This window comes from Salinibacillus aidingensis, assembly GCF_055393355.1.
On record NZ_AP043759.1, the window covers coordinates 514,020 to 571,690 of the forward strand.

Below are 57,671 nucleotides of genomic sequence, written 5' to 3' on the forward strand. Positions count from 1 at the left end.
AACGGGTAACAAGAGCCGGTGCAAAGGGCATCCTTGTAGGAGAGACTTTAATGAAATCTGATAATATCAAAGAAACTCTTGAGGAGCTGGTCGTTCCATTAGGGAGTGATCAGGGATGAAGGTGAAAATCTGTGGTGTGAAGAATATCCACGCTGTAAAGGGCGCAGTGGATGCAGGTGCAGATTTTATCGGTCTGATGTTTGCGGAGAGTAAGCGCAGGATTTCCATTGATCAGGCAAAAAAGTTAGCCACCTATATACCGCCACATGTCAAAAAAGTCGGTGTGTTTGTCAATCCGAATTTGCGTGATGTTTTAGAGGCCGTTCACACAGTAGGCATAGATGCTGTCCAATTACATGGCGATGAATCCCCCGCTTTTTGCAGCGAAATCCCGATTCCTGTCATTAAAGCCTTTCACATGAACGGAAAAGAAGATATCGAAAAGGCTGGACATTACCGAACCGACTATTATTTATTCGATAGTCCAGGGGGCAGGTACCGGGGAGGAAGCGGCATGACCTTTGACTGGGAGCTGCTTCAGGATGTGGATATCCCCAGAGAAAAGGTTATTCTTGCTGGAGGACTACGACCAGATAATATTCAGGAAGCCATTCATGAAGTGAAACCGGCAATGGTGGATGTCTCCAGTGGTGTCGAGACGAACGGTGAAAAGGATGCGGAAAAAATTCAGAGGTTTATAGAAAAGGCAAAAAAGGAGGAGCTTGTATGACTACCTATCAGCAGCCTGATCAGCTGGGCCAATTTGGTCCTTACGGCGGACGATATATCCCGGAAACATTAATGCAGGCAGTGATTGAACTTGAGGAGGCTTATGATGAAGCGCAGAAGGATCCGGAATTTCATCGTCAGCTAACCTTTTACTTAGAACAATATATTGGCCGGAAAAATCCGCTCTATTTTGCGGAAAATCTTACCAAAGAGCTAAGAGGGCCGAAGATTTACCTAAAAAGAGAAGATCTCAATCATACGGGTGCCCATAAAATAAACAACACGATTGGCCAGGCGCTTTTAGCGGTCCGCATGGGGAAGGAAAAAATTGTAGCTGAAACAGGTGCCGGCCAGCATGGTGTGGCTACAGCTACGGTCTGTGCGTTATTAAATTTAGATTGTGTCATTTTTATGGGACAGGAAGACATTCGCAGGCAGAAGCTTAATGTTTTTCGGATGGAATTACTTGGTGCAAAAGTCGTCGGCGTGGATCAAGGCAGTGCTACCTTGAAGGATGCGGTTAATGAGGCGCTTCGGTACTGGGTCACTAACGTAGAGGATACCCACTATATTATCGGGTCCGTATTGGGGCCTCATCCATTTCCGAAAATGGTACGGGATTTTCAAAGTGTGATTGGGAAGGAAACGAAGGAGCAGTTTTATGAGCTGGAAAATCGTCTTCCAGAGGCGATTGTTGCTTGTGTAGGCGGAGGAAGCAATGCAATGGGGATGTTTTATCCCTTTGTTGAGGATGAAAAGGTGAAGCTGTATGGAGTAGAAGCAGCCGGCAGTGGTCTTGAAACAGATAAGCATGCGGCAACCCTTACGAAAGGATCTGTTGGTTCTCTGCATGGGGCCATGATGTATTTGCTCCAGGATGAAAACGGGCAAATTCAGGAGGCCCATTCGATTTCGGCCGGACTGGATTATCCGGGTGTCGGTCCTGAACACAGTTTTCTAAGGGATGAGAAGAGAGTCACGTATACATCTGTTACCGATGAAGAAGCGCTGGAAGGCTTTCAGTTGCTCTGCAGTACAGAAGGAATCATTCCCGCGCTGGAAAGCTCCCATGCGATTGCCTGCGCAAAAAAGCTTGCTTCCGATATGACGCCGGAAGAATCGCTGGTCATTTGTTTATCCGGACGTGGAGATAAAGATGTGGAAACCGTAAAAGCTGCATTAGGAGGTGGAGAGCATGACTAAAACCGATTTAAACGAGGCTTTTCAGGTGGTGCACAAGCGTGGCGATAAGGCCTTTGTTCCCTATATTATGGCCGGAGATGGCGGATTACATTCTCTGGGAGAAAAAATTGCTTTTTTGGAAAAGGCCGGGGTTACGGCTATTGAAATTGGGATTCCCTTTTCGGATCCTGTGGCTGATGGTCCCACCATTCAGCAGGCTGGTTCACGGGCATTAAAAGAAGGAACCTCTCTCCGCGCTATTTTGGACCATTTATCGGGGATTCGGAATCAGGTACATGTTCCTCTCATTTTGATGACTTATTTAAATCCAGTCTATAAATATGGTGTGGAAACGTTCAGTAAGGATGCAAAAGAAGCAGGGGTAAGCGGGTTGATAATTCCTGATTTACCGATCGAGCAGGCTGGTGTGATCAAACCTTATCTGAAACAGGAGAATCTTGCCCTCATTCAGTTAGTGACCCTTACTAGTCCAGCGGAACGTATGCAAAAAATTGTGGAAGCATCCGAGGGATTTGTTTATGCAGTTACGGTTAATGGCATAACGGGCGCCAGGTCCAATGTGAGTGATTATTTGGAAAGCTATCTGAATCGAATTAAAAAATACAGCGACACCCCTGTATTAGCAGGCTTTGGCATTTCCACACCTGAACAGGTCAGGGATATTGGAGGAAAATGTGATGGAGTCGTTGTGGGAAGTAAAATCATCTCATTATGGGAAGAAGGAAAATACGAGGAAATTCAAGAGCTGGTGGAATCAGGAAAATCAAAAACGGCCCTTTAATGCTTTAAAGGATGTGGGGACAGTCCCCACATCCTTTATATTTACCCGAGCATATCCCGGAGTTCTTGTATGCTTTCGTCACTTCCGGTTACGATTAAGCGGTCACCAAACTTAACCTCGGTATCCCCATGCGGGATGATGGATTCATTATCACGATAAATTCGTACAATAATCGCATCACCCAAGAATGGGAAGCGGCGTAATTCCACCTGATGATAGTCCCGGTTATGCATTTCGATTTCGATGAGTCCTTCCTCTGCCGTTGTAAAGATATCGGCTACGTGAGGGGATTGGACCATCGCCTTCATCATTGCTTTAGTAGAGAAGAAGGATGAAAAGACGTTTATATTATATTCTTTCAGTTGCTTACTCAGCGCCGGGGATTCAATTCGGGTAACAATATGATCATTTCCCAGCTCCTGAGCGTGCTTGGCTATTTCATAGTTTCGCTCATCATTATTTGTTGAAATAACTAAAACGTCCGTATTGAAAATGTCGTTCTTTTCCATCTCTTCAAGGGAAAAATCATTTATACCAATAACTCTGAATCTGGATCGATCCACTTCTGAATCTATGTTTTCACTTTTCTTTGTATGGAACAGGCATACTTCAAATTCATTTTTGTCCAATTCATTCGTTAATGGCAGTGTCAGTTGATTGGCTCCAACAACTTTGACCGTTTTTCTGGTACTTTTGACCTCTTTGAATGGAAAGACCTTTTTAAACAAGATCGGTGTAATGATGCAGGCAATGACTGCAAGCAGAATTAGCGCAGATGCCATCGTATTGTTAATCACACCAATACGCTGACCGATTTCAGCTGCCGCTACAACCAGGGATAAAGTTGACGTTAAAATAAAGCCGGAACCAAGAACCGTTTTCCAGTCATACCAGCGTTTCAGGACTAAAGCCGGCAGTAATTTGGACGCTAATAACCCGATTAACAATAGCGGAATGAGTAATATGACAGTTTTATCCTGGAATAAGGCCCATATATCAAGGTCAACCCCAACCATTACAAAGAAAATCGGAATGAGGAATCCATATCCAAAGGAATCCAGCTGCTCAACGATTTCCTTCTTTGGAGAAAGTAAGGAGACCAGCACACCTGCCAGGAACGCTCCTAAAATATTTTCTGCGCCAAGTGATTCAGATAAACCGACCAGCACCATTAGTAATGCGAAAATGGCCCTTGTCTCAATCTGGACAGTTCCAGTTGATAATGATTCAAAGAATGGACGATTTCTGAAGAACTTTCCGCCAAAGTAAAGCAGTACACCCGCAGCAAATAATAAGAGGAGCAGCCACGTATTTCCTCCTTCTTCGTGGAAGGAAACAAATACTGCTAACAGAATCATCGTTACTAAGTCAGCGAGTACGGCTACGATAAGGATGATCTGGCCAATGCCGGTTTTCATGATTTCGGCTTCTTTCAGAGTGGGGACAACGACACCGAGAGATATGGTCGAAATCACCAGTGTCATAAAGAATACATTATCCACTAATCCTGCCAGTTCCAGTCCAAAAGAGATAAGGTAGGAAACCAGTAAAATGAGTCCGAAAACGATAGAAGCTACAAAAAATGAATTCGGCTGTTTTTGTCCGTTCATCTGTTTCTTCTTATTATTGGATTTAAAAACAGAAAAGTCGATTTCGACACCACTTAAAAACATTAGGAAAATAAAGCCTAACGTGGATAAAATCGTAATCCAGGGGTCAGGTTCAACAATGTCGAAACCACTTTTCCCGATAATTAAACCAACAATAATTTCGGCAACAACTACCGGGATTATATTTAATTTTAACCTTTTCAGGATTATAGGCGTTATAAATGCAGCAATTAATACAATAATTAATGATGTAACTGAAGTGTGTCCTTCCATACGACCTTCCTTTCTATATTGGAATTTAGGGTGTTAAGCACAGCCTCCCTATGATTTCAAAGGTTAAATATACAATATAACGAATGAAAAATAAAGCAAAAAGGATGCCGGGACTGTCCCCACATCCTTTAAAGCGCTAAAGGCATTTTATGTAGGTTTCCCTCTTAGATTTTGTTTCTTTTACGAAATTATGTGCGGCTGAAGATGGGATTCCACCTGACAATAAAAAAACAGGGTCAGATGGATATAAAATATGCTGTATGTTTCCCAATATGCATGCATAAATTTTATTAGGTGATGCCTATGGTATTTTGGTTGTCGACATTTTTAATCTTTTATATTATGTTCACGAGCATCTATACTTTCTTTAAACGGAAGGATGAAATCAGGGGTAGATTCTCCTTTGATCAGTTTTATATCCTTGTGACGATTTATTTAACCGTCATGACAGGGTTTGGAATCTTTTATTTTTTATTGTCACAGCAGGGAATCCCTTTATTGGATGAAGGACATTTAAGAGGGACCTCTCAATGGGATCGTCTGGGACATGCCATCTACTTCAGTGGGGTTACGTTAATGACGATTGGATACGGAGATATTACCCCTATTGGGATAGGGAAGTTTATAGCCCTCTTTGAATCTATGATTGGCTATGTTCTGCCGGCTGCATTTTTTGTCCAGGTTCTTCAGGATTATCGTAAATAAGCCTGTAAGTTGAATTCGCCCGTTATTTTCGTTACCCTTAATCAAAAAGGAGGGAATTTCCATGACTGTACATACAGGCGAAAAAGCACCAGATTTTGCATTGCCGTCAAGTAATGGGGAAACAGTAAAGCTCTCAGACTATCGAGGAAAAAATGTCGTTCTTTATTTTTATCCAAAAGACATGACACCCGGGTGTACGACGGAAGCGTGTGATTTCCGTGATCACCATGAAAGCTTTGCCGAGTTGGACGCAGTGATCCTCGGTATCAGTCCTGATCCGGTTGACCGTCACGAAAAGTTTATTGACAAGCATGATCTCCCATTCCAGCTACTTGCGGATGAAGACCATAAAGTTGCTGAAGAGTACGGGGTTTGGAAATTGAAAAAAGCATTCGGAAAAGAATCCATGGGTATTGAACGCTCAACCTTCGTCATTGATAAAGAAGGGAATCTGGCGAAGGAATGGCGAAAAGTTAAAGTAGATGGCCATGTGGAAGAAGCACTGAAGTTTATTAGAGAAGAAATGTAAGAAAAGGGCTGGTCTTAAAGGGACCAGCCCTTTCATTTGGATTTATTCGGAATTCCATATTTCATGGTGGGCTATACATTTTCCATAACAATGAGTACCCCTGACAACGTAAGTATAGAAATTAAGGTAGAAAGAAGAATCATAATCGGTGCCCAATCTGACATGACCCGGTATTTATCCGCAAAAACATTCAACAGGGCTCCAATCGGTAAGGCGGATAAAAGAATTGCTACTGTAGCCCAGAGTTCATTTTCAATGGAGAAAACAAACAGAACGAGGATACCCATTACGAGTGGCATATATAGTAATTTTAGACCTATAAGAACGCCCATTTCCTTTTTGGTGGACGGCTCCACTTTGACATCCTGCCTCTCACTTAATAACCCTAAACCTAATGCAAATAGTGCGGTTGGCCCTGCTGCAGCCCCTAACGTATCTGTGAATACATGGATGAAAGCCGGAATCGGGAGCTGTAGAAGAGAGGCAGCAATCCCTAATAACAAGGATGCGTTAATTGGATTTTGGAAAACTGCCTTAGCAATGTTAAAGGGCAAGGATATATACGAATTCTTTCTATTTCTCATCGAAGCACTGATTTCAAAGGACATAACGACAAAGGTAATAATGATGATATCGAATGTAAATGTTGCGATTGCGGCCGGCACAGCTGCTTCCTGACCAAAAGCAGCTACTACAAATGGGATCCCCATGAAGCCGGTATTGCCGTAAGATGCTGCCATTCCGTATATGGATATATCGGGAAGCTTTCGCTGAAAAAACACCCGGGCCAAAATCGCTGCCGTAAAAAAGCAAATAATCGCTACCATGACGTTCAGACTAATAAACGGCCAATTGGTGATCTGCTCAATGGGAGTGGTTGATAGAGAATAAAATAAAAGGGCGGGTAAGGCAAAATAATAGACAAAATCATTTAAGGCCTGAGCCCCTGAAACAGACACTAAGCGAAAACGACCGGCAAGATAACCGCAAAAGATAATAGCAAAAATCGGAATCACTGCATTAATGATAATATTCACAGTATAACCTCACTTTCTATCGATGTTCGGATAGATACGCAATGGTTTTATATTATCAGAATTTTCTAGTGTTTTCATTATTTCATACGTCAATAGTTATAGCCTGATTGTTAAAATACATTTACATATATATAAGAAGGAAGGGGAAATTTAATGAGAGAAAAAAGTTTTTAGTAGAGGATGAATAATGATGACTGTAAAAGTGCAGCGGATTGTAAATGCAGCCATGATAATCGTTGCATGGATGACGCTTCTCTTTATGGAAAAGCGTCAACTGAAAAGATTTCTTCCTGCAACCATCCTTATTGTACTTTTTGAAACGATCAATGGGATGTATGGTAAAAAACTAGGCTGGTGGCGCTTTTATAACAAACCGAAATCAGATTTGTTCGGGGAATATCCTTTTTATGCAGGACCATTTCTGGCTTGCTCAATCTGGGTGTTAAAATGGACGTATGGCAACTTAAAATGGTTTGTATCTCTTAATGCCCTTTTTAATTTTATCTTTGCATTCCCGATAGCATCCTTTGCGAAGAGATTAAGGTATTACAAATTAGAACGAATCAATCATGTTCAATTTTTCTTCTACTATTTTTATAAGGCCTTTATACTATATGGACTTCAGTATTTGTTTGATAAAAATTATTCGTTAAAAGGACAGGGGAAACAATCAGAATCTTAGTGATACGATACGGCCTCCTCTATGAAGAGACCGTTTCCCCATTAAGAATCTCCTGATTAAATTTAAAATCCTCTATCGTGGCTTTTTTAACCGACGGCAGGTTTCTCAGCACAGGAACCATTGCAATATACAGGGAGATAAAAAGAAAACTGAATCCAGCTCCTAAAAATACCACTGAGCTCGGGAAAATACTTCCCAGTGCACCGCCTGCTAATGAACCAAGGGGCATTGCGGACGTGCTGATGCTGGCGATAACGGAAAACACACGTGCCAGAAACTTTCGGGGAACACAGCCCTGTAAAATGGTATAAAACAGGACGTTCGTTAACCCTATAGGAATGGAACATATACCAAAGAGGACAATACTTATCCAATTTATCGGCATGAAAACCGAGCTGATCCAGAATCCTGCTCCAATGAGAAAGCTGATCATCGTAATTTTTCCGACGGGTATTTTTTCAAATAAAGGGGCACATAGCGACCCGATAAGAACTCCCGCGGAAAATGCTGCTAACAGAGCTCCGTATACTTCGGAACCTCCACGAAAATCAGCATAGGCTGGAAGGATGGCCATCATTGCTCCCAGTGCAAAATTGGCTACAATATTTTCCCCGAATAATTTTACAATGGCTGAACCCAGAACCAGCTGAAATCCTGCTTTTAAATCTTTCATATATTGACGGGTTTCGCGTTTGAGCGAGAACTCTTTTGCCGGTTCCTTCGCTTCGGTTGCCTCCTTCCCGATTGTCATCCTCCAATAGAGAAGCGCCGCTATGAAAAAGATAACAGAATCCGTCCAAAAGAGGGTGATCGCACCAAAAAAGGTAATCAGCAGGCCTGTGACAGCGTTAAAAACCATATCAACCCCCTGATAAGCAAAGGACATTAGAGAATTTCCCTTTGTCAGCTGTTCTTTTGGCAGAATCACAGGAATTAATGCTGAGGTGGCTGGATAAGCGATTTGATTTAATAAGGAAATGACAGGCATAACGATTAATACAATCGTTACATTTAAAACCCCAAGGCTATGGGCAATGGGAATGGAAAGAATCATAAAGGCCTGCAGTCCCTGTGAAAATGTCAGCACTTTCCGAATGGAGATTCGATCAATAACAGGACCGGTCAAAAACTGCAGTACCTGTGGGATGAGTGTCAGAAATCCAGCAAGCCCAGTATAAAAAGCAGATCCTCCTAATTCATATACAAGCCACATCGCTGCCACATAATAAATACTATCACCGGCATTGGTTGCCATTCGTCCGCTGAACAGCTTGAAAAAATTTTTATTCTGTAAAACCGACATCATAGCTCTCACTCCTTAAAATATATTTATTCAGTAAAAATAATTTTACCGTATGGGTGAAAAAGAAGACCTGCCATAACAGGCCTATTTTTCATCCTCATCCTGTTCCTGCTGGTGGCCCGATTGTTTGAAAAATCCTTCCTCCAGCTGAAAGGCCATGCTCAAAAAGTAATAGGGCTTGGCGTCAGGATTATTTTCATCTTCCTTAGACATTTCATCTAATTCATACATGATTTCCCGATACTTTTTAGCCCACTTTTTAAACTTCTCCTCGGTTGTTTTTAATTCCCATTGAGTGGACATAAACTTCCAATTGGCAGGATTGGTTTCCCCCGTCTCATTCTTAAAGGCATCATCCGGCGCAGCTAAGATTCGTGTTTTCGTACGATCCAGCGTTTCAAACATAATCTGGCGGGTAGCATCACTGATTTCCTTGGAATGAGGGAGGAGCTCATTGCTTAATACAAATCCTTTAGCAACAGATTGGTAAAACTTCTGGATGATGCCGTTCTTTTCTTCTTTTTTAATGATTTTAATAAAACCGTTTTTCTCCAATTCCCGCAAATGGTAGTGGACTCTTGCCCGGCTCAAATCAAAGATCTCAGATAACTGCTGTCCGGTGTAGGGCTTTTCAATAAGACGCATAATTAATTTCGAGCGAAACGGATCTCCTAAGATTTTCAGTTGTTCGTATTCGTTGATGATTTTAAATTGCTCCATGGGTCATCACCTTGATCGTATTATTTTTTTACTCGGTAAAATTAACTTAACTGAATTATAGACTTGAATGGCTTAAAAAACAAGGCCCTTTAATTAAAAAATTTAATAATTTGGTCATTTTTCGTTTATATATAGTAGAGGGAATGCAATACAAGTTAAAATCGGGTATGCTTATATATAGAAGAAAATAGACAGTATAAGGAGGGGAAAACGTGATGGAGATCCTGACAACATGTCGGATAAAACGCAGCATACAAGACAGGTTATTGCATTCATACCCATCTCTTACATTTCGGTTTTGTGATGATATAAAAGAAGCAGAGAGCTATTTGCCCCAGGCAGAAATTTTAATTACATATGGTGAGGACTTAACCGATGACCATATTTATAAGGCGAAAAATTTGAAATGGATTATGGTTATATCCGCCGGCGTTGATAAAATGCCGTTTAATGCCATTAAAGAAAAGTCTATTCTCGTAACCAATGTCAAAGGGATTCATGGTATTCCGATGTCTGAATATGCTTTTTCCATGCTTCTGCAGGTCTCAAGGCAGGCGAAGGTTCTGTATGAGAATGAACAGAAACATCAATGGGATCGTACGGTACATATGACAGAAATGTATGGGAAGACCATGCTTGTGGCTGGAACAGGAGCGATCGGCCAGGAGGTAGCACGCCTGGCAAAAGCCTTTCGAATGAAAACCATTGGCCTGTCCAAAAGCGGCCGGTCATCAGAGTATTTTGATGAAACCGGAACTATGGATCAGCTCCTGGATAAGGTGTCTGCAGCTGACTACATTGTTTCCGTTCTTCCAAGCACAGAAGGAACGAAGCATATTTATCAGACCCCTCACTTTCAGGCGATGAAAAAGGAAGCGATTTTTTTAAATATGGGGCGCGGGGATGCGGTTAAAGAAGATGATTTAGTGGAGGCATTAAATCAGAATGAGCTTCGTCACGCCGTACTGGATGTGTTTGAGCAGGAACCGCTGCCGGAGAATCATCCATTTTGGTATATGGAAAATGTAACGATTACACCGCACATTTCAGGGCTTTCCCGGTATTATCAGCCAAGATCCTTTGAAATTTTTGAAGCAAACCTTGAAAAATACTTAAATGATCAAAACGACTATATAAACGTCATTGATCCTGAACGGGGGTATTAACATTGAGAATTTATACAAGATCTGGGGATAAAGGAACCACATCACTCATATATGGTAAAAGAGTCGAAAAAAATCACGCCCGGGTGGAGGCCTATGGTACTTGTGATGAAGCCAATTCCATGATTGGTCTTGCATTAAGCTATTTGAACGGGGAAAACTGGGAAGGACAGGAGGAATTTATGTCCTTCATGCAGCGGGTGCAAACGATTCTGTTTCATGTAGGCGCTGAATTGGCGACTCCGGAAGGGAAAGAAGTAACCTGGAAATTAAAGCAGGAGCATATAGATGAATTGGAAAAGGAAATCGATATACTCGATCAGCATTTAGCGCCTCTTAAAAATTTCATTCTGCCGTCCGGACACCAGGCATCAGCGACCTTACATGTAGCAAGAACTGTAACCAGAAGAGCAGAACGAAAGGCAGTAGCCATTGATTCAGATCAGCACAGACTGGCTATATCCTACTTAAATCGTCTATCTGATTTTCTGTTTGTGGCAGCCCGATATGTAAATGAGAAGTGCGGAGGAACCGAAATCCCATTAAAAACCGACGTATGATGGATTGTTCGGGCCGGATTTATTGACAAACCTGAATTTCAGGCTGTACACTAATTATAAGAATTATAAGGTAATAATAAATCGATTTATCACGTATTAACTGGCCATAATACCTCCACTTCAAGTTTTGAGGGTAACCTAACAAGAGTAAATGGGGGATAAACGGCCAGTAAATACCTGATAAGTTCAACTAACCATCAGTGGGGGATGGAGAAAAACCCCACTGATGGAAATTTCACTTTATAAAATGTTTAAAGATAACGGCTCTATTAAATTTAAGGTTGAAAGCGAGGTGCATGACGGTGTCAGATCAACTCCAAGAGGCACTGGATATTTTAAGAGATTCTGGCGTTCGGATTACCCCACAACGTCATGCAGTGTTGGAATTCCTGATTCAAGCGGAGATACATCCGACAGCTGATGACATTTATAAGGCACTGGAAAGTAAATTTCCGAATATGAGCGTGGCTACGGTTTATAACAACCTGCGTGTGTTCCGTGAAATCGGTCTGGTCCGTGAGCTGACGTACGGGGATTCCTCGAGTCGTTTTGATTGTAACACCTCAGATCACTATCACATTATTTGTGACCAGTGTGGAAAAATTGTGGATTTTCATTATCCGCGTTTAGATGAAGTAGAATCCATTGCTGAACAAATTACGGGTTTTGATATTAGTCATCATCGGATGGAAGTGTACGGAACCTGCGATGAATGTAAGCATGTCGCCAAAGCCAGTAACTAAGGTGTTCAATAAGCTGGGCCTGAGCAGAGGTTCCGGCTTTTTTTATTTAAGAATTACCGTAAGAAAACCGCCTTCTTTACATATATGAAAGAATTCTGCTCTTTATCCACAAAATAAAGCCATTCCTCAGTACGGAATGGCTTCTGTGTTCATCATTAAGTTTTTCCTTCAGTTTCAGCGCATTTCCTTATGACCCATCATTCGCCTTCGCTATGTGTGACTTCCTTTTGGTATTTTTTTGAGTTGTAGCGCTCATCAAATTCTTTTCCTTCAAGATTCTTGTCCAATGTTAAAGGCTGCTTACAGAACATACAGGCATCAACCCGCCCGAGCATTTTCGTCTGTTTCTCACAGGATGGACAGGTAACAGGGACGGCTCTTGTTGACAGCATGCCTATCCAGAAGTAAACAACTGTACTTAAAACAATGCCGATGACACCCAGGATCATAAAGGTAACCATAACCCACTCGGTCTCCTTAAAATAAAGACCTATGTACATTAAAATCATTCCGGCAAAAATTAATCCAAGGGCGAATCCGCGGATTTTATTAATTTTACTTTTATATTTAAGTTCTGCCATTAAGCTTCCTCCTTTTCTCACATTCCACTATAGCATAATTATACGTGAAGTCATGAAATTGAAAAAAGGATTTTCCTTTATTTTATCGAAATATTTTATGTACATTTATTTTGGAGGAGTTCGTCTATGGAAGATTTTTTGAGACCTATATATCAGGAAAGGGCAAGTCAGCCGAATACATTGGGAATTGTTATGGTTGAGAAGGAAAAACCGGTCAGTCCAATAACCGATAATTTTGATATCATATTACTTATTGTAGTGCGGGAATCGGAAACATCCTGGTTCGTCAAACATTATGAATTTGAGGATCGGCGCGCTGCGATGCATATTGTAGAAGAAAACCAGTTACAGGACTGGATTGACACAAGTGGTTATCGAAAGGTTCTTGAATGGCTCTTAGCTGGAAAAATTGTCTATGACCGAAATGAGTATATCGCTAATTTAAAGGAAATCCTCCGTGAATTTCCTGATGAAAAGCGCAATCTTAGAAAAGTGATTGAGTTTGCAAAGTTAATCCGCTCTTATCGTGAATGCCGCTCTTTATATGAAACAAAGCAATACCTTGATTCATTCAGTCAAATGGTTCGATCCCTTCATTATTTAGCGAGATTGGCTGTCATTGAAAAGGGACTTCATCCTGAGGTAACTGTCTGGAAACAGGTGAAGCAGATTGAACCGGAAATCTATAAACTGTATGAGGAGTTAATAGAAAGTAATGAACCGATGGAAAAACGGGTGGAGCTTATGCTGCTGGCAAGTGAGTTTATGATTAACTCCAGAGCGAAAAATTGTTCCAAGTACTTATTGGATGTCATGGTTACTCAGGATACCTGGTCCATAGGAGAGCTGAAAAATCATCCTGATGTAAAACCGTATGCTCTGGATTTAAGTGCCTTGCTGGCTTACCTGGTGGAAAGAGATATTGTGCAGGTTGTCAAAACAGAAACCAAGGGGAAAAATATCTACCATCGTAAATACCGAGTATAAATGTAAATGACTTTTAAAAGGGAGTCACTTTTTCTACACAAATGCATAGATTATAACTGTTGCGGGAAATACCATTAATAGAATGTTTTTTTAAATACCGTTGCCTATACTGAAAAAAAGCAGAACATATAAATGATATGACTGCCACAAGATGATTACTTCCATCTATTTGTTATTCTTGTTACAGATAAAGGGGGAGTGATGGAGGTAATCTAAATTAGAATGAAATTTCAACGAAAAAATCACGAAAACATATTGACCATGTTTTCGTGCCATGGTATATTATTATTCGTCGCTTGAGGCGACAATAAAAAACGTGAATGATTTGCCAATAATTTGTTCTTGAAATGATGTAGCTGTTCATGTTACATTATATATCGTTGCTCACAGGCAACAGAACATTTCAACATTTACTAAATAAATTCATTGTTGAAATTGATTAATCACCATGTTATATTATTAATTGTCGCTTTGAACAGCGCACATAACAAATAAAAAGTTATTGACATTCAGTTGGTGACTTGATATAATAAGTAAGTCGCTTTAAGGCGACGGACTTCGAACCTTGAAAACTGAACAAAACAACCAGTACGTCAATTCGCTATTTAAATAGCATTGATTTATGAGTGACAGGAAAACTTGTTTCTCAGTAATAGTTGAGCACTTTATGTGCGATGACAACATTTATTGGAGAGTTTGATCCTGGCTCAGGACGAACGCTGGCGGCGTGCCTAATACATGCAAGTCGAGCGCGTGAAACAAGTTGATTCCTTCGGGATGAAACTTGTGGAACGAGCGGCGGACGGGTGAGTAACACGTGGGCAACCTACCTGTAAGATCGGGATAACTCCGGGAAACCGGGGCTAATACCGGATAACACCTCCGACCGCATGGTCGGAAGTTGAAAGACGGCTTTTATGCTGTCACTTACAGATGGGCCCGCGGCGCATTAGCTAGTTGGTGAGGTAAGAGCTCACCAAGGCAACGATGCGTAGCCGACCTGAGAGGGTGATCGGCCACACTGGGACTGAGACACGGCCCAGACTCCTACGGGAGGCAGCAGTAGGGAATCTTCCGCAATGGACGAAAGTCTGACGGAGCAACGCCGCGTGAGTGATGAAGGTCTTCGGATCGTAAAGCTCTGTTGTCAGGGAAGAACAAGTACAAGAGGAACTGTTTGTACCTTGACGGTACCTGACCAGAAAGCCACGGCTAACTACGTGCCAGCAGCCGCGGTAATACGTAGGTGGCAAGCGTTGTCCGGAATTATTGGGCGTAAAGCGCGCGCAGGCGGTTTCTTAAGTCTGATGTGAAAGCCCACGGCTTAACCGTGGAGGGTCATTGGAAACTGGGAGGCTTGAGTGCAGGAGAGGAGAGTGGAATTCCACGTGTAGCGGTGAAATGCGTAGATATGTGGAGGAACACCAGTGGCGAAGGCGACTCTCTGGCCTGTAACTGACGCTGAGGCGCGAAAGCGTGGGGAGCGAACAGGATTAGATACCCTGGTAGTCCACGCCGTAAACGTTGAGTGCTAGGTGTTAGGGGGTTTCCGCCCCTTAGTGCTGAAGTTAACGCATTAAGCACTCCGCCTGGGGAGTACGGCCGCAAGGCTGAAACTCAAAGGAATTGACGGGGGCCCGCACAAGCGGTGGAGCATGTGGTTTAATTCGAAGCAACGCGAAGAACCTTACCAGGTCTTGACATCCTCTGCTACCTCTAGAGATAGAGGGTTCCCTTCGGGGACAGAGTGACAGGTGGTGCATGGTTGTCGTCAGCTCGTGTCGTGAGATGTTGGGTTAAGTCCCGCAACGAGCGCAACCCTTGACCTTAGTTGCCAGCATTTAGTTGGGCACTCTAGGGTGACTGCCGGTGACAAACCGGAGGAAGGTGGGGATGACGTCAAATCATCATGCCCCTTATGACCTGGGCTACACACGTGCTACAATGGATGGTACAAAGGGCAGCGAAGCCGCGAGGTGAAGCTAATCCCATAAAACCATTCTCAGTTCGGATTGCAGGCTGCAACTCGCCTGTATGAAGCCGGAATCGCTAGTAATCGCGGATCAGCATGCCGCGGTGAATACGTTCCCGGGCCTTGTACACACCGCCCGTCACACCACGAGAGTTGGCAACACCCGAAGTCGGTGGGGTAACCTTTTGGAGCCAGCCGCCTAAGGTGGGGCCAATGATTGGGGTGAAGTCGTAACAAGGTAGCCGTATCGGAAGGTGCGGCTGGATCACCTCCTTTCTAAGGAAGATAAGGTCACTTCGTGACCAAAAAAGAGCGTACTCGGTTGTTTTGTTTAGTTTTGAAGGATCGAAGGATTCTTTAAATAGCACCTTGAAAACTAGATAAGAAAGCAATCAAGAGCAGACAACGGACAATATTGTCCGTGTGCGTTATAAGTTAAGTGAATAAGAGCGCACGGTGAATGCCTTGGCACTAGGAGCCGATGAAGGACGGGACAAACACCGATATGCTTCGGGGAGCTGTAAGTAAGCTTTGATCCGGAGATTTCCGAATGGGGAAACCCGCTGTCCGTAATGGGGCAGTATCCTTATCTGAATCCATAGGGTAAGGAAGGTAACCCGGGGAACTGAAACATCTCAGTACCCGGAGGAAGAGAAAGCAAACGCGATTTCCTAAGTAGCGGCGAGCGAACGGGAAACAGCCCAAACCAGAAGGCTTGCCTTCTGGGGTTGTAGGACACTCCATACGGAGTTACCAAGAAATCAGGTAGATGAAACGGTCTGGAAAGACCTGCCGAAGAAGGTAACAGCCCTGTAATTCAAACCTGGTTTCCTCCGGAGTGGATCCTGAGTACGGCGGAACACGTGAAATTCCGTCGGAATCCGGGAGGACCATCTCCCAAGGCTAAATACTCCCTAGTGACCGATAGCGAACCAGTACCGTGAGGGAAAGGTGAAAAGCACCCCGGGAGGGGAGTGAAAGAGAACCTGAAACCGTGTGCTTACAAGTAGTTGGAGCCCGTTAATGGGTGACAGCGTGCCTTTTGTAGAATGAACCGGCGAGTTTCGATCTCATGCAAGGTTAAGCAGAAGATGTGGAGCCGCAGCGAAAGCGAGTCTGAACAGGGCGTATGAGTATGAGGTCGCAGACCCGAAACCGTGTGACCTACCCATGTCCAGGGTGAAGGTAAGGTAACACTTACTGGAGGCCCGAACCCACGTACGTTGAAAAGTGCGGGGATGAGGTGTGGGTAGCGGTGAAATGCCAATCGAACACGGAGATAGCTGGTTCTCTCCGAAATAGCTTTAGGGCTAGCCTCAAGAATCGAGTTTTGGAGGTAGAGCACTGATTGGACTAGGGGCCCTCATCGGGTTACCGAATTCAGTCAAACTCCGAATGCCAACAACTTGAGCTTGGGAGTCAGACTATGGGTGATAAGGTTCATAGTCGAGAGGGAAACAGCCCAGACCGCCAGCTAAGGTCCCTAAGTATACGTTAAGTGGAAAAGGATGTGGAGTTGCTTAGACAACCAGGATGTTGGCTTAGAAGCAGCCATCATTTAAAGAGTGCGTAATAGCTCACTGGTCGAGTGACTCTGCGCCGAAAATATACCGGGGCTAAACGTATCACCGAAGCTGCGGATTGTACCGTTGGTACAATGGTAGGAGAGCGTTCTAAGCGCAGCGAAGTCCGATCGGAAGAACGGGTGGAGCGCTTAGAAGTGAGAATGCCGGTATGAGTAGCGAAAGACAAGTGAGAATCTTGTCCACCGAAAGCCTAAGGTTTCCTGAGGAAGGCTCGTCCGCTCAGGGTTAGTCGGGACCTAAGCCGAGGCCGAAAGGCGTAGGCGATGGAAAACAGGTTGACATTCCTGTACCACCTTTCATCCGTTTGAGCAATGGGGTGACGCAGGAGGATAAGGAAGCGTGCTGATGGATATGCACGTCCAAGCAGTGAGAGTGATGAGCAGGCAAATCCGCTCATCGTAAGCTCGGGCTGTGATGGGGAGGGAAATAGAGTACCGAAGTTCCTGATTTCACACTGCCAAGAAAAGCCTCTCGTGAGGATGAGGGTGCCCGTACCGCAAACCGACACAGGTAGGCGAGGAGAGAATCCTAAGGTGAGCGGGATAACTCTCGTTAAGGAACTCGGCAAAATGACCCCGTAACTTCGGGAGAAGGGGTGCTCGTTCAGGCTTCGGTCTGGATGAGCCGCAGTGAAAAGGCCCAAGCGACTGTTTATCAAAAACACAGGTCTCTGCGAAGCCGAAAGGCGAAGTATAGGGGCTGACACCTGCCCGGTGCTGGAAGGTTAAGAGGATGAGTTAGCCCTTCGGGCGAAGCTCTGAATCGAAGCCCCAGTAAACGGCGGCCGTAACTATAACGGTCCTAAGGTAGCGAAATTCCTTGTCGGGTAAGTTCCGACCCGCACGAAAGGTGCAACGACTTGGGCACTGTCTCAACGAGAGACCCGGTGAAATTATACTATGCGTGAAGATGCGCATTACCCGCGACAGGACGGAAAGACCCCGTGGAGCTTTACTGTAGCCTGATATTGAATGTTGGTACAGCTTGTACAGGATAGGTGGGAGCCATCGAAACCGGAGCGCTAGCTTCGGTGGAGGCGCCGGTGGGATACCACCCTGGCTGTACGGACATTCTAACCCAGAACCGTGATCCGGTTCGGAGACAGTGTCAGGTGGGCAGTTTGACTGGGGCGGTCGCCTCCTAAAGAGTAACGGAGGCGCCCAAAGGTTCCCTCAGAATGGTTGGAAATCATTCGCAGAGTGTAAAGGCAGAAGGGAGCTTGACTGCGAGACCTACAAGTCGAGCAGGGACGAAAGTCGGGCTTAGTGATCCGGCGGTACCGAATGGAAGGGCCGTCGCTCAACGGATAAAAGCTACCCCGGGGATAACAGGCTTATCTCCCCCAAGAGTCCACATCGACGGGGAGGTTTGGCACCTCGATGTCGGCTCATCGCATCCTGGGGCTGTAGTCGGTCCCAAGGGTTGGGCTGTTCGCCCATTAAAGCGGTACGCGAGCTGGGTTCAGAACGTCGTGAGACAGTTCGGTCCCTATCCGTCGTGGGCGTTGGAAATTTGAGAGGAGCTGTCCTTAGTACGAGAGGACCGGGATGGACACACCGCTGGTGTACCAGTTGTTCCGCCAGGAGCACGGCTGGGTAGCTACGTGTGGAAGGGATAAGTGCTGAAAGCATCTAAGCATGAAGCCCCCCTCAAGATGAGATTTCCCATCATTTTAAATGAGTAAGATTCCTCAGAGACGATGAGGTAGATAGGTCCGAGGTGGAAGCGTGGTGACACGTGCAGCTGACGGATACTAATCAATCGAGGACTTAACTTATACGAAAAGCGCAGGCGACTGTTCAGGTCATGCGGGATAAGACGAAGACATAGAGTGGCATGGTTTTGCCCACGGAATGGCTTTGGCTTATATCCGCCTTGACCTAGGAGCCGGAGCTAGACAACATGAAAAGCGCAGGCGGATCTATAGACCAATGTCTACTCACATGATTGACTTTCTTATCTAGTTTTGAGGGTGTTTTTAAAATTACCCCTTGATTTTTTGTGAAAACAAGATATAATATTTGTTGTCACTGAAAATGATAATTTGTCTGGTGACGAGGGCGGAGAGGTCACACCTGTTCCCATTCCGAACACAGTAGTTAAGCTCTCCAGCGCCGATGGTAGTTGGGGTTCTTCCCCTGCGAGAGTAGGACGTCGCCAGGCGGTATAAAAATACCACTCTAGCTCAGTTTGAATGGTATGAAAGTAAAAGTTGATAACATTCCACCGTAGCTCAGAGGTAGAGCAATCGGCTGTTAACCGATCGGTCGCAGGTTCGAATCCTGCCGGTGGAGCCATTGGAGAGCTGTCCGAGTGGTCGAAGGAGCACGATTGGAAATCGTGTAGGCCGCTACCGCGGTCTCGAGGGTTCGAATCCCTCGCTCTCCGCCATTATACATATGTGGCCCGTTGGTCAAGTGGTTAAGACATCGCCCTTTCACGGCGGTATCACGGGTTCGAATCCCGTACGGGTCACCATTATATTGGAGGATTAGCTCAGCTGGGAGAGCACCTGCCTTACAAGCAGGGGGTCGGTGGTTCGAGCCCGCCATCCTCCACCATGAAAATTAAATTAGAAATCGCAAAGGCTAAAACAGCTTTTGTAACATCGCGGGGTGGAGCAGTCTGGTAGCTCGTCGGGCTCATAACCCGAAGGTCGCAAGTTCAAATCTTGCCCCCGCAACCAATGGTCCGGTAGTTCAGCTGGTTAGAATGCCTGCCTGTCACGCAGGAGGTCGCGGGTTCGAGTCCCGTCCGGACCGCCATTAAATACATAGGATATTTGTTTAGGAACTTATATCATAATGAAATTACATAGTGGCTCGGTAGCTCAGTCGGTAGAGCAACGGACTGAAAATCCGTGTGTCGGCGGTTCGATTCCGTCCCGAGCCACCATTTTCAAGTTATATTTTTGACTTGAAACCAGTAAGATATAGTAGTAATATTCTAGCTGGGACTCTAATTAATTTAATTGGAGGGGTAGCGAAGTCTGGCTAAACGCGGCGGACTGTAAATCCGCTCCCTTTGGGTTCACAGGTTCGAATCCTGTCCCCTCCACCATTTATTTAATAGTAACGTAGGGGTATAGTTTAATGGTAAAACGAAGGTCTCCAAAACCTTTGATGTGGGTTCGATTCCTACTACCCCTGCCATTTTCATTTTAAAGGAAAATATATGGCGGTTGTGGCGAAGTGGTTAACGCACCGGATTGTGGCTCCGGCATTCGTGGGTTCGATTCCCACCAATCGCCCTTTTGGTATACATTGGGCCATAGCCAAGCGGTAAGGCAACGGGTTTTGATCTCGTGATGCGCTGGTTCGAATCCAGCTGGCCCAGCCATTCATGCGGAAGTAGTTCAGTGGTAGAACACCACCTTGCCAAGGTGGGGGTCGCGGGTTCGAATCCCGTCTTCCGCTCCATTAAAAGTTGGCGGCATAGCCAAGTGGTAAGGCAGAGGTCTGCAAAACCTTTATCACCGGTTCGAATCCGGTTGCCGCCTCCAGAATACATGCCGGTGTGGCGGAATTGGCAGACGCGCACGACTCAAAATCGTGTTCCTTCTGGAGTGTCGGTTCGACCCCGACCACCGGTATCTTCTAGTATTTCTTAAACACGTTAAGTTATTTTATAAACCCTATAAACGTTGATATTTCAGCGTTTATAGGGTTTTCTATTTTTATCGAATACGATTGGAAACGATAGGTTTGAATTTTAAATTACACAATTTTGCACATTAGATGTTGTTTTTTACACATAATTTTTCACATTATGTATTAAGTTTAAAAAATTATTGATCTTCTAAGTAGTCTTCATTTAACCAATCCCGGGAACTTTGATTACAACAACAAAAATGCAGGTCAACATGTTTACCAAGAGAAAAACTTTAATGATCTTGAACTAGAAAATCATTTCTCCATATTTTACTTACGAATTAAGCTTATGTTCTTCCATAATCGCACCAGATTGTGAAAGAGCATTTTCTATTGTACAGTATATTTGTACTGCGCAGCAGTTGTTCTTCCTTTATAACCAACCGTTTGCTTTAATAAGAAATTAAATTGGATTAAAAAAAGATAAATGGTGCTTTAAACTCTAATTACTAAATAATCATCCTCCTCATAAATTCATTCTCGATTATTAAGCCAGGTAAAAACTGATGAAAAAAAGAAACTACCCCCATGATTCCAGCAATTTGATCTGGGGAATAGATGCTAGCTAAGTAATTTTTGTCTATCCATACTGAACACGGCATCTCCTCCCGAGAAACATTTACAGCTCGATTTAACATAGCTGATTTTAGAATTGTATATTCATCGGAACTTATATATGGCTTTAGGTGAGACCAAGTAACATGTAAAAATTTCGGATAGTTTGCTAGTGCTCGATAATCACTTGCTACATCGAAAGAATTGTGAGTTTTGGCGACATCAGATAAAAGTGTTCTAAGGGAAATCGGAGCCTGTGGAATATGAACTAGATCAATATGGGGCATTTGACTGTATATACCTGGCTGGATGTGTCCTTTAATCTGTTTTTGTGTAGTAATGGGACGGTCTGCTAAACTTTCTATCAACAAACTCGCAATCAATAGCAATTTCGGGTTTACATATTGAAAAGTAGAGATAATATTATGAATATGATTAAGCGTTTGATGATGATGATCTTTACTAAAATCATACTGAGGTACTGTTGTTAGGGCTGGAAATCGTAATTTATTCGCAGCAGTCTCCATGTTGATGGTCAACATGTTAGGTCTAACCTGTTGCCAAGCCATTGTTAAAAATTCGGGATAATTTGCTAATGCACGAAAGATAAAATTAACCATTGGGACTTTAAGAACGTATTTAATATCCTCAAACACTTCTTTCACAATCCCACGTGCATCCGACTCAAACACTTCAGGAAACCCATACTGCATCATTTCTTTACCACCTTTCTTAGAAAAATTTTTCTACCCGTACTGAAAGAGTAGGAAAAGTTCCCCTGTCCCTACTCTTTCTTATAAGGTAATTCTGGTTGGGAGAAATGCGGGAATTTTTGAATATTTCGGTATGGCATATAAGGAGGAATTTTTACATTTGCGCAAGAAAGTGGTACTTCAATTTGATCTCCAATATCTGCACGATAGGGTGGCATCATTTGATTGATTTTAGCCAATTCCTCCAATGACAATCCATTGATTTCTGCAATATCCTCAAAGGTTTGGTTTTCAGAAATCATGATTTTATTACGTACTGGTTTAATTTTGCAGGAGCACTGCTTAAAAGTCGGTTGCTTTGATAACGGGTCTGTAAAATCAATAGTAAGTTCATTGGCAGATTGATTATTTTCCCACGTTCCATAATGGAAAGGAACGAAAATAAGTCCAGGTTGAACCGTGTCAACCACTCGAGCTGGAACTTTAATTGAACCTCTTGGGGAGGAAACTTTGACTAGTTCCCCTGGAATTATGCCTAAATTTTCTGCGTCTACAATATTTATCTCCGCATAGCCTTCGGGAGCTATCATTTGTAAATAAGGAGATCTACCCGTTTTCGTTCTTGTATGCCAATGCCAAACGAGTCTCCCGGTAGTTAGCCAAAATGGATATTCTTCTCTTGGTTGCTCCACCGGCGGTACGTAATGGGTGCCATAAAGAATGGCTCTTCCGTTTGCTTGCATTGATTCAAACTCTTCTTTCGTCCTAGGTCTACCAGTAAATAAATCCTTCCCATAGCTCTGCGCATCATCGGGGAAGGTATGGAATTTAAAATCAGAATATAGCCTTGGAGTACCAAGCGGGTACTTTTCATCAATTGGCCAACGTAGTCCATTATATTTTTTCAGCTTTTCATAAGTGGCAGCACTCATATCACTCGGCCTTCCTTTAGAGACTTTTTTCCATTCCTCGAAGCATTGTTCTGGGGTTTCGTAAGTAATTAGTGGTTTACCATCTTTGTCCTTAAAACCCATTCGTTTTGCAAAATCTAGTAAAATACCAAAATCACTTTTTATACCATTTGGTGGATCGACCGCCTTCGTTAGTAGATTAATTGTTCGATCTGCATTTTCCATCGTTCCTTCTTTTTCTCCCCAAATAGCTGGAGGAAGAACAATATCTGCCACTTCGGTTGTTTCGGTTAAAAAGGGATCCTGAACAACAACAAAGGTATTTTCAAATGCTTTTTTTGCTCTTTGTCGATTTGGTAAAGATGCCATTGGATTTGTATTGATGTTCCAAAACAAGCCAATTTTTCCTTTTTCCATTAGATGAACTATCTCTTCAATACCCTTTTCTGGTCCAACTTCTAAGTCTGACGTGTTCACATTCCAAAGCTCTGCCATTTCCTTAATATGTTTCGGATTACCCGGGTTCCTGTTCCCTGGATAGGTACCAACGCCACCAACAGTCCGGTTCCCAGAAGAACTAGGCTGCCCAGCCATATGTAACGGCCCACTACCTGGCTTGCCGATTAATCCTCTTATTAAATGAATGTTATTAATAGCCACACAAGTACTAGTGGCATCCGCTGTTTGGTAAGCACCTTGAAGTGTGGTACATACCAAAGAGTTTGTTTTCCCTATAACTTGAGCAGCCATCTCAATGATATGCCCTGGTATTCCAGTTACTTTTTCTGCCATGGAAGGTGTCCAGGCTTCGGTAGCCCAATGAATACGTTCAAAACCAACCGTGTGTTTTCCGATAAAATCTTTGTCTACCCAACCGTTTTTTAACAGTAGATGGACGATTCCATTCAATAACGCCAAATTGGTTCCAGGCTTTAACTGCAAAAACAAGTCAGCTTCTTTAGCTGTCAGTGTTTTTCTAACATCAACGACAATGATATACGGCTTTCCTGTACGGCGTTTTCGCTCCATAATTCGTTCGAAAAATACCGTGCCAGTTTCTGCTGGATTATGACCAAAAAGCATGATTGTATCGGTTAAATCAACATCTTCAAACGAAGCAGGAACACCATCTGAACCAAACGATTGAAACAAGCACCACTCGGTCGTTGCGGTACACAATCTTGTATTCGCATCTAATAAATGAGAGCGTAAACCAGCTCTACCAATCTTAGCAATCGTATAGTAGGTTTCTAGTGTACCTTGACCAGTAGAGTAAAACGCTATCCCATCGGAACCAATCGTCCGAAGCGTTTCTTTTGTCCTCGTAACAATAAGGTTCATCGCCTCATCCCAAGAAGCAGGCTGCAAGGTACCATCTTTTCTAATTAATGGCGTTGTTAAACGGTCTTGGCTCTTGTTGGCGTACCATTGGTTCTCCCCTTTCGGATCGAGTCGTCCTCGATTTATATCATGATCTTCATTCCCTTTTATCCCAACGATTTTGTTATCTTTTACTCCGATATAACAGCCACAACCAATGGAACAAATGTTACATGTACTATACACCCATTTATCTACATCTCCTTGGCTGTATAAATTAATATCCACTCTTGATTTCTCCCAATTCAATAGTCAGCACCTACTTCCTTTCGATATAACGGCGGAACAATATATCTAGTATCTTCTTCCCCATAAATACCTTTAATGTAAGGAACCAATCGCTCTAAGTCTTTCTGAATACTTTGATACAAATCTAACCGATGTTGAACAACGTTAGATGGCGTGATTTCCATCCAGATGGAAGCTCTTCCCCATGCCCGGACAAGTGGATCGAGAGCCTCGTCATCTCGGTAAAGAATAGAAAATAATTGTTTTAATTGATAAAGGTTCGGTTGGGGTTGATGTAGGATAAGATGAATCTGATAAAGGACATGATTCGATTCATATAAGAGTGGTCTAATTCGAAATTCTAATGGGTTATTATTGATAGGAAAATTCGCGAGGAGGTATTGGAAAGTTTGATATATTCGATCAATAGTATGGTACATTTTAGCCCCCCTTAATAGATATTTGTTAAAAACACAAATATACAGTATAGGTATATGTGATGAATAGGCTTTTATGATACGATAATGTAAGTTTATATAGTTAGTAACTGTTTTTTTTAGAGAAACTAACTTTCGTGGACATACATAGTAATTCCTTATCCCGTCATTTAAAATATAGATAGTAACGAAAAGATTAGTATTTCTACCAACCATCTAACATGTATTATGTAAGTAGAAATGTGCTTTAGGAGACATTGACCTTTAAGGACTTTTCTTGTGTAAAAGTGTGTAAAGTAATCTCAAAACCTACTTTTTTTACAGTTTCCAGTTATCCCTCAAATATTACAACTTGTAATACCCCATAAACAAAAAACTAACTAAACATTTTCTTTAAATCATAAAAAAAGAAACCAAAACAGTCTTCCATATTCAAATTTGTATTCATTTAGGGGCTTACTCATATACCTGTCCTTTCATTCAGCAAAACATGAAGAATCCTATAAACGATAAGCCGTATTGATAATAACCAACTCATAATCAAAATGAAAGATCCTGGCACTCATTTTATAGAGTGCCAGGATCTTCTATAAAACATTTTTTATAGTTATGTTATTGGTGGAGTTTCAGTGCAGCAGTTGCTACTAACTTTCCATATTCTCTTGCAATTTGCATTTCTGTATCATTTGGCTTATTCATTGGAGCTTCTTGAGATGTTTCCACCGGTATAACTGCAGTTGCTCCATAAGGATTACCGTACTGTGCCCGATCCGCATTAACTGGCCCAGCATTAGAAACAAGCACCATACCATGATGTTGCATAGGTGTTTGTAATGCTCGACAAATGTTTTCAACTCCACCATGTTGAGTTGAAGTTGTAGCAAAAACCCCTCCAACTTTCCCTTGAAGGGCTCCGGTAAACCATAGTTGTCCTAATTTAGAAAAGAAAGTTGCCATTTTTGGATTTGGCTCTCCAAAGATACCTGATGAACCCCAAATAATACCTACAGCATCTTTTAACTCATCCGGTTCAACTTCCTCTACCGATTTATAAATCACTTCACAGCCATCAACTTGCTTAGCACCATCTGCAATGGCATTCCCTAGAACTTCTGTATGACCAAACATACTTCCATGTAAAACAAAGATTTTCACACAAATACCCCTTTCAAAGTTGTTCACTATATTTTTCCCAGTTAATGAGTAAATATGTTGAAATCTCAAACAATATAGAAAGGAAAATATCACTTTGAAATTTTGCTTGAATCTATCTTCTGTGGTCTGTTCACAAAATAGATACCACATAGTATTAATCCACCACCTATTAGTGTTGAAAAATGCAATAACTCACCCAGTAGTATCCATCCAAAAACAACCCCAAATAAAGGAGCAAGAAATAAATAGGCACTTACTTTTCCAGGGTCTTCTTTCTGTAAAGAAAGAACCAAATTGCAAATTGTACAATGGAAGCCATGATTGCTAACCATAGGATTATTAAAATCGATACCGACGTAATTTCTATTTCAACTTTTTCAAATAGAGCACTTCCTACCAATAATAAGAGACCACCAGATAACATTTGATAGGCAGTCAATACCCATGTATCGAATGTTGAGCCCCGCTTTTTTAACAACAATGTTGCAATAGACCATGAGACCGCACTTAAGAAACCCAAAAGGGTACCAGATTGTTGCATATCTAAACTTGCCCCTAGTGTAATAAACACACCTAAAAATCCAATTAAGACTCCTAACCACTGAATCCAGCGATATTTTGTTCCCACAAAAATTGTTCCGAAAATAACAACAAGCAAAGGGTTGGTAAAAGTTAAAATGGACGATTCACCAGGAGTTATGGTACGCAGACTTAAAAAGATAGACACTTACCTGAACTAGCATCAACTAGATGCAATCCTGCATGTCGTAATAAAGAATTACCATGTGCAAAACCACTTAAGTCTCCTGCTTCTCCTAAAATGCGGCAAGTGTAATTTTACTAATTCCTTTCATGGCCAGCATTTCTCTGGCAAAAGTAATTTCATCAAGAGCTTTCGTAACTTCCATTTCAACTCGCTCCAGTTGAGCTGTTGCCAGCTCAAACTCTGCAAGCAATTGTTCCAAATGTAACTTATAAGCATCAAGTGCCAGATGAGTACCAACTGATTGTTTAAATAATTCAATGAGTGCTTGAGCTTTTTTAAGCCCAGCGTGACATTTCATTTTTGTTTTCCAGGCTTCAACAATATCCTCAGCCTTCATAGATCGAATTTCTATAGGTGTAGGGAATAGGCGAAGTGTAGCGATGGCTCCTTTTCCTTTTACATCTTTGAATACTTGACGAAGCTCAGGGAAACCACATCAACCCAGCGATTAAGCGATTAATTTGGTTAACGGAACTTACAAGACGTTTAACAACCATGTCACGGTTAGACATTAATACTCGCAGCTTTTCGAAAGATTCTGAGGTAGGACGTATAAAGGAATAGTATCCATTCTTCACCATATCAGCAATAACCAGAGCATCTTTTTTATCACTTTTAGATTGGGTATTATCACGGTTTTCTTTATACTTTTTAACTTAGGTGAGGGTTCACAGTTACTACTTCAATATCGTGATCATACAGCCACTTAGAAAGGTTGACCCAATACCTCGTTATTTTCAAAAGAAAGAGGTTCACCGACAATAATTCCTCGGAAGTTAACAGCACGAGCAACGCCTACGATATCCATTGGGATGGAGGGGGCTCCTGGTCACCAGGCTTCATCTATCAATAAAGATGGGACATTATATACTAATGGGACCCGCGGTTATTATGGCAACGCTCCAACAATGGGTGGATTTGATCAGATGACTGCTACTGTAGGAGGGTTGTGGGATTCTATGTTAGGTGAAGGAAGACATTGGTGGATAACCTCAACGTCCGACTCGCATGTTAACTGGAGAGATGGCGGAACAGATTTTTGGCCTGGTGAGTATTCCAAAACCTATGTAAAGGCTGAAAAAAATTACGAGGATATCATGGAGAGTATTCGTGCAGGTAAGATATTTGTTACGACAGGTGATCTCATTTCTGAACTAGATATAAACGTTCAGACCGGAGGGAGTTCGGTTACGTTTGGTGAAACGCTAACTATCTCAATCAAAGAATCCGATGATGTAACAGTTACGATTCGTCTAAAAGATCCAAGCGTAGATAATGCCAATGGCGATAACCCAGCAGTAAAGCGCGTCGATTTAATTATAGGTGACATAATCGGAAAAGCAGAGGATCGTACAGCATATTCATACCCTACTACCAAAGTGCTAGCACGTTTTACAGCAAAGGATTGGAAACAAAAGGGCGATTATATCGAAATTTCTTATACATTAAAAAACCTTGATAAAAACAGCTATATTCGATTACGAGGCACGAATACAGATCAATTAGAACCTGCTGTAGATCCTAAGGGAGAAGATCCATGGACAGATTTCTGGTTCTATTCAAACCCAGTGTTTATCAAGTTATCTAATTAAAAAGAAGCGGCAACTAACGTTTATATCTTAGCTGCCGCTTTCTTTACTTAAAATGTGCCTGCGTTTATCACTTTAAATAATACTAATCATGCCATTTTTCATAATCCTACTTCCCCATAGCTCGTCATATATGTCAGTCCATTGTCTTGAAATCTCCTCATTAATGAGTGTAAGAAGTTGTTCTTGGTTTTCATAGGCTGACTCTTCGGTGAAATTATAAGAGCCCGTAACGACTTGTTCGTTGTCGATAATGACCATTTTTAAGTGCATTTTTTGGGCGGTATTGACTTTTGCCTCAATACCGTTTTTGGTAAATGCATCTAGAATAGCGGCATTGTTATCTGTTTTTGCTTTGTCTTCATCTGTGAAAAGTCTGACGGTGACTCCTCGATCTTTTGCTTCAAGAATAGCTTCCGCGATATCTGTATCTTCGAAATTGTACATAGCAATGTCCAATGTCTCTTCTGCTTTATTTATAGTGTCAAGAAGAAGCGTTTTTGGATTATTTTCCATACCACTGAAAGCAAAATCAATTCCAATATCATCTTCATCAACAATAAATGAAGTAGAATTACTAGTTAAAAAATGGTTAATAAGTAGTAAATTAAGAAGAAGGGAGACAATACTCCAAAAATATAATAATGTTCTTGAATTGAATGACAATTAAAGACCTCCTAAATAGATTATTATCAGTCTAATTATAATAATTTAGTAAGTCGAGAAGATGTCTATTTTATCATTATCTAACCTCAACATAATCCATTAGACAAGTTAAAGGGCATCGTGCAAACAAAAATAGGTTGATGTGATTTTTTTATTATGATTTATCCATACTCTTGTAAAATTAGTTATAAGAAATTATAAAGTTTTTGTAAATAAGTTCTCGTTTTGACATATACCCGACACATTACTCTAGTAAAGTTCATAGCAGGTGAAAGGAGGGTTAGTAAGTGAAGAAATTAAAATTTCGTCATGAATTAAAATATTATGTTAATTATCATCAGTACTATTTAATCCGTCAGCGGTTACGTTTTTTTCTCAAACAGGATCAGCATGCAAACGAGAAAGGCGAATATCATATTCGGAGTGTTTATTTTGATGATATTGAGAATAAGGCCTTGCAGGAAAAACAAGCAGGTATTCAAGACCGACATAAATATAGAATACGAGTGTATAACAAAAGCGATTCTATTATCCATTTCGAGAAGAAAATTAAACGAAATACACTTATTGCCAAAGAAAAAGAAGCCATTTCAAGACAAACTCTAAATCGATTATTAGCTAATGATTATACCGTACTTGAACAGGAGGAATCTCCACTGTTACGAGAAATTCATTATGAAATGAAAAATAGAATGTTGCGACCGAAAGTAATCGTAGACTATGTAAGAGAGGCGTATATCGCTAGAACAGGAAATGTCCGGATTACGTTTGATAAAGACTTACGGACAGGATTGTATAAAATAGATCCCTTTGATTTAGAACTATATCCTATTAAGACTATAGATGAACCCGTATATATCCTTGAAGTAAAGTATGATGAATATATTCCAAATTATATTCGGGATGCATTACAGTTAAGCGGTTTACAACGACAAGCGGCTTCAAAATATACAATATGTAGAAAATTCACAAAATCAAATTCTTGGGAGGATCAATAAATGCAAGATACTAATACAAATACTTTTTCAGACCTTTTAAATACGGAAGTGCTTTCAAATTTCACTTCCGATATTTCCCTTCTGCAAACTGGGATAACAATGTCAATCTCTTTTTTATTAGGACTTTTTATTTATACACTGTACAAGCGTATTTTTAGCGGGGTACTTTATTCAAAGAATTTTAACATTTCCCTTATTGGACTTTCAATGATTACATCACTAGTTATTATGGCAATAGGCTCGAATCTTATCTTATCACTAGGTATGGTAGGTGCGTTGTCAATCGTTCGTTTTAGAACACCAATTAAAGACCCAACGGATTTAATCTTTTTATTCTGGGCACTAGCTGCTGGTATTATAACAGGTGCTGGATTCTATTCACTAGCAATCTTAGGTTCTGTAATTATCGGAATTGTGATGTTTATTTTTATGAAAAAATCTAGTTTTGAAACACCATATTTATTTGTTGTTAATTTTAAAGGGGAAGAAACAGAAAAAGTAATTTATAAAAAATTAAAACAAGTAGTAAACCGTTTTGAAGTGAAGCAAAAAAATGTGTCAGCTGAAGATGTTGAAGTCACATTCGAGGTTCGTTTAAAAGGTAAGGAACCAAGTTTTGTAAATGGTGTATCAGCGATTGAAGGCGTTGAAAATGCTGTACTAATCAGTTACAACGGGGATTACGTTCAATAAAAGCTTTTGGGGGGACTTCTCACAGTGAGGGTGGATGCTCCCTTTTATTCAAAAAAGTAGGTGATGGATTTGCAATTTCATAGTAAAAGACTACGAAGCGTGATATTGGGTGTCATGCTCTCAGTATTTATGTTTTCTTTTAACGAACATATTACAAATGCCGAAGAGAATACTACGTACACAGATGACTCTATTTTCAAAAAGGATGAAATCAGCACGGTAAATATTGAGATAGACAAAGCCGATTTTCAGGATATGTTGGATAATCCGACTGCAGAAGAATATAAGGAGGCTACGATTACTTATAATGGTAAAACGATTAGGTATGCAGGGGTACGATTTAAAGGCAACTCCTCGTTAAGTTCAGTGGCAGGATCTGAATCAGAACGCTACAGTTTTAAATTGAAATTCGATGAATATATTGATCAGAATTTAGAAGGCTATACGAAAATCAATTTAAACAATAACTGGTCTGACCCATCCTATATGAGGGAGTTTCTTACCTATGAGTTAATGGACCAAATGGGAATTGCAACGCCAAAGTACTCGTATGTTAGAGTTATGGTAAATGGCGAGCTGTATGGACTCTATTTAGCCGTTGAAAATATTGAAGCTCCTTATTTAGAGCGGAATTTCAGTTCAATTTCCGGGAACCTATTTAAAGCAGACATGGGAGCCACTCTAAGCTGGGAAGAAGGCATGTCTATTGCGAATACAGGCTTAGAACAAAAAATAGGTTTTGAGACTAATTCTAACCTTCTCAGTTTTATTGAAGCTCTAGACAATCAAGAAAATGTCGAGGAGTATTTCGATGTAGACTCGTATCTCCGTTATTTAGCTGCTACTACTGTTTTGGCAAGTATGGACAGTTACCAGGGGCGGATGAACCATAATTATTATCTCTATGAACAAAATGGAAAATTTACATTTCTTACATGGGATCAAAATTTGTCTATTGGTGGAATGATGGGAAATGCGGATGCACAAAAAGAAATGCTTATTGATGAACCTACTTCGGGAGCGGTAGAAAACTATCCTCTTGTTGATTATGTACTTTCAAATGGGGAATACAAAGAAACGTATCATACGTATGTGCAAGAAGCAGTTGACTTACTCGATGGGTTGGAAGAAAGAGTAGAAGAATTGAAGACATTAATTGGAGATGCAGTAAAGAATGACCCGACTGCATTTTACACATATGAAGAATTCCTCGCAAACACTGGCGATGAAACAGTTGATAATAAACCTGGAATTGTTGGGTTTATGCAAGCCCGGATAGAGCACGTGCAAAAACAGTTAAATGGAGAAATCCCAAGCTATGAAAATGGAGAAGGAATAGGAGGCGGTATGGGTAGAGGTGGAATGCCTGAAGGAGGATTGCCAGGCGGTATGTCTGAGGGTGCACCTGAGGGTATGCCAGTAGCAGGAATGCAAGAAGGTGGAGGTGAAGAAAGACGGGGAGCCATGTTTGGCGGTGGAGATCGAGGAGGAATGCCCGGGTTTGGGGGAGGAAATCAAGCTAGTAATCCTCAAGGTCAACTGAAGGACCTAATCACTGTCATTGTTTTAATTGTTCTCCTGTTAGGTACCTTGATTTTTATTAATCGTTTCAAAAGGTATCGCGCATAAGAACTCAGAACGTCTAGGTCGCTTAGTTGTAGAGGACAATGACCTATTAACTTACTCTTATAAATAGATATAACATTAAAGATAAACTAAACAACCTTACTTCGATAATATCTGAAGTAAGGTTGTTTTATATAAAATAAATCTATCGTTTATAAATTTGGCCTTTTGTAGTAGATTGGGGTGAGAAAAATTCAAGCTACTGTTTCTTCTACAATTGAAGTGTTGAGTAATCAAGATAGGAATGACTACACCATAAAAAAAATCACTATTTTATTACAGCTCTCCTACTGTATCTAAATCACTCAATATGTCGGGAGACGTTTTGTATCAAAATGTGCAGATAAAAATATAGCTATTAACCAAAATGATTAGTACATAATAAACGATGGAAAGGTATGGCACTTCTAAAACCTTTATCCATTGTTTAATATCTATATAATATTTATCTATTTTACATCAGGCATGTAGGATAATTATTCACCGATTATTTCTGATTTTGGCAAAATAATTCGGAATGTTGTTCCTTTTGATGAGCTACTTAATAGTATTAGATCACCACCGAGTGCTTGGGCAATCATTTTACTAAAAGGTAAACCTAAACCCAGTCCACTAACTTTATATTTTTTGTTTTCTCCGCGGTAAAAACGTTCAAAAATGAAAGTTTGCTCCTTTTTCTGAATACCTATACCGGTATTGCTAATATCAATCATAACGTCTTCTTTATCTGCTGTTATCTTTGCTTCAATCTTGCGTGAATCATCCGTCGCTTGTTTCGCGTTATTCAGTAAATTAGTAATAATTTGCTGCAGGCGAATTGGGTCTACACTAACTTCTATTCGTTCATCCAGGTAGAATAACGAGAGTTAGTAAGTAACGAGTTGTCCAGTAACGCTGTATTGGTATCTTTTTTTTGTTAGTTTTCATAAACACTGAACTGATACCCCAATCCCCGAAGAGTTCTGATTTCGCCTTCTGATTCTGGCCAATCTCTTAATGTTTTTCTTATTCGTTTTATCGATAAATCCACAGCCCTATCACTGCCGTCATAATCCCATCCCCATACACGTTCAATCAACTGATCTCTAGTAAACGTCTGATTCGGATGTTCTGATAAAAATAAAAGTAAGGATAAGTCTCTAGGGAATAATGCAATTTCTTCACTATTGATCTTCACGCGATGTGCTTGCAGGTCCATTTTCTGCAAGACCTTCATGTGCTAAAGATTCACTTGGTATGGATGTCACTTCGTGGAATATGGGTTATACTCATTGGAAAAAATTATTGTACAGATTGAATATGTCGAGAAAATGTCGATGAATATTTAGGTGGAATAAAGTGATAGTTTGTATATAGTTTTATACTTATTACCATGCGTAGTGGCCAAATACAAAAAAGACCTACTCCGTTAATAATTTTCATAACTGATATAGGTCTTTTTTTCTTTATTATTTAAGGTGAGTAAGGTATTGAGTACTTATTATTAAACTCCAACAAGTACTCAATTTCGTATTCAGCTGTTTTTCTTCTAACTAAACATAATATTCTTCCTGCACTTTTGAACCAAAGAGAATTGATTCTATTTCGTCTTTAGCATCCTCATAATTTGCTTCCTTAGCAACCACTTTATCAACAAATTTTATAACATGAAATCCATCTTCTGTTCTTACTGGACCTATGATCTCTGCAGCCTCCGATGTGAATGCTGCATCTTCAAATTCCTGGTTCATTTCTCCTCTACCAAAGTAACCAAGGTCACCCCTATTGAATTTGTTGATTAATCGGTCGAATATTCTTGGACAAGTTCACTAAAATCTGTGCCCGTTTCAAGTGTATCAATCACTTCATAAGCAGTTGCTTCATCTTCATTTGAAATGTGACTCTAACCTTTACTTCTTCTTGTTGGGCAGAAGTAGCTTTATTTTCTTAAAATAGGTTGCATTTCTTCTTCCGTAATCGTAATCCGGTTAACTACCATTAACACTTGCGACATATTCTCCCTTTGTTTTTATTTAGATTGCTTTTTAATTAATTATTAATTTATTGTGTACTTGTTAAAATAACATCGACCGTTTGCAATGTACCATTACGATAAAATTTAATTGTTGCTTTATCCCCACTTTCTAATTGGGTATATAAATATCTACGAAGATCTTCTTCTCCTTCTATTGGTTGATCATTAATTGAAGTAATAATGTCTTTCTGCTGTAATCCTGCAAGCCCCGCCGCAGAATTTTGGTCCACAGAAATAACAATGGCACCTTCAGTTATGCCTTCAGGAAGATTTTGTGCATAAAAAGGATTAATTTCGTTAAGATTAGCTAATCCTACTCCTAAATAAGGTCGTACAACTTGTCCATGTTCCATGATTTCGTCAATAATAGTAACAACTTCATTACTTGGAATTGCAAACCCTAATCCTTCTACACCACTATCGGATATTTTCAGACTGTTAATTCCTATTAATTTCCCAGATGAATTAATGAGCGCACCACCGCTATTCCCTGGGTTGATTGCAGCATCAGTTTGAATAACCTCTAGGTTCCAGTCTCCAACAGAAGTTGACACTGTAATTGTCCTATCAACTGCACTGACGATTCCTTGTGTTACTGTTCTTGATAGCTCTAGGCCAAGTGGGTTACCAATTGCAATTACTTCCTGGCCAGTTCTTAATGCATCTGAATCCCCAAATTCTAGAGGATTAATATCATAGTTCCCAGCAATTTTTAATACAGCAATATCAGTTAATGAATCCGTTCCTACTAATTTAGCTGTAACGACATCCCCATTGTATAGAGATACTTCTATTTCAGATGCTCCTTCAATAACATGATTGTTCGTTACAATATACGCTGCGTCATTCGTTACGTTATAGATAACACCAGATCCAGTTCCACTTAAAAACCATTGAATTTCCTAATCCAATGTATTTTTTCAATAGACTTGTTAAATTTAGTGGTGTTACTAAAGACAGTTATCGGATTATTCACGCATGAACGATTGGGCTGGCAAAGTTCCCGAATTTCTATTTCATTTTTCTCGGGTTTTCTCTTACAAAATACACCAGGTGCCTTCTTATATCATACATTCATGCGTATGAATGCCCACACAGTGTTATAATAATAAATGACTCTCATAAATTCTTGTTATTGGAGGAACACATGCTTACATTTGAAGAAAAGCTAAAAATTATTGAATCCTTACCAGAGTTACGACGAAAAGATGTGTCACTTGGTCGTGTTAATTTCCATTATAAGGAAAGCGTCCAGGATAAAACGACAGTTGTGTATCATCTCCATCCGAATGGGAACGGATTTGTTTACGCGGGACTGATCGAAAATAACAAATACTTAACTGACCATAAAGGCATGGTTAATATACGGGATTTCACTGAACAACAGATTCGCAGCATTATTAAGGAGTCAATTGAATCGCTATCTGAGTCTACGTTTGAAGAGACTTGGGTGAATCATGAGAAACAAGAGCTGAGACTTGTATATGATTTTGACCTGTGGAACATATATGCAGATGAGATGTTGGACGGAACATTTCCTACATATAATGGAGCGGCCAATTATTTAGAGCAAGAAGGGTTTTCGCGCAAGTAATGGCATAGTTTATTAGATAGCCCTCTTCGCAATATGAAAAAGTCAAACAAAACCGTGAAAAAAGGGTCAGCCCCCAAAGTGCTAAAATTTTAAAATGTAAAGTGATGGGGACTGTCTCTTTTCCTACTATGCTGATTAAAGAAAAAGTTGAGTCCGTGGGCAAATTGAGAGCTTTTGTGCCACTAATGGACATCTCTCCTGATTTTACAGGTACAGTTGTTGCCATGGAGGACCATCGATTTTATCAGGCATTAACTGGCCGTAATACCCCCACTTCAAGACTTTGAGCGTACCCCAACAAGACTAAGTGGGGGATAAACGGCAAGTAAATTCCTGATAAGTTCAACTAGATGGAAAACCCCCCCCACTGATGGAAGTTTCACTTTATGAGCATGGGGCCTTTGAATTCATTTCTCTTCTAGGTGACAGTATCTCATAGTGACACATCGTTACCAAATATTATTCCACAATTAAAATTCAGAATTATTATTCTCAGTTTTTTAAGTCTCCACCCTTGTACTATTTAGTGAAAAAGGTGTATAATTCATATCGTAATAAAGTTTTCCGTTAATACATTTCATACACTGCGGATGTGGCGGAACCGGCAGACGCGCTAGATTCAGGGTCTAGTGGTGGAAACACCGTGGGGGTTCGAATCCCTTCATCCGCATCGCTAATTGGAAAAATGAGCCCATAAACCTTTATATTTTAAAGGATTTATGGGCTTTTTTGTTTGGAAAATGATAAACTAGGTCTTCTTCGGCCAAACGGAACTTTCAATTATGCCCGCAAAAGTTTTTAGACTAGACAACTTAGTAGAAAATTCCTACACCATAAAAACGCTATCCGAACACAAATATATTTCCTATCTAAACCTCGATTAATTAATAACAAAGGTTTGATGACAGCAAATAACTCTTCCTTGACTGTTATCGCATAACCCTGGCTGCTTCTTCCTGCCTAAGTATTCTGTACCTTTTATTTTTACGGTAATTTTATATCCTGTTTATAGAAGATTAATAGAGTCCTGGTAGGATTCTAATTGAAAGAGAATTTCATCGTTAAAAGGGAGGAATTGTTTTGTTTAAGAAGCCTGGGAAAAAACTATTACCCATTGCCATGGTGTCTGCACTTGCTGTTGGAACATTGGTAAGTGGAACTCCAAGTATTGATGCAAAGGTGAGTCCAAATCAAGGAAAGATTAAAAACGTTATTTTTATGATTGGAGATGGAATGGGGCCTGCTTACAACACTGCTTACCGATCTCTTAAAGATGATCCATCTACACCTTATATGGAGAATACAGCTTTTGATGAGTATCTGGTTGGTATGCAGGAAACTTATCCATGGGATGAAGAGGAGAACATCACAGATTCAGCAGCTGCAGCTACTTCCATGGCAGCTGGAATCAAAACGTATAATGGTGCCATTTCTGTGGATGTAAATAAGAATGAAGTTGAAACGGTATTGGAACAAGCCAAGGAAGATGGCAAAGCAACAGGACTTGTTGCGACTTCTCAAGTTAACCATGCAACACCAGCATCATTTGGAGCACATGATGAATCTCGCCATAATTACAATGAAATTGCCGATGACTATATTGATGAAAAAGTAAATGGAGAACCCAAAATTGATGTTATCCTTGGTGGGGGAACTTCCTATTTTGAACGTACGAATCGTGATCTTACTGAGGAATTTCAGAAAGAAGGATTCAGTTATGTTACGACAAAAGAAGAATTGATGAATAATGCCAATGAACAGGTGCTGGGTTTATTTGCCCCAGTAGGATTGGATAAAGCTATTGATCGCCCGGAAGAACAACCAACTCTTGCTCAAATGACTGATGCGGCTTTAGATCGATTAAGTAAGGATAAGGATGGCTTTTTCCTAATGGTAGAGGGAAGCCAAATTGACTGGGCTGGACATGACAATGATATCGTATCTGCAATGAGTGAAATGGAGGATTTTGAGCAGTCCTTTAAAAAGGCCATTGATTTTGCAAAAGAGGATGGTCAAACTCTTGTTATCACTACGGCCGATCACTCAACAGGCGGATTTGCCATGGGGATTAACGGTGAATACAAATGGGATCCAGCTCCATTAAAAGCTGCTAAGCGCACTCCTGATTTCATGGCCTCTGAAATTGCCGGTGGTGCAGCGGCTGAGGAAGTATTAGAACAATACATTGATCTGGAATTAACAGATGAAGAAATTCAATCTGTTGCAGATGCAGCAGAGACCAATGATGTAACAACCATTGACAATGCTATTGAAAAAATCTTTGATATTCGCTCCGGTACTGGCTGGACAACAGGTGGACATGATGGTGTAGACGTGAATGTATATGCATACGGCCCACAGGCAGATAAATTCGTAGGTCTCCACGACAACCATGAAGTTGGTCAAATGGTAAAGGATGTCTTAAACAATAAAAGGAATAAAAAATAGCAGAAAACTGTCTGCCCTTGTAAAGAATAATCCTGCCGCTTTTTGGCGGTAGGATTCATCTCTTTTATGCAGGAGGAAATTCTATGAAAAAGGCATTATTAATTGTAATGACAGCATTTACTCTTTCAGGATGCATGAATTCCAATGAAGAATCTTCTGATGAACAGGTACAGCAAAAGTCACAATCGGGAAATGTTCATGCAGAATCTAATGATAAAAAGGAAACATATTCGAATAATCCGCAGGCCCCAGATACTCGCTCTTTAAAGGAAGTTGGCGAGGAATTCAGGGATGAAGACGGAAAAGTTATTCTAAAAGCAATTTCAGATTATCATGAAACGCACATGATTGGACCCATAGAGCTTACCATTTCTAATGTGAAAGTTATGGACTACATCCCCGCCTATCATTTAATTGATTTCTTTCATGGTTATACACATAACGAAACGAATTTTACGTATGTTAAATTCCATGTCACACTGAATAATACATCTGAAGAAAGCGTGAATTTTGCTCCGATTTCTGTTTTAGAAACAAATGAAGGAGAGATCAAAGACTTCGAGGACGATTTTTACCTTCAGAATTTAAATGGAACGCTTTCCGCAAATGAAAGAAAGTCAGGAGAATTAGCCTTTATACTTGACAAAACGGCTCCTGATAAATTGACTGAAATCACGGTAACAACGAGTGACGTGTTTGATAAAAACAATGAGTCCATTCAGAAAGGAAGCAAAATTGAGATTGCATTTTAAGGTCATAGATGGAACGATACATTAATTTGAATGATAGGTAAGAAAGTAAAAATATCGGCAGTTAGTAAAAGCAGTCCTCGCATTTTTAACAAACCATCTATGTGCTTCGACTAAGAAATACGAATAATAATAATATTCTGTTAATAATGATTCGGTAAACTTTCCAATGACTTCAAACGGAAAACTTTTATGAGATGAATGAAAAGATAATAGTGATAGGTTTTTACAGAGCTTTACTACATCCTGAATGTTAATTATACTGAAAAAATATTTGCAATCTTAGAAATGAATGATATACTAAAACCGAACTTAATAAGATTTTTCATATAATCGCGGGGATATGGCCTGCAAGTTTCTACCAGTTTACCGTAAATAAACTGACTATGGAAAGCGAGTCCGGATAACATCTATTTTATACTATCTAAGTGTAGAAGATAGTAAGATGAAAGCATCGATTGTCGCCGGAATGGGCAGCAAGTCGTGTTTTTAAATAGATGATTATCTTATTTCGGTCTAATAGGCTCGAAATACATGCTTTTACATAGTAGGCATGTGTTTCGGGCCTTTTTTTACGATTATATGAAAAATAGAGAATTCATCCAATGGAGTGGGAGGTGTTTTACCAGTTTAAGTTATAACAAACGCAAACGGTAATATTTCATTCGTTTCATGTTTAAAAGGAATAAACGCAATGCGAAATCGTTACAGGACATGCAGTAAGTAGATCTTTTCACTATCTGCATTCTAATTAATAGAAATCGGAGGGGAAATCAATGAGAAATCGTATCTATTTGCTTTTGGTTTTATTTTTATCAGCAGGCTTACTTCTGGTGGCATGTGGCGGAACAGAGAATCCGGGAGAAGAGAAGGCAGGAACCGAGGAAAATGGAGATGCTGCGTCTGGAAATGGTGAGGCTTCTTCAGATTATAAAGTTGCTATGGTTACAGATGAAGGTGGAGTAGACGATAAATCTTTTAATCAATCAGCCTGGGAAGGTATCCAGGCTTGGGGAGAAGAGAATGGATTCTCAAAAGGTGAAAACTATGATTATGCCCAGTCCAATGAGCAAGCAGAATATATGCCTAACATCACTCGATTTGTTCGTGACCAGTATAATCTAGTATTTGGTGTTGGATTTAAATTAAAAGAAGACATTCAAACAGCGGCAGAGCAATTTCCAGATGCGAATTTTGCCATCATTGATGAAGAGGTCGATGCACCAAATGCTGCCAGTGTCAGGTTTAAAGAGCATCAAGGTTCATTCTTAGCTGGCGTAGCTGCTGCCATGAAGACGAAAACAAATAAAGTAGGATTTGTTGGTGGAATTGAATCCCCATTAATAAAGAAATTTCAATCCGGCTTTATCGCAGGTGTAAAATCAGTGAATCCTGATATTAAAGTGGATGTGCAGTATGCTGAATCTTTCACCGACCCTGCAAAAGGGAAATTAATCGCCACCAACATGTATGACAGTGGCGTAGATGTCATTTATCATTCATCTGGCGGGACAGGGAATGGTGTATTTAACCAAGCCAAAGATATTAAGAAAAATGATCCTGAACGTGAAATCTGGGTCATTGGTGTAGACCGTGATCAGCACGATGAAGGTCAAATTGGAGAGCATAATGTAACATTAACTTCCATGATTAAACGTGTCGACGTAGCGGTTCAGGATGTTATCAACAGAGGAATGAAGGGTGAATTCCCTGGAGGAGAATTATTGGAATACGGCTTAGATGAAAATGGGATAGCTGTTGCTGTAACAAATAAAGAAGCTATGACAGAAGAAATCATTACGGCAATTGAAGATTGGAAAGAACAAATTCTTAACGGTGAAGTGAAAGTGCCACAAACGATCGAGGAATTAGAGACATACCTTAATTCATTATAAATGGAAGCGGGGAAGGTATATGAATCCTTCCCACTTAATGGATCGTCTATCTGAAATCTTCAACGAAAGAGGGGTGAATGAAAGCCTTCTTTCGTTGATTTTCATTTTAAAAGCCTGGTAACTTGAACGAGAGCTTCATAAGGAGTGAACAAACTTGGAATATGCGATTGAAATGTTAAATATAAGGAAAGAGTTTCCCGGCATTGTTGCAAATGATAACATTACAATCCAATTAAAGAAAGGCGAAATCCATGCTTTATTGGGTGAGAATGGTGCAGGAAAATCAACACTGATGAATGTATTATTTGGTTTATATCAACCTGAAAAAGGCGAAATTCGTGTCAAAGATAAAAATGTAAAAATAACGAATCCAAACATTGCAAATGAGTTAGGAATTGGGATGGTGCATCAGCACTTTATGCTGGTGGAACCATTTACTGTTACGCAAAACATCGTGTTAGGGAAGGAGCCGACCAATAAATTTGGCAGGATTGATATTGCAAAGGCAAGAGATGAGATTCAGGAACTATCTGATCGATATGGATTAAAAGTAAATCCTGATTCAAAGATTCGTGATATTTCTGTAGGGATGCAGCAGCGTGTCGAAATCCTGAAAACACTCTATCGGGGTGCTGAAGTTTTAATTTTCGACGAACCAACGGCTGTCCTGACCCCTCAGGAGATTCGTGAATTGATGGAAATCATGCGTTCCCTTGTTAAAGAGGGGAAATCTATCATTCTAATCACACACAAATTAAAGGAAATTATGGACGTTTGTGATCGGTGTACGGTTATTCGTAAAGGCAAGGGGATTGGCACGGTAAATGTTTCAGAAACCAATGCTACTGAACTTGCATCGTGGATGGTTGGTCGTGAGGTTCATTTTAAAACAGAGAAAAAAGAAGCTAAGCCAGGAGATCATGTTCTTCAGATTGAGAATTTAGTTGTAAGAGATACCAGAAAAGTGGACATCATTAAAGGCTTGAATTTAGACGTTCGTGCTGGCGAAATCGTTGGTATAGCTGGTGTTGATGGCAACGGTCAATCGGAACTCATTGAGGCCATAACTGGGTTGACAAAAATCAGGTCGGGGTCTATTAAGATAAATGACAGAGAAATTTCCAATCTTTCTCCCAGGAAAATAACAGAAAGTGGTGTCGGGCACATTCCTCAGGACCGCCATAAATATGGCCTTGTTTTAGACTACTCAATCGGCGAAAACATTGTATTGCAAACATACTATAAAAAGCCTTACTCCAGAGCAAAAGTATTAAATTATAAAGAAATCTTCAGTAAAGCTCAACGTTTAATAAAAGAATATGATGTCCGTACGCCAAGTGCATATACGAAAGCGCGGGCTCTGTCCGGTGGCAATCAGCAGAAGGCGATCATTGGACGAGAAATTAATCGTTCACCTGATTTACTTATTGCTGCTCAGCCAACGCGAGGTCTTGATGTTGGAGCCGTGGAATTTATTCATCAAAAGTTAATTGAAGAACGTGATAAAGGAAAAGCCATTCTCCTGGTATCCTTTGAACTTGATGAAATCATGAATGTCAGTGACAGGATAGCTGTGATGTTTGATGGAAGGATTGTCGCTAATTTAAAACCTGATGAAACAAACGAACAGGAGCTTGGCCTGTTAATGGCCGGCAGTCAGGGGAAGGCAGGTGAGAGTAATCATGACATCCAATAGAAAAATGTTTGGAATTATTGTACCTATCATTTCGGTACTTCTTGGACTGATTGCTGGTGCAGTGATTATGATTAGCTCTGGCCATAATCCGATTAAGGGCTATGCTGCCTTATGGAACGGTGCTTTTGGTGATGCTTATACCCTGGGAGAGACGATCAGGAGAACGGCCCCATTAATTTTAACAGGACTTGCGGTTGCATTTGCCTTTAAAACGGGTCTTTTTAATATTGGTGCAGAAGGACAAGTTATTGTTGGCTGGCTCGCTTCCGTATGGGTTGGATTGGCTATTGATGCCCCGATGATTATCCATCTTCCCCTGGCTGTACTTGCAGGAGCAATTGCTGGCGGCCTATGGGGATTTTTGCCTGGTTTACTGAAAGCAAAACTTGGGGTTCATGAAGTCATTGTAACAATTATGATGAACTACATTGCCTTGCACGTGACAAATGAGATTATAAGAAGCGTCTTAACTGACCAAAAAACAACGACTGAAGCCATACCGGAAACGGCGTCATTAGCATCATCCTGGTTACAAAGTATTACATTCTACTCCAGAGTTCACTATGGAATCTTAATTGCTCTGCTCGCTGTATTCATTATGTGGTTTCTTATCGAACGAACCACCTATGGATATGAATTTAAGGCAGTAGGTTTCAATCAGCATGCCTCTCACTATTCAGGGATGAACGTTAGTAAAAATATCATTTGGTCAATGGTGATAGCAGGTGGATTTGCGGGTCTTGCCGGTGCAATGGAAGGACTTGGTACGTATGGGTCCATTTCTGTCATGTCAGGATTCACCAACCTTGGATTTGATGGTATTGCCGTGGCGCTGCTTGGATCAAATCATGCCTTTGGTATTGTCTTAGCTGCCTTATTATTTGGAGCATTAAAAGAAGGTGCCGGGGAAATGCCGACCACAGCAGGGGTACCTACTGAGCTCGTTGATATCATCATTGCCCTCATTATCTTTTTCGTTGCTTCCAGTTACATTATTCGCTGGGCAATACTTCGCTTTAAAAAGGAGGAGAAATAGATGCTTGATACTTTACAGTCCATTATTCCTACTGTTCTGTTCTATTCCGCACCTCTTATTTTAACAGCTTTAGGCGGAGTATTCAGTGAAAGATCCGGGGTTGTAAATATTGGGTTGGAAGGCCTCATGGTGATGGGTGCTTTTATAGGTATTGTTTTTAACCTTACCTTTTCAGATGTTTTAGGTTCATGGACCCCTTGGATATCTATAGTTGTGGCAGCAGTCATTGGAGCCATCTTTTCCATTATTCATGCAGTAGCTTCTGTATCCTTTAACGCTAATCAGGTTGTTAGTGGTGTTGCAATTAATATGCTTGCTTTAGGGATCGGGGTTTATTTAACAAAAGTTCTGTATGATAAAGGACAGACAGATATGGTTGATGAACCCTTCTATACGACAAATATTCCCGTGTTATCTGATATTCCAATCATCGGTCCTTTATTCTTTGAGGGAAACTATATGACTTCTTATATTGCAATATTATTAGCTTTTGTTTCATGGTATGTATTGTACAGAACTCCATTTGGTTTACGTCTGAGAGCGGTTGGGGAGCATCCATTGGCAGCCGACACGAATGGAATTAAAGTTGCCAGAATGCGTTATATAGCTGTTATACTTTCAGGAGCATTCGGTGGATTAGGAGGATCCGTATTTGCTCTTACCATTGTATCTAATTTTTCCCATTCAACCATTGCTGGACAGGGGTTTATTTCTTTAGCGGCTGTAATTTTTGGGAAATGGCATCCCCTTGGAGCGATGGGGGCTGCCTTGTTTTTCGGGCTGGCTCAAAGCCTGAGTGTTATCAGTGCGGGAGTCCCTCTGCTGGAGAATATCCCACAGGTGTTCCTGTTAATCGCACCTTATGTTTTAACTATTCTAGCTTTAGCAGGCTTTATTGGCCGTGCCGAGGCTCCACAGGCAAACGGAGAACCTTATATTAAAGGAAGCAGATAAAGAATAAATAAAGGTACCTGATACTTCAAATTGACACATGTCTATTGGAGTACCGGGTACCTTTTTTACTAATAGAAAAGCGGAGGCGACCGATTAGGCCCGACGGCATAAGCAGAATATCCGGGAGTGGCCGCTTTTTGGCCATGGAGGGTATTCTGCTTATGACCGCTTGGGCCTGGGAGCCGCAGCTGGACAGAGAAAAGCGGAGGCGACTGTTCAGGTCATGCGGGATAAGACGAAGACATGGAGTGGCATGGTTTTGGCCACGAAATGGCTTTGGCTTATATCCGCCTTGACCTAGGAGCCGCAGCTGGACAAACGGGCGCTTTTGCCTTTGTTCCTATGGACGGTTCTCAATCCATTTTCTGTACTTCACAAATTTCTGAAACTCTGCAAAATCTCTTTTGGTCACTCCTGAGTCTATAGCGGTTTTTAAAAGATCAATCCACTCTTCATCGAGCTCAGCCAGTTCCTCAGATTCTATGCCTAATAAAAATTCCACAGATGTGTCCAGAGGCTGAGCGATTTTAGCCAGAATCTGTAAAGAAGGATTCTGCTGGAGGTTCCTTTCAATATTGCTTATGTAGGATTTGGATACTCCTGAGTGTTTCGCAAGCTCAGTCATTGAGTACCCCTTTGACTCTCTCAGACTTCTAATTCGCTCTCCAATCATATTTTTCTCCTTTTTAGGTATATTTTTAGTTTATCAGGTTTATAATGTTGGTGAGTTCATTATATAAAACAAAACATTCTTTATAAAATTACAAAATAATACGAAAAAAGGAGTTAAAAAGAGGAAAATAGGCCTTTAGTGTTCTTAATAAAGAAATTTAGCAGGTTTTAATGTTTTTATAAACGAACACCATATACTATACTCTACTCATGGTTCGTTACAAAGAACAAAGCGAACATAAATGATCGTGCTGAAGGGAGGAAATAGGTGTGAGATCGAGGTTGAAGAATATTCATAATCGGCAGCAGAGAAAGTTTATGAAAAAACAAAAGAAACTCGCATCTTCCTTTAAATTCTTAGGATTCTGGAGCGCAATGATTATTATTGCAACGATGCTAACGACAGGAACCGGAGCACTTGTAAATGATACTGAAAAGACACAAGGATCGATTCACGTAGCCTGGGATGACAACGGTGCGTGGGATAAGAGTTCTCTCGAATTTATCGGAGAAACTGGCAGCTGTAAGGCCCTACAGGCAACCGTAAGTAATGGAAAAGATTCAGAACCAATGGACGGTCCGGTAGATTTTGAAGTCTATTATGTTGAAAAAGGCCCCATTAAAAAAGGGGGGAAAATTATTGGTGAGAACATTTTCACTGGTAAAATTCCTGCCTTGGGAACTGGAGAAAAAACAGTGATTGAGGCTAACCCAAGTGAAGGTGACGGTAAATACATGTTTAAGGCATTTCAAAGGCCTGGACATCCAGGTAAAGGTGAACTGTGGAGTGATGAAATTGAACTAAACAATTGTGAACAGCAGGAACAAGATGATTCAGAAAACCAGTCAGGGCAAAACGATTCTGAAGAGAGTAATTCAAATCCCGAAAACAACGGAAATAATGGCAGTAATGGAAACCAGAACAAAAGTGACAATGGGAAAAAGAATGGCAAGCAAAATCCCCGTAATGAAGACAACGTAGAGAAGGGAAAGGATCAGCCAGAGGACGGCAAAACGGAGGATACAGATAAAACTGCTGTTAAAAAAGCAGATAAGAGTAAAGAGAACAGCCAAGAAGACACAAATGGCGAAACAAGTGACAGTGCAGAAGGTGATCATCCTGATAAAAGCAGTCAGACAGAGGATACAGCTGGAACATCACAAAAAGCAGGCAAAAGCACTGAAACAGAAAACTGAAACCTAACTTCTCTTTTTATATAACAAACACAAAGGAGGTTGAATCATGGAGACGCCAAAAAGAACGGAAACAAATTCTAAACGCAAGGTCAATTTTCCGACAAAATCAGTATTCAAGGTTATTAAAAACACACTTTATCTATTGGTCTGTGCGACTCTTCTATTAATGACGATTATCGTCCTTTCATCGAGAGCATCAGGTGGGGAACCGCAAATATTCGGATATCAATTTAAAACCGTTTTATCCGGTTCCATGGAGCCTACTTTTGAAACCGGATCCATTATTGTTGTGAAAGAAGTTGAAAATCCTGCGAGTTTACAAAAAGACGACATCATAACCTTCCAGGCCAACGAAAATGCATTAGTCACCCATAGAATCATAGAGAAGTTTACACAAGGAGATAACACGTTTTACCGCACACAGGGAGATAACAATGATGGACCTGACACGCAGCCGGTACTAAGTGACAATGTGGTCGCGAAATATAGCGGAGTCACAATTCCACTGATTGGCTATTTCTTGAACTTTGCAAGCTCACCAATGGGGACAGCAATTCTATTAATTGGACCTGGATTAATGTTACTGGGTTATGCCGTTTACTCATTCAGACTGGCACTTAGAGAATTAGACCGGCAAAACAAAGAAGCTGCAGCATCAACTGATACCGAGGCTTAATTTGTAAAGCGTGAATAATATTGGGTGTTCCCCCTGACAAGGGTTCACATACATACCCGTTATGGGTGAAATCTATTAAAGGAGGAATTTTTCATGAGTATGAAAAAGAAGATGGGCACAAGCATCTTAGCAGGTGCACTAGGTTTATCGTTGATTGGAGGAGGGACATGGGCAGCGTTTAACGACGTAGAGACTACTCAGAATTCATTGGCTAACGGTGTTCTTGATCTGGAATTTGGTGAAAAAAATACGGTTGATTTTGAATTGAGAAATCTTAAGCCAGGAGATCATTTTACGAAAACATTGCATTTGGTTCATGGGGATATGGCTACACTGGACATTAATCAAATTTTGGTTACAACGAAATCACTTGGTACATGGGAGGATAAAAATGTACTAGGGCTGGAAGATGGATCAAATACTGAGAAAGATTTCTTAAGCCAGTTTGAAGTAAGGATTGAAAAGGATGGCAGCCATGTATGGACGACAACTCTTGATAATCTAGTAGATGCGGGACCTAGGGATATTACTCTGACTGATAACGAAACTGTCGGTATGGCAATTGGAGATTCTGTTAAATATGACTTTACAGTAACATTTAAAGACGACCCAACACGCTTGGATGATAGCCGTTACTTTGAACAAAACAAATACCAGGGTGAAGAAGCCAGCTTTGAAATGGTGTTTGAAGCTACGCAAATGCCAGGTGAAGAAAGATTTAACGGCGACGATGCTGAATAAGGCTAATGCTTCAATGTCTATTAATCTAATTTTATAAAATGGAGGAGATTATATGAGTATCAAAAAGAAAATGACAATGGGCGCATTATCCGCCACAATGGGTCTTTCCCTCATTGCTGGAGGAACATTTGCGGCCGTTAATGATGTTGAACGTCAAGAAGCGGCTCTTGGTGCTGGGGAACTTGACTTAGAATTAAGACCAGATGGCGAAACACAGATGAATTTTAAATTAGGGAATTTAAAGCCAGGAGACTATTCTAAAGTAAGAGTTGACTTGCAAAACCATGGAACACTTGCAATTAAGGATGTACTGCTGGGAATGGATAATCTAAACTTTGACGATTGGGGTTACTCAATGGATGGAGAAACCTCTTACAGAGATACGAGTGAAGCTCCTGAAGGGACCGATTCTGATGTATTTGGGCCGAACACAGCCATGGAATATTTAGATCAGTTTGCCATTACTGCTGCTGTTGTTGGATACGAAGAAGGTGGTACTTATGATAAGAATATTGTTGCTGAGAACATCTCTTTAGCAGATTTTTATAAAGCAACAAGCTTAGAATACACTGGTTCTGATAAACAGGACGCTATTGATACAGTTGCTAGCTCTGTAAATGGATTAAGCTATGTAAAAGATGGGGATGCAGAAGGGGTTAACGGCATGAATGTTTCCACCATTGATCAGAATGAATGGTATGGTGTGACCGTAAATCCAAATGATCATGATGTTTTGGAACTAACCATTGAATATATTAGCAGTGAAGAAAAAGGACATAACGAAGATAGCGACTTATATATTCAAAACAAATTCAACGGTGACAGCGCGGACTTTGACTTAGTCTTCGAAGCACGTCAATGGGGCGGTCAAGAAGTGACTGAAGATGACATTGGTGATGGTGTAGAAGGCAGTGGAGAAGATGGATACGTTGAGACAAACGAGCGAGCGAACAACGGTGATGCATATGGAAATGAGGGAGAAGCAGGAGAACCTAGATAAGCATTAGCTCAAGGTGGGGAATTTTCTCCCCACCTCCTTTAAAAACGAATAGAGGTGAAACCAATGAGGATAAAAAGAAAACTGGCAACAGGCGCACTTAGTGCATGCGTAGGTATTTCTTTAATTGGAACAGGCACATGGGCGGCAGTAAACGATGTGGAAAAACAAACAGCTGAGTTTGCTGCTGGGAAACTTGACTTTGAAATCCAGCCTATAAATTTAGGAGAACACCGGATTCCGTATACATTTGAAGTCTCGAATTTAAAACCTGGGGATTCAATGTATAGAGCATTTACGATTGATAATGTTGGCTCATTAGCAATTAAGGAAGTTTTACTCGATACAATCGCATCCAATTTTAAAAATGGAAACAATGAGTTTGTTGAGCAATTGGGGTCTGATAATGATGTGGATGAATTTTTAGATCAATATCAGGTGAATGTTTTATGGGTAACAAGCAGGAGTTTAATAGATTTAGATCCTGATGTTATCCAGGAATTTTACGATGACCACTTCAGTATTATCAATTCTGAAGACGAAATCACCCTTAAAGATTTAAAATATAACGATTTTCCATCAGATGTAGTAACAGGCTCTGACGGTCGTATAAGTATTGCCCCAAATAATGAAGGCGGACTATTTATTGACAGGGATAAATTTGACGGGCTCCCAGTAACACCAGACGACAAAGAAGCGGTCCTTATTGGAATCACCATGAAAGACGATAAAAATCGAAAATCAGAAGGACCGGCCAAAGGTGAATTTCTCCAAAACCAGTTCATGGGTGACTCCGTTGATATCACATTCTCATTTGAAGGAACCCAATGGGAAGGCATTGAAGTTTCGGAGGAGGGCTACATTAAAGAGAACGAAAAGGCCCACTCCGGAGACTATTAATCTTTTAATTTAGTCTGAGGGTTCATTCCCTGATAAAAGGTGAGGTAATACCATGAAAAAATTACTGGTTCTCCTATTGAGCTGTATCATAATTTTTGCGTTTCCTACATATTTGGAAGCGACAATAAATGGGGAGAAGGATCAGAGTATAGATATTGCAACAAGTCCCCATAATGTCTTTTTTAATCTGCAAAACCTGAAACCCGGAGATTTTTCCACGAAAGAAATGACCATTTATAACAAGGGCGAAGGAGACTTTAACTATCTGTTCACAAACCGTTTCCTCAATGGATCTGAGAAATTATACAATGAATTTCTTTTAACCGTTCGTGATAAAAATGAGGTTTTGTTTGATGGGAAACTGAAAAATTTTGAAGAACTGGCGTCACGGGAGCTGAAAAGTGGTGACTCCGAGGTTTTAACATTTAAAGTTGAAATGCCATATGAACTAGGGAATGAATTTCAAGGATTATCCGCGGAATTTCAATTTAAAGTATTTGTGGAGGGTACCCTTGGTGGAGCCATCCCTGTAGAGCATAGACTTCCGGAAACCAGCACAAACATGTTTAATTACATGATTTTAGGGATCGTACTGATACTTGGCGGCGGATCTCTATACTATTTTCAAAAAAGAAAAAGAAATATAGATGAAGAGTAAGCCTTGATTAGACGGATGGAAATCAAGGCTTGTTTTATTGATAAATGAACCTCAAACATCTACATTTCCACCTGAAAGCACGCACACTACATTATTATCGTTAATTCCTAATTTTCCATTCATTGCAGCTGCTACGGTCACTGCACTTGAAGGTTCAATCAGCTGTTTCATTCGTTCCAGCACAAACTTCTGAGCCTGTTTGATCTCTTCATCTGAAACCAGGACAAGGTCATCCAGAAATTTTTGAAGAACAGGAAATGTCATATGTCCAGGCTGACTGGTTCTGAGTCCATCAGCAATCGTGGTGGTCGCAGGTATCGCTGTGATCTTTTTATTTTTCAAAGAAAGAAATGTATCGTTAGCTGTATCAGGTTCAACCCCGATGACCTTCACTTTTGGCTTCGTTTGTTTAATAGCTGTCAAAATCCCTGATATTAAACCGCCACCACCAATAGGAACAACAACAGCATCAACATCCTCCAGTTGCTCCATGATTTCTAAACCGATGGTGCCCTGCCCAGCCATTATCAAGGGATCATCATAGGGTGGAATAAACATCCCGTTATGTTCGTCTGCCAGCTCTTTTGCTCTTGGTAGCCGTTCTGCTGACGTGGTTCCACACTCCTCAATTTTTCCTCCGTAGGCTTTGATTGCGTTTTTCTTGCTTTCGGCTGAATCAACAGGTGTCACAATAGTAGCCTGTATACCTAATTGCCGGGCTATATAGGCCACCGCCTGACCGTGGTTCCCGCTTGAGGCTGCAGTTACATATGTAGTTCCTTCCCGTGCGGCCTTCCTTACTTTATTGGAAGCTCCGCGAATTTTAAACGACCCGGTTTTCTGCAAGTGTTCTGCTTTAAAATACATCTCATTCCCGCATATTTCACTAAGCTGAGAAGAATGGAGAATAGGGGTTTCATGAATGTAATCAGCGATGTTTTCACGAGCCTGTAAAATATCATGCACGATAATCATGTCAGCTCACCTTCCTTTTACATCTATTATGAATGAAGACATAAGCGTCTGGAATCCTTCTGCAAAAAGTTTTATTGTTTACTAATAGTAACATACACCCATGATTTTGGTCTGTCTTATGTGTAAGGATTATGCTTAATTGCCACTCTGTTTCTATTCGTGGTGCCATAATATGCAGGGACTTGTTCGAATGGAGAGGTTGGATGATGGTCCCATGAAAGAGGGGAGCGAGTGGAAGGAAACAAGAAAGATGTTTGGAAAAGAGGCCTATGAACATTTTGAAGTTGTCGAGCTTAAGGAGGCGGAAAAAATTGTCCTTCGCTGTGACGGAACGAAAGGAACAACAGGCAAAGGAGAATTTATTTTTACATACCGAATCACTTCATCAGAAGAACGATCAGAAATCACCCTTAATGGTGAGATAAAGGGGCTCACTGGCTTGACAAAACTGTTTGGAAAGATGATGGCGGGCTCCTTCAAGAAAGCCTGTGCCAAGGATCTCGATGCGCTAATAACATATTTGGAGAGGGGATAAACCATTACCATAATTATGAATTTGCATGGTGGGACAGTTCATTTATTAAAAAATTTGATAGATGAAACATTCAATTCATAAAGCGATTGTTCACTGAGAACAGTCGCTTTATTTATTAATAATGCTTAATTGGATCAGGATTTCATAGCAGAAAGCTCTAATGTATGCTTTGAGCTTTTAAAAAATCCTTCGTTAAGAAACAATCCCTCCAGGTGGTTTATTTAAGTGATGATTACAGAGCTTAAAACAAGGAGGAAATCATCTTGGAAACCATCAATAGCAGCCAGCGATATGGATACTCTTATCGATAGTCTTTTTCAGTATTCCAAATTGGATATCGAACAAATACCGTTAGAAATGGAGAAGGTAGATTTATATTCTTATTTTGCTGATTTTATCGATGAATTGGCATTTGATTTAGAAAAAGAAGGGGGGACGGCAACCCTGCATGCGAATGAAAATAATTCCTACCTGGTGGAAGCAGATCGGGAGCAGCTTAGACGAGTTGTCACTAATATCGTTCAAAACAGCTTAAAATATATCAATAAGGATCGTAAAAAAATCAGGGTCCATTTAGAATCTGAGAACCAGTCTCAGCAGGTCAGGGTTGAAATAAAGGATAATGGAAGTGGAATCGCTGAGGAAGATATCCCTCACCTTTTCGAAAGCTTTTACCGAACAGATGCATCAAGAAATTCTTCAACAGGAGGCAGTGGACTTGGGCTGGCTATCGTTAAAAGAATCATTGAAGAGCATGGTGGCCACGTTTGGGCTGAAAGTGAACCTGGAGAAGGAACGAGCGTTTATTTTACTTTGAAGAAGGTGTCATCATGAAAAGGATTTTGATTGTTGAGGATGAAATGGATATTGCTGAACTGGAAAGAGATTATCTGGAAGTGAATGGCTATCTCTGTGACATTACCTCAACTGGTGAACAAGGAGTAAGGATGACAGAAGAGAAGGATTATGACCTTATCATTCTGGACTTAATGCTGCCGGGTGTGGATGGCTTTGATATATGCAGGCAACTGCGGGAAAGACTCGATATCCCGATATTAATGGTGACAGCGCGAAAAGAGGACATTGATAAAATTCGCGGGTTTGATCGTGGTGTCGATGATTATATCCAGAAGCCTTTTAACCCGAGTGAGCTTGTTGCAAGGGTAAAAGCTCACCTATCCAGGTATGATCGACTTGTAAATAGAAATCCTGAACCAGATGAGATCCGTATGAGAGGACTGCATATGGACCTTAGTGCACGAAGGATTTATGTCAATGGAGAGGAAAAAGAGTTGCGGGCAAAGGAATTTGATTTATTAGTTTTACTGGCGTCAAATCCTGATCGTGTGTTTACTAAAGAAGAATTATTTGAGCGAATCTGGGGCATTGACTCGTTGGGAGATATAACCACCGTCACGGTCCATATAAGGAAAATACGGGAAAAGATAGAGGAATCTCCCGCCAGCCCTACGTATATTGAAACGATATGGGGGGTAGGCTATCGATTTAAAAAATAAAAAGGGGAATGACATAAGCGAAGTTCACAGGAGCTTCGTTTTTCTTGTAGAAGGATTAAGTTAAAATGGTGATACTTGTTATGATTTTATAGAACGGTTTGTAAAGAATCTATCTGGTTGAGATTTTTTGATATCAGGTACTGAATTTAAAGGAGGAATCGCACATGACACAGAAAAATGACGGGAACAATCAAAAGGAGCTGTCTTTGGAACAGCGGGAGGAATTACTCCGAGTATTACAGGCACGCTTTGAGAAGAATATGCACCGGCATAAGGAACTTGATTGGGCTCAAATCCAGGAAAGGCTGGAAGGGAATCCCGATAAACTGTGGTCACTTAATGAAATGGAAAGAACGGAAGGTGAACCGGATGTAATTGGGTATTATGAAAAGACGGAGAAGTATATATTTTGCGATTGTTCAACGGAAAGTCCTAAAGGCCGGAGAAGTGTTTGTTATGATCGTGAGGCATTGGAGTCCCGGAAAAAAAATAAACCGGAAAATTCCGCAATGGATATGGCTGCTGAGATGGGCATTGAACTTTTAACAAAAGAACAGTATCGTACGTTGCAGGATCTGGAGGATTTTGATAAGAAAACTTCGAGCTGGGTACGAACACCATCTGATATCAGAGAACTCGGCGGTGCACTTTTTTGTGACTTCCGTTATGGACATGTTTTCGTGTATCACAATGGTGCTTCGTCGTACTATAGCTCGAGAGGATTTCGCGGGTTGCTGAGGGTTTGAATTTACAGGGCTGTTTAAAAAATCAAATGACGGGAAAATAACTTATAAAGATTTTAGAAAACATAAGAGTTTGCAGCTGACAACCCTGAATTGGACAAGCGGGTAACCTACTGGAACAGAGAGAAAAAAAGAATACGCTCAGGCTTTTCGATATAGTAGAAATTTTTAAGTCCATTGCTCATTTATTTTGCGGAATGGAACATACTAATAAAAAATGCTGCCTTGTGAAGAGACAAAAATGGCATGCAGACGGGAAAATACCCGGGGGTACCGCATCCATCGGTTACGATATGAGGACTATATGTTTAGTGAATTATCGGAATACTCTTTTATATATCAAAAGTTCCTTATCGCGCCGAAAAAATGTTATAATTCTGATGTATGTTACTTAGTAATGTAATGATTGATAGGAGTGAAATAAATGCAGGAAAAACATTTAGACAGAATGAAAAACGGAAAAGGCTTTATTGCTGCACTTGACCAAAGTGGTGGAAGTACACCAAAAGCACTTGCTGGGTATGGAGTGACAGAAGATCAATATTCAACTGAGGACGAAATGTTTGATCTTGTACATGAGATGAGAACTCGAATTATTACAGCACCAGCCTTTGATCCTGAGAAGATTCTTGGCGCTATTCTATTTGAGCAGACCATGGATCGCGAAATCGAAGGAAAATATACTGGCGATTACTTAGCAAATGTAAAAGGTATTGTACCATTCCTTAAAGTGGATAAAGGTCTTGCTGAAGAATCTAATGGTGTTCAGAAAATGAAACCTATTCATGACCTGGACGAAACGCTGAAGAGAGCCAATGAGCGTGGAATGTTCGGAACTAAAATGCGTTCTGTAATCAAAGAAGCAAACGAAGAAGGCATTAAAGAAGTTGTCGATCAGCAATTTGAAGTTGGTCAGAAGATTATTGATGCCGGACTTGTTCCAATTATTGAGCCTGAGGTAGACATTAACAGTGCCGATAAAGCACAATCCGAGGAAATCTTAAAACAGGAAATCAAAAAGCATCTTGACCAGTTAAATGAAAATGAACTTGTTATGCTGAAGCTTTCCATTCCAACAAATCCAAATCACTATAAAGAGCTCATCGATCATCCACAGGTTGTCCGTGTTGTTGCTCTATCTGGCGGATATTCCCGTGATGAAGCAAACGAAAAGCTTAAGGATAACGAAGGGCTAATCGCAAGCTTCTCCAGAGCTCTTAGTGCAGAATTAAGAGTTAATCAGTCTGACGAAGAGTTCAACACTACATTAAAAGAAGCTGTTGATTCCATTTATGACGCTTCTGTAAATAAAAATAACTAATAAAAGCCTTTCAGAGTAAAAGGTCAAAAATCCTCACAAATGAACTGTCATTTGTGAGGATTTTTTTCGACAACATTCGACCGATTTCGGGTGGTGGCAGGCACCCCGTAAAAGATCTGCCACCCGATAATCCCATTGACCGCAGCCATGAGTCCGAATAATAGATAGTCCCCGTATGGTTCGGGCAGAACTAGATCCAATCCTAACCACATACCAGCTGTAGAAGCCCCAATCAACGCACCGATCAGCCCTTTATACAATCTCTTCATGTCTATGCACACACCACCTTATGAATATAAATAAAGTCCCTTATATAGACATCTTATGATGAGAATACCCCGATATAACAAGAATCTTGTCTAAAGGTTGTCCCAGTACTTCCTTGGGACTGTCCCTCATCGCACTAAAGCACTAAAGCATCTTGTAGTGCATTCTGCCTACACACTCTCCATCGATTTAGTTATTTGGTAATATTGACCATTTAATGAAATAGCATCAATGTTAATTGTAAAAGATTGCCGTTATAAGGGGTGTGTAGGGATTGAAAAAGTTTGCTTTGCTATTATTCTGTTTCATTATTGCTTTATCTGCCTGCAGTAAAGATGATGCATCACAGAACAAGTCAGATGCAAAGACAGGAGCTGAGAATCAGCAGAGTCAGGAGAACGATTTACTCGACATCTCCGGTCTTTCCGCTGTGGATCCTTCCAGGGAGGGCATGAAGAATCAGACTGGTGGAATTTTAATGGAGGAGCTGTCTGTACAGCAGGAACTGGACATGAATGTAGAAGAATTTATGTCTGAAAAGAAACAGGAGCTGACAGGTCAGTTAGAAACAATAGCCGCTGAGACAGAGGACCCGGAGAAGCTGGAACATGCCTTGATACAATTACTCGGTACACCAAATTATGCTTCAGCCATAGAGACAGCCGAAGCTTATAAGCCCGAATTTCCAGCGCCCGATTTACCCGGTGCAAAGCGGGCAAATGAAGAAGAGGAAGGGAAAATCGCTGAAAATGGAAAAGCTATCCTTTTATTGGATGCCAGCTCCAGCATGCTGTTAAAGGTCGATGGAAAAGTGAAAATGAATATTGCCAAAGATGCCGTTCAGGAGTTTGCAGATGTAATCGGTCAGGAACAGGATGTATCCCTGATTGTTTATGGACATAAAGGCTCAGAAGCTGACGCCGATAAACAAAAATCCTGTAAGGGGATTGAGGAAATTTATCAGATGGGTCCCTATGACAAAGAGGAATTTGGAGCATCGCTGAATAAATTTGAAAGTAAGGGATGGACACCATTAGCTGGTGCGATTGATAAAGCCGCCGAAATGAGTAAAGGGATGAAAGGTGAAATAACAGTCTATATTGTAAGCGATGGGGTCGAGACCTGTGATGGAGATCCGGTTGCATCCGCCGAGTCATTTGTTGAAGATAATGATCATCGTAAGGTAAATATTATCGGTTTTAATGTAGATCAAGATGCAGAAGAGCAACTGAAAACTGTCTCAGATGCTGGAAATGGTGAGTATTACTCTGCGGATCATGCAGACGATTTAAAGGAAACCATTGAATATGAATGGCTGCCTTCCCGGGTTGACTTAGCATGGGCTCATACGAAAGCGCCAGGCCCATGGGAAATTTTAGACAAATATGATGAGTATGATGTGGATCATGATAAAATCAGAGCACTGGTAAAAAAGGAAAATGAGAGATATGATGAGGCTGTGTCGATTTTACAGGAGGAAGAATTGGTTTCCGATGAAGTCGTCGATCAATTAAGGGATTTAATATCAGAACATTATAGCCTTCGATTTGATGAA

General features: G+C 40.7%; 51 protein-coding genes, 15 tRNA genes, 3 rRNA genes, 3 pseudogenes and 1 riboswitch (2 of these 73 cut by a window edge). Of the genes and pseudogenes, 53 read left to right on the top strand and 19 right to left on the bottom strand.

Going from position 1 to position 57,671, the window contains the following annotated elements:
- The 4 genes in view from trpC to trpA are tightly spaced (each overlapping or abutting the next) and all read left to right on the top strand, a layout consistent with a single transcriptional unit that may run on beyond the window.
- Positions 1 to 119: the end of an indole-3-glycerol phosphate synthase TrpC gene (trpC, locus tag ACZ5OK_RS02855; protein WP_343842149.1), read on the top strand. 670 nt of this gene lie to the left of the window's left edge; 119 of the gene's 789 nt are visible here — the last part of the coding sequence; its start codon lies beyond the left edge, outside the window; its stop codon occupies positions 117 to 119.
- Complete coding sequence (locus tag ACZ5OK_RS02860) at positions 116 to 730, top strand: phosphoribosylanthranilate isomerase (RefSeq protein WP_343842152.1); 615 nt, start codon at positions 116 to 118, stop codon at positions 728 to 730. The genes trpC and ACZ5OK_RS02860 overlap by 4 nt, the downstream gene beginning before the upstream one ends.
- Positions 727 to 1,932: a tryptophan synthase subunit beta gene (gene trpB, locus ACZ5OK_RS02865; RefSeq protein ID WP_343842155.1), complete on the top strand. Its 1,206-nt coding sequence runs from the start codon at positions 727 to 729 to the stop codon at positions 1,930 to 1,932. The genes ACZ5OK_RS02860 and trpB overlap by 4 nt, the downstream gene beginning before the upstream one ends.
- Positions 1,925 to 2,713 carry a tryptophan synthase subunit alpha gene (trpA, locus tag ACZ5OK_RS02870; RefSeq protein WP_343842158.1) on the top strand — a complete coding sequence of 263 codons (789 nt, stop codon included), beginning with the start codon at positions 1,925 to 1,927 and terminating at the stop codon, positions 2,711 to 2,713. Before trpB ends, trpA begins: the two co-directional genes overlap by 8 nt.
- Positions 2,714 to 2,754: 41 nt before the next feature.
- On the opposite strand, the gene ACZ5OK_RS02875 is transcribed toward trpA, so the two are convergent.
- Entirely contained in the window at positions 2,755 to 4,596 is a 1,842-nt protein-coding gene (locus ACZ5OK_RS02875) for a monovalent cation:proton antiporter family protein (RefSeq protein ID WP_343842161.1), read from the bottom strand.
- Between the two features lie 303 nt (positions 4,597 to 4,899).
- Between ACZ5OK_RS02875 and ACZ5OK_RS02880 the strand changes: the two genes are divergently transcribed.
- Complete coding sequence (locus ACZ5OK_RS02880; protein ID WP_343842164.1) at positions 4,900 to 5,301, top strand: ion channel; 402 nt, start codon at positions 4,900 to 4,902, stop codon at positions 5,299 to 5,301.
- Between the two features lie 61 nt (positions 5,302 to 5,362).
- Entirely contained in the window at positions 5,363 to 5,830 is a 468-nt protein-coding gene (gene bcp, locus ACZ5OK_RS02885; protein ID WP_343842167.1) for a thioredoxin-dependent thiol peroxidase, read from the top strand.
- A 71-nt stretch (positions 5,831 to 5,901) separates the two neighbouring features.
- Here bcp and ACZ5OK_RS02890 read toward each other — a convergent pair whose 3' ends face one another.
- Complete coding sequence (locus ACZ5OK_RS02890) at positions 5,902 to 6,867, bottom strand: AEC family transporter (protein WP_343842169.1); 966 nt, start codon at positions 6,865 to 6,867, stop codon at positions 5,902 to 5,904.
- 187 nt (positions 6,868 to 7,054) lie between these two features.
- Between ACZ5OK_RS02890 and ACZ5OK_RS02895 the strand changes: the two genes are divergently transcribed.
- Complete coding sequence (locus ACZ5OK_RS02895; protein ID WP_464758385.1) at positions 7,055 to 7,549, top strand: hypothetical protein; 495 nt, start codon at positions 7,055 to 7,057, stop codon at positions 7,547 to 7,549.
- A 19-nt stretch (positions 7,550 to 7,568) separates the two neighbouring features.
- Here ACZ5OK_RS02895 and ACZ5OK_RS02900 read toward each other — a convergent pair whose 3' ends face one another.
- Both ACZ5OK_RS02900 and ACZ5OK_RS02905 read right to left on the bottom strand, forming a co-directional pair.
- On the bottom strand, positions 7,569 to 8,855 hold the full coding sequence (locus ACZ5OK_RS02900) for an MFS transporter (RefSeq protein WP_343842175.1): 1,287 nt from the start codon (positions 8,853 to 8,855) through the stop codon (positions 7,569 to 7,571).
- Positions 8,856 to 8,936: 81 nt separating this feature from the next.
- The gene (locus tag ACZ5OK_RS02905; protein ID WP_343842178.1) at positions 8,937 to 9,572 is read right to left on the bottom strand and encodes an ArsR/SmtB family transcription factor; all 636 of its coding nucleotides are present in this window, start codon (positions 9,570 to 9,572) and stop codon (positions 8,937 to 8,939) included.
- Between the two features lie 215 nt (positions 9,573 to 9,787).
- On the opposite strand from ACZ5OK_RS02905, the gene ACZ5OK_RS02910 reads away from it, so the two are divergent.
- From ACZ5OK_RS02910 to perR, 3 genes are all read left to right on the top strand, one after another.
- The gene (locus ACZ5OK_RS02910; RefSeq protein WP_343842221.1) at positions 9,788 to 10,738 is read left to right on the top strand and encodes a D-2-hydroxyacid dehydrogenase; all 951 of its coding nucleotides are present in this window, start codon (positions 9,788 to 9,790) and stop codon (positions 10,736 to 10,738) included.
- Between the two features lie 2 nt (positions 10,739 to 10,740).
- Positions 10,741 to 11,295: a cob(I)yrinic acid a,c-diamide adenosyltransferase gene (locus ACZ5OK_RS02915; protein ID WP_343842180.1), complete on the top strand. Its 555-nt coding sequence runs from the start codon at positions 10,741 to 10,743 to the stop codon at positions 11,293 to 11,295.
- 296 nt (positions 11,296 to 11,591) lie between these two features.
- Positions 11,592 to 12,038 (top strand): peroxide-responsive transcriptional repressor PerR, encoded by a 447-nt coding sequence (gene perR / locus ACZ5OK_RS02920; RefSeq protein WP_044163788.1) that lies wholly within the window; start codon positions 11,592 to 11,594, stop codon positions 12,036 to 12,038.
- A gap of 197 nt (positions 12,039 to 12,235) precedes the next feature.
- Here perR and ACZ5OK_RS02925 read toward each other — a convergent pair whose 3' ends face one another.
- Positions 12,236 to 12,619: a YgzB family protein gene (locus ACZ5OK_RS02925; RefSeq protein WP_343842184.1), complete on the bottom strand. Its 384-nt coding sequence runs from the start codon at positions 12,617 to 12,619 to the stop codon at positions 12,236 to 12,238.
- Positions 12,620 to 12,745: 126 nt separating this feature from the next.
- Here ACZ5OK_RS02925 and ACZ5OK_RS02930 point away from each other — a divergent pair, with 126 nt between their 5' ends.
- The 18 genes from ACZ5OK_RS02930 (at position 12,746) to ACZ5OK_RS03015 (ending at position 20,756) form a co-directional block, all read left to right on the top strand.
- Complete coding sequence (locus ACZ5OK_RS02930; RefSeq protein ID WP_343842187.1) at positions 12,746 to 13,606, top strand: nucleotidyltransferase-like protein; 861 nt, start codon at positions 12,746 to 12,748, stop codon at positions 13,604 to 13,606.
- 684 nt (positions 13,607 to 14,290) lie between these two features.
- A 16S ribosomal RNA gene (locus ACZ5OK_RS02935) occupies positions 14,291 to 15,854 on the top strand.
- Between the two features lie 157 nt (positions 15,855 to 16,011).
- Positions 16,012 to 18,941: ribosomal RNA gene (locus tag ACZ5OK_RS02940) — 23S ribosomal RNA — on the top strand.
- Positions 18,942 to 19,211: 270 nt separating this feature from the next.
- Positions 19,212 to 19,327, top strand: a 5S ribosomal RNA gene (gene rrf, locus ACZ5OK_RS02945).
- Together the 16S, 23S and 5S rRNA genes with 14 tRNA genes alongside form the textbook arrangement of a ribosomal RNA operon.
- A gap of 59 nt (positions 19,328 to 19,386) precedes the next feature.
- A tRNA-Asn gene (locus ACZ5OK_RS02950) sits at positions 19,387 to 19,461 on the top strand.
- Between the two features lie 2 nt (positions 19,462 to 19,463).
- A tRNA-Ser gene (locus ACZ5OK_RS02955) sits at positions 19,464 to 19,555 on the top strand.
- Between the two features lie 12 nt (positions 19,556 to 19,567).
- Positions 19,568 to 19,642 (top strand) — tRNA-Glu (locus ACZ5OK_RS02960).
- 7 nt (positions 19,643 to 19,649) lie between these two features.
- A tRNA-Val gene (locus tag ACZ5OK_RS02965) sits at positions 19,650 to 19,725 on the top strand.
- A 48-nt stretch (positions 19,726 to 19,773) separates the two neighbouring features.
- A tRNA-Met gene (locus ACZ5OK_RS02970) sits at positions 19,774 to 19,850 on the top strand.
- A 2-nt stretch (positions 19,851 to 19,852) separates the two neighbouring features.
- Positions 19,853 to 19,929, top strand: a tRNA-Asp gene (locus ACZ5OK_RS02975).
- Positions 19,930 to 19,983: 54 nt separating this feature from the next.
- A tRNA-Phe gene (locus ACZ5OK_RS02980) sits at positions 19,984 to 20,059 on the top strand.
- Between the two features lie 78 nt (positions 20,060 to 20,137).
- A tRNA-Tyr gene (locus tag ACZ5OK_RS02985) sits at positions 20,138 to 20,224 on the top strand.
- 18 nt (positions 20,225 to 20,242) lie between these two features.
- Positions 20,243 to 20,316 (top strand) — tRNA-Trp (locus tag ACZ5OK_RS02990).
- A gap of 25 nt (positions 20,317 to 20,341) precedes the next feature.
- Positions 20,342 to 20,414, top strand: a tRNA-His gene (locus ACZ5OK_RS02995).
- A gap of 14 nt (positions 20,415 to 20,428) precedes the next feature.
- Positions 20,429 to 20,503, top strand: a tRNA-Gln gene (locus ACZ5OK_RS03000).
- Between the two features lie 5 nt (positions 20,504 to 20,508).
- Positions 20,509 to 20,583: transfer RNA gene (locus tag ACZ5OK_RS03005), tRNA-Gly, on the top strand.
- A 9-nt stretch (positions 20,584 to 20,592) separates the two neighbouring features.
- Positions 20,593 to 20,666: transfer RNA gene (locus ACZ5OK_RS03010), tRNA-Cys, on the top strand.
- An 8-nt stretch (positions 20,667 to 20,674) separates the two neighbouring features.
- Positions 20,675 to 20,756, top strand: a tRNA-Leu gene (locus ACZ5OK_RS03015).
- Between the two features lie 507 nt (positions 20,757 to 21,263).
- Here the strand turns inward: ACZ5OK_RS03015 and ACZ5OK_RS03020 are convergent.
- The 6 genes and pseudogenes from ACZ5OK_RS03020 to ACZ5OK_RS03045 all read right to left on the bottom strand — a co-directional run.
- Positions 21,264 to 22,085 carry a halocarboxylic acid dehydrogenase DehI family protein gene (locus tag ACZ5OK_RS03020; RefSeq protein ID WP_343839057.1) on the bottom strand — a complete coding sequence of 274 codons (822 nt, stop codon included), beginning with the start codon at positions 22,083 to 22,085 and terminating at the stop codon, positions 21,264 to 21,266.
- 68 nt (positions 22,086 to 22,153) lie between these two features.
- On the bottom strand, positions 22,154 to 24,601 hold the full coding sequence (locus ACZ5OK_RS03025; protein WP_343839059.1) for a molybdopterin oxidoreductase family protein: 2,448 nt from the start codon (positions 24,599 to 24,601) through the stop codon (positions 22,154 to 22,156).
- A 17-nt stretch (positions 24,602 to 24,618) separates the two neighbouring features.
- On the bottom strand, positions 24,619 to 25,041 hold the full coding sequence (locus ACZ5OK_RS03030; protein WP_343839061.1) for a hypothetical protein: 423 nt from the start codon (positions 25,039 to 25,041) through the stop codon (positions 24,619 to 24,621).
- 609 nt (positions 25,042 to 25,650) lie between these two features.
- Positions 25,651 to 26,343 carry a flavodoxin domain-containing protein gene (locus ACZ5OK_RS03035; RefSeq protein WP_343839063.1) on the bottom strand — a complete coding sequence of 231 codons (693 nt, stop codon included), beginning with the start codon at positions 26,341 to 26,343 and terminating at the stop codon, positions 25,651 to 25,653.
- Positions 26,283 to 26,914 (bottom strand): annotated as a pseudogene (locus ACZ5OK_RS03040) (DMT family transporter); the annotation flags it as partial. The pseudogene ACZ5OK_RS03040 and the gene ACZ5OK_RS03035, both read right to left, overlap by 61 nt.
- A 5-nt stretch (positions 26,915 to 26,919) precedes the next feature.
- Positions 26,920 to 27,752 (bottom strand): annotated as a pseudogene (locus tag ACZ5OK_RS03045) (IS110 family transposase); the annotation flags it as partial.
- Between the two features lie 115 nt (positions 27,753 to 27,867).
- On the opposite strand from ACZ5OK_RS03045, the gene ACZ5OK_RS03050 reads away from it, so the two are divergent.
- Complete coding sequence (locus ACZ5OK_RS03050) at positions 27,868 to 28,551, top strand: hypothetical protein (RefSeq protein WP_464758391.1); 684 nt, start codon at positions 27,868 to 27,870, stop codon at positions 28,549 to 28,551.
- 72 nt (positions 28,552 to 28,623) lie between these two features.
- Here ACZ5OK_RS03050 and ACZ5OK_RS03055 read toward each other — a convergent pair whose 3' ends face one another.
- On the bottom strand, positions 28,624 to 29,214 hold the full coding sequence (locus ACZ5OK_RS03055; protein ID WP_343839067.1) for a phospholipase D-like domain-containing protein: 591 nt from the start codon (positions 29,212 to 29,214) through the stop codon (positions 28,624 to 28,626).
- Between the two features lie 287 nt (positions 29,215 to 29,501).
- On the opposite strand from ACZ5OK_RS03055, the gene ACZ5OK_RS03060 reads away from it, so the two are divergent.
- From ACZ5OK_RS03060 to ACZ5OK_RS03070, 3 genes are all read left to right on the top strand, one after another.
- On the top strand, positions 29,502 to 30,212 hold the full coding sequence (locus ACZ5OK_RS03060; protein ID WP_343839069.1) for a polyphosphate polymerase domain-containing protein: 711 nt from the start codon (positions 29,502 to 29,504) through the stop codon (positions 30,210 to 30,212).
- A complete protein-coding gene (locus ACZ5OK_RS03065; RefSeq protein WP_343839071.1) occupies positions 30,213 to 30,905 on the top strand; it encodes a DUF4956 domain-containing protein in 693 nt (230 codons plus the stop codon).
- Positions 30,906 to 31,034: 129 nt separating this feature from the next.
- Positions 31,035 to 32,534: a CotH kinase family protein gene (locus ACZ5OK_RS03070; protein ID WP_464758394.1), complete on the top strand. Its 1,500-nt coding sequence runs from the start codon at positions 31,035 to 31,037 to the stop codon at positions 32,532 to 32,534.
- 473 nt (positions 32,535 to 33,007) lie between these two features.
- Here the strand turns inward: ACZ5OK_RS03070 and ACZ5OK_RS03075 are convergent, their stop codons facing one another.
- The 4 genes and pseudogenes from ACZ5OK_RS03075 to ACZ5OK_RS03090 all read right to left on the bottom strand — a co-directional run bounded on the left by ACZ5OK_RS03075 (position 33,008) and on the right by ACZ5OK_RS03090 (position 35,444).
- A complete protein-coding gene (locus ACZ5OK_RS03075) occupies positions 33,008 to 33,382 on the bottom strand; it encodes an ATP-binding protein (protein WP_343840242.1) in 375 nt (124 codons plus the stop codon).
- A 65-nt stretch (positions 33,383 to 33,447) separates the two neighbouring features.
- A pseudogene (locus ACZ5OK_RS03080) lies at positions 33,448 to 33,729 on the bottom strand (winged helix-turn-helix domain-containing protein); the annotation flags it as partial.
- A 334-nt stretch (positions 33,730 to 34,063) separates the two neighbouring features.
- The gene (locus ACZ5OK_RS03085; protein ID WP_425542206.1) at positions 34,064 to 34,324 is read right to left on the bottom strand and encodes a peptidylprolyl isomerase; all 261 of its coding nucleotides are present in this window, start codon (positions 34,322 to 34,324) and stop codon (positions 34,064 to 34,066) included.
- A gap of 247 nt (positions 34,325 to 34,571) precedes the next feature.
- Positions 34,572 to 35,444, bottom strand: a complete 873-nt coding sequence (locus ACZ5OK_RS03090; RefSeq protein WP_425542207.1) for a S1C family serine protease — start codon at positions 35,442 to 35,444, stop codon at positions 34,572 to 34,574.
- Positions 35,445 to 35,692: 248 nt separating this feature from the next.
- Between ACZ5OK_RS03090 and ACZ5OK_RS03095 the strand changes: the two genes are divergently transcribed.
- The 9 genes from ACZ5OK_RS03095 to ACZ5OK_RS03135 all read left to right on the top strand — a co-directional run bounded on the left by ACZ5OK_RS03095 (position 35,693) and on the right by ACZ5OK_RS03135 (position 44,917).
- Positions 35,693 to 36,139, top strand: a complete 447-nt coding sequence (locus tag ACZ5OK_RS03095; protein WP_343839077.1) for a hypothetical protein — start codon at positions 35,693 to 35,695, stop codon at positions 36,137 to 36,139.
- Positions 36,140 to 36,294: 155 nt separating this feature from the next.
- Positions 36,295 to 36,426, top strand: coding sequence for a hypothetical protein (locus tag ACZ5OK_RS03100; protein ID WP_464758396.1), 132 nt, complete (start codon positions 36,295 to 36,297; stop codon positions 36,424 to 36,426).
- Between the two features lie 299 nt (positions 36,427 to 36,725).
- A tRNA-Leu gene (locus ACZ5OK_RS03105) sits at positions 36,726 to 36,809 on the top strand.
- A gap of 410 nt (positions 36,810 to 37,219) precedes the next feature.
- On the top strand, positions 37,220 to 38,587 hold the full coding sequence (locus ACZ5OK_RS03110; RefSeq protein WP_343839081.1) for an alkaline phosphatase: 1,368 nt from the start codon (positions 37,220 to 37,222) through the stop codon (positions 38,585 to 38,587).
- 83 nt (positions 38,588 to 38,670) lie between these two features.
- The gene (locus ACZ5OK_RS03115; protein WP_343839083.1) at positions 38,671 to 39,339 is read left to right on the top strand and encodes a DUF4352 domain-containing protein; all 669 of its coding nucleotides are present in this window, start codon (positions 38,671 to 38,673) and stop codon (positions 39,337 to 39,339) included.
- A 302-nt stretch (positions 39,340 to 39,641) separates the two neighbouring features.
- Positions 39,642 to 39,743: riboswitch (purine riboswitch) on the top strand.
- A gap of 369 nt (positions 39,744 to 40,112) precedes the next feature.
- On the top strand, positions 40,113 to 41,231 hold the full coding sequence (locus tag ACZ5OK_RS03120; protein ID WP_343839085.1) for a BMP family lipoprotein: 1,119 nt from the start codon (positions 40,113 to 40,115) through the stop codon (positions 41,229 to 41,231).
- A gap of 154 nt (positions 41,232 to 41,385) precedes the next feature.
- Positions 41,386 to 42,927, top strand: coding sequence for an ABC transporter ATP-binding protein (locus ACZ5OK_RS03125; RefSeq protein ID WP_343839087.1), 1,542 nt, complete (start codon positions 41,386 to 41,388; stop codon positions 42,925 to 42,927).
- A complete protein-coding gene (locus ACZ5OK_RS03130) occupies positions 42,914 to 43,963 on the top strand; it encodes an ABC transporter permease (protein WP_343839089.1) in 1,050 nt (349 codons plus the stop codon). Before ACZ5OK_RS03125 ends, ACZ5OK_RS03130 begins: the two co-directional genes overlap by 14 nt.
- A complete protein-coding gene (locus ACZ5OK_RS03135; RefSeq protein ID WP_343839091.1) occupies positions 43,964 to 44,917 on the top strand; it encodes an ABC transporter permease in 954 nt (317 codons plus the stop codon). It abuts the gene before it with no gap.
- A 340-nt stretch (positions 44,918 to 45,257) separates the two neighbouring features.
- Here ACZ5OK_RS03135 and ACZ5OK_RS03140 read toward each other — a convergent pair whose 3' ends face one another.
- Positions 45,258 to 45,590: a helix-turn-helix domain-containing protein gene (locus tag ACZ5OK_RS03140; RefSeq protein WP_343839093.1), complete on the bottom strand. Its 333-nt coding sequence runs from the start codon at positions 45,588 to 45,590 to the stop codon at positions 45,258 to 45,260.
- Positions 45,591 to 45,859: 269 nt separating this feature from the next.
- Between ACZ5OK_RS03140 and tapA the strand changes: the two genes are divergently transcribed.
- From tapA to ACZ5OK_RS03170, 6 genes are all read left to right on the top strand, one after another.
- Complete coding sequence (gene tapA / locus ACZ5OK_RS03145; RefSeq protein ID WP_343839095.1) at positions 45,860 to 46,786, top strand: amyloid fiber anchoring/assembly protein TapA; 927 nt, start codon at positions 45,860 to 45,862, stop codon at positions 46,784 to 46,786.
- Positions 46,787 to 46,832: 46 nt separating this feature from the next.
- Positions 46,833 to 47,462, top strand: coding sequence for a signal peptidase I SipW (sipW, locus tag ACZ5OK_RS03150; protein WP_343839097.1), 630 nt, complete (start codon positions 46,833 to 46,835; stop codon positions 47,460 to 47,462).
- 93 nt (positions 47,463 to 47,555) lie between these two features.
- A complete protein-coding gene (locus ACZ5OK_RS03155; protein ID WP_343839099.1) occupies positions 47,556 to 48,203 on the top strand; it encodes a TasA family protein in 648 nt (215 codons plus the stop codon).
- A 52-nt stretch (positions 48,204 to 48,255) separates the two neighbouring features.
- Positions 48,256 to 49,203: a TasA family protein gene (locus ACZ5OK_RS03160; protein ID WP_343839101.1), complete on the top strand. Its 948-nt coding sequence runs from the start codon at positions 48,256 to 48,258 to the stop codon at positions 49,201 to 49,203.
- A gap of 63 nt (positions 49,204 to 49,266) precedes the next feature.
- Positions 49,267 to 50,100: a TasA family protein gene (locus tag ACZ5OK_RS03165; protein WP_343839103.1), complete on the top strand. Its 834-nt coding sequence runs from the start codon at positions 49,267 to 49,269 to the stop codon at positions 50,098 to 50,100.
- Positions 50,101 to 50,152: 52 nt separating this feature from the next.
- Complete coding sequence (locus ACZ5OK_RS03170; RefSeq protein WP_343839105.1) at positions 50,153 to 50,758, top strand: LPXTG cell wall anchor domain-containing protein; 606 nt, start codon at positions 50,153 to 50,155, stop codon at positions 50,756 to 50,758.
- Positions 50,759 to 50,809: 51 nt separating this feature from the next.
- Here ACZ5OK_RS03170 and ACZ5OK_RS03175 read toward each other — a convergent pair whose 3' ends face one another.
- Complete coding sequence (locus tag ACZ5OK_RS03175; RefSeq protein WP_343839107.1) at positions 50,810 to 51,733, bottom strand: threonine ammonia-lyase; 924 nt, start codon at positions 51,731 to 51,733, stop codon at positions 50,810 to 50,812.
- 172 nt (positions 51,734 to 51,905) lie between these two features.
- On the opposite strand from ACZ5OK_RS03175, the gene ACZ5OK_RS03180 reads away from it, so the two are divergent.
- From ACZ5OK_RS03180 to ACZ5OK_RS03200, 5 genes are all read left to right on the top strand, one after another.
- Positions 51,906 to 52,268, top strand: a complete 363-nt coding sequence (locus ACZ5OK_RS03180; RefSeq protein WP_343839109.1) for an SRPBCC family protein — start codon at positions 51,906 to 51,908, stop codon at positions 52,266 to 52,268.
- Positions 52,269 to 52,496: 228 nt separating this feature from the next.
- Positions 52,497 to 53,102: a sensor histidine kinase gene (locus ACZ5OK_RS03185; protein WP_343840244.1), complete on the top strand. Its 606-nt coding sequence runs from the start codon at positions 52,497 to 52,499 to the stop codon at positions 53,100 to 53,102.
- Positions 53,099 to 53,785, top strand: coding sequence for a response regulator transcription factor (locus tag ACZ5OK_RS03190; protein WP_343839111.1), 687 nt, complete (start codon positions 53,099 to 53,101; stop codon positions 53,783 to 53,785). Before ACZ5OK_RS03185 ends, ACZ5OK_RS03190 begins: the two co-directional genes overlap by 4 nt.
- A 164-nt stretch (positions 53,786 to 53,949) precedes the next feature.
- Positions 53,950 to 54,531: a DUF4256 domain-containing protein gene (locus tag ACZ5OK_RS03195; protein ID WP_343839113.1), complete on the top strand. Its 582-nt coding sequence runs from the start codon at positions 53,950 to 53,952 to the stop codon at positions 54,529 to 54,531.
- Positions 54,532 to 54,952: 421 nt separating this feature from the next.
- A complete protein-coding gene (locus ACZ5OK_RS03200; protein WP_343839115.1) occupies positions 54,953 to 55,849 on the top strand; it encodes a fructose bisphosphate aldolase in 897 nt (298 codons plus the stop codon).
- Positions 55,850 to 55,896: 47 nt separating this feature from the next.
- Here ACZ5OK_RS03200 and ACZ5OK_RS03205 read toward each other — a convergent pair whose 3' ends face one another.
- The gene (locus tag ACZ5OK_RS03205) at positions 55,897 to 56,118 is read right to left on the bottom strand and encodes a hypothetical protein (RefSeq protein WP_343839117.1); all 222 of its coding nucleotides are present in this window, start codon (positions 56,116 to 56,118) and stop codon (positions 55,897 to 55,899) included.
- A gap of 272 nt (positions 56,119 to 56,390) precedes the next feature.
- Between ACZ5OK_RS03205 and ACZ5OK_RS03210 the strand changes: the two genes are divergently transcribed.
- Positions 56,391 to 57,671: the 5' portion of a vWA domain-containing protein gene (locus ACZ5OK_RS03210; RefSeq protein WP_343839119.1), read on the top strand. 126 nt of this gene lie beyond the right edge of the window; only the first 1,281 of its 1,407 coding nucleotides appear in the window; it begins with the start codon at positions 56,391 to 56,393; the stop codon falls past the right edge of the window.

Coding starts and splice junctions, on each gene's coding strand:
- ACZ5OK_RS02860 (WP_343842152.1), top strand. CDS start 116: ATGAAGGTGAAAATCTGTGGTGTGAAGAATATCCACGCTGTAAAGGGC.
- trpB (WP_343842155.1), top strand. CDS start 727: ATGACTACCTATCAGCAGCCTGATCAGCTGGGCCAATTTGGTCCTTAC.
- trpA (WP_343842158.1), top strand. CDS start 1,925: ATGACTAAAACCGATTTAAACGAGGCTTTTCAGGTGGTGCACAAGCGT.
- ACZ5OK_RS02875 (WP_343842161.1), bottom strand. CDS start 4,596: ATGGAAGGACACACTTCAGTTACATCATTAATTATTGTATTAATTGCT.
- ACZ5OK_RS02880 (WP_343842164.1), top strand. CDS start 4,900: ATGGTATTTTGGTTGTCGACATTTTTAATCTTTTATATTATGTTCACG.
- bcp (WP_343842167.1), top strand. CDS start 5,363: ATGACTGTACATACAGGCGAAAAAGCACCAGATTTTGCATTGCCGTCA.
- ACZ5OK_RS02895 (WP_464758385.1), top strand. CDS start 7,055: ATGATGACTGTAAAAGTGCAGCGGATTGTAAATGCAGCCATGATAATC.
- ACZ5OK_RS02900 (WP_343842175.1), bottom strand. CDS start 8,855: ATGATGTCGGTTTTACAGAATAAAAATTTTTTCAAGCTGTTCAGCGGA.
- ACZ5OK_RS02905 (WP_343842178.1), bottom strand. CDS start 9,572: ATGGAGCAATTTAAAATCATCAACGAATACGAACAACTGAAAATCTTA.
- ACZ5OK_RS02910 (WP_343842221.1), top strand. CDS start 9,788: ATGGAGATCCTGACAACATGTCGGATAAAACGCAGCATACAAGACAGG.
- perR (WP_044163788.1), top strand. CDS start 11,592: ATGACGGTGTCAGATCAACTCCAAGAGGCACTGGATATTTTAAGAGAT.
- ACZ5OK_RS02925 (WP_343842184.1), bottom strand. CDS start 12,619: ATGGCAGAACTTAAATATAAAAGTAAAATTAATAAAATCCGCGGATTC.
- ACZ5OK_RS02930 (WP_343842187.1), top strand. CDS start 12,746: ATGGAAGATTTTTTGAGACCTATATATCAGGAAAGGGCAAGTCAGCCG.
- ACZ5OK_RS03020 (WP_343839057.1), bottom strand. CDS start 22,085: ATGATGCAGTATGGGTTTCCTGAAGTGTTTGAGTCGGATGCACGTGGG.
- ACZ5OK_RS03030 (WP_343839061.1), bottom strand. CDS start 25,041: ATGTACCATACTATTGATCGAATATATCAAACTTTCCAATACCTCCTC.
- ACZ5OK_RS03035 (WP_343839063.1), bottom strand. CDS start 26,343: ATGTGGTATCTATTTTGTGAACAGACCACAGAAGATAGATTCAAGCAA.
- ACZ5OK_RS03050 (WP_464758391.1), top strand. CDS start 27,868: ATGGGTGGATTTGATCAGATGACTGCTACTGTAGGAGGGTTGTGGGAT.
- ACZ5OK_RS03065 (WP_343839071.1), top strand. CDS start 30,213: ATGCAAGATACTAATACAAATACTTTTTCAGACCTTTTAAATACGGAA.
- ACZ5OK_RS03070 (WP_464758394.1), top strand. CDS start 31,035: ATGTTTTCTTTTAACGAACATATTACAAATGCCGAAGAGAATACTACG.
- ACZ5OK_RS03095 (WP_343839077.1), top strand. CDS start 35,693: ATGCTTACATTTGAAGAAAAGCTAAAAATTATTGAATCCTTACCAGAG.
- ACZ5OK_RS03115 (WP_343839083.1), top strand. CDS start 38,671: ATGAAAAAGGCATTATTAATTGTAATGACAGCATTTACTCTTTCAGGA.
- ACZ5OK_RS03120 (WP_343839085.1), top strand. CDS start 40,113: ATGAGAAATCGTATCTATTTGCTTTTGGTTTTATTTTTATCAGCAGGC.
- ACZ5OK_RS03130 (WP_343839089.1), top strand. CDS start 42,914: ATGACATCCAATAGAAAAATGTTTGGAATTATTGTACCTATCATTTCG.
- ACZ5OK_RS03135 (WP_343839091.1), top strand. CDS start 43,964: ATGCTTGATACTTTACAGTCCATTATTCCTACTGTTCTGTTCTATTCC.
- ACZ5OK_RS03140 (WP_343839093.1), bottom strand. CDS start 45,590: ATGATTGGAGAGCGAATTAGAAGTCTGAGAGAGTCAAAGGGGTACTCA.
- sipW (WP_343839097.1), top strand. CDS start 46,833: ATGGAGACGCCAAAAAGAACGGAAACAAATTCTAAACGCAAGGTCAAT.
- ACZ5OK_RS03155 (WP_343839099.1), top strand. CDS start 47,556: ATGAGTATGAAAAAGAAGATGGGCACAAGCATCTTAGCAGGTGCACTA.
- ACZ5OK_RS03160 (WP_343839101.1), top strand. CDS start 48,256: ATGAGTATCAAAAAGAAAATGACAATGGGCGCATTATCCGCCACAATG.
- ACZ5OK_RS03165 (WP_343839103.1), top strand. CDS start 49,267: ATGAGGATAAAAAGAAAACTGGCAACAGGCGCACTTAGTGCATGCGTA.
- ACZ5OK_RS03170 (WP_343839105.1), top strand. CDS start 50,153: ATGAAAAAATTACTGGTTCTCCTATTGAGCTGTATCATAATTTTTGCG.
- ACZ5OK_RS03175 (WP_343839107.1), bottom strand. CDS start 51,733: ATGATTATCGTGCATGATATTTTACAGGCTCGTGAAAACATCGCTGAT.
- ACZ5OK_RS03180 (WP_343839109.1), top strand. CDS start 51,906: ATGCAGGGACTTGTTCGAATGGAGAGGTTGGATGATGGTCCCATGAAA.
- ACZ5OK_RS03185 (WP_343840244.1), top strand. CDS start 52,497: ATGATTACAGAGCTTAAAACAAGGAGGAAATCATCTTGGAAACCATCA.
- ACZ5OK_RS03190 (WP_343839111.1), top strand. CDS start 53,099: ATGAAAAGGATTTTGATTGTTGAGGATGAAATGGATATTGCTGAACTG.
- ACZ5OK_RS03195 (WP_343839113.1), top strand. CDS start 53,950: ATGACACAGAAAAATGACGGGAACAATCAAAAGGAGCTGTCTTTGGAA.
- ACZ5OK_RS03200 (WP_343839115.1), top strand. CDS start 54,953: ATGCAGGAAAAACATTTAGACAGAATGAAAAACGGAAAAGGCTTTATT.
- ACZ5OK_RS03205 (WP_343839117.1), bottom strand. CDS start 56,118: ATGAAGAGATTGTATAAAGGGCTGATCGGTGCGTTGATTGGGGCTTCT.